Source organism: Trichocoleus sp. FACHB-46 (assembly GCF_014695385.1).
In the GTDB taxonomy this organism is placed as follows: domain Bacteria; phylum Cyanobacteriota; class Cyanobacteriia; order FACHB-46; family FACHB-46; genus Trichocoleus.
Genome location: NZ_JACJOD010000010.1, coordinates 115,343 through 167,684, shown reverse-complemented (window position 1 = coordinate 167,684; position 52,342 = coordinate 115,343). Strand labels below are relative to the sequence as shown.

Sequence of the window (52,342 nt, the reverse complement as noted above, 5' to 3'; positions counted from 1 at the left end):
ATGCCATTGAGATACATTTTGATGCACAGTTGCTTGATGTCATCGGAGTAAGCCCAAGGACGGTAAGACTCGAGAAATTGGCGACCACACTGCTGGCACTGATAGCACTGTCTGCCGCGACGGTGACCGTTTTTAGCTGTGTGAGTGGAGTGACATTGAGGACATTTCATACCTTCATTGTGCCAAAGCCAGCATTACTCTTTCAGCAACGCCCGACGGAACACTCGCTACGAAAGGTCAAGTCAGCAAAACCACGCTGGCAGCCTTGCAACGCCTCCGCGAATCTGGCCGCAAACTCATTTTATTTAGTCACAGGTAGACGGTTAGACGAGCTATTCCAGGTGCTGCCGCAGGTAGATTGGTTTGATTGTGTGGTTGCTGAGAATGGGGCTTTGCTGTACTGGCCTAACACCCGTGAAGAGCAATTGTTGGGCGATCGCCCTCCCGCAGCCTTTATCCAAGCTCTTCAAGAACGCCAAGTTGATTCCTTAGCTGTTGGTCGCGTGATTGTAGCAACTTGGAAACCCTATGAAACCACGGTATTAGAAACCATTAGAGATTTGGGGTTAGAGCTACAGATAATTCTCAATAAAGAAGCTGTAATGGTGCTGCCCTCCGGTTTAAACAAAGCGACCGGGTTGAAAGCAGCCCTAGAACGCATGGAGTTATCTCCACAGAACGTAGTCGGGTTTGGTGATGCGGAGAATGATCTCGCTTTTCTGAATATTTGCGCCCTCTCTGTAGCCGTAGCCAACGCGCTGCCGATGGTGAAAGAACAAGCGGATTGGGTGACGCAAGGCAGCCGAGGTGATGGAGTCGCTGAGGTGATTGACCAGTTACTTACTTCTGAATTGAGCATCTGAATTTAAGCGAGATGACCGCACGACTGCATTCCGACCGCGATCGCTTCACTCTACCTCCTACCTGCTGAGGCTGCCTCGGTAGAAAAACTCTTGCTCTTTTGGCAAGACAAAACTTTTAAGACAAAACTTCTACGTGTTCTGGCGATCGCTCTTGCGGACTGGGAGCGATCGCTCCTTGGGTAACTAAAACCGCACAGGGAGCGTGGTGCAGCACATAGTTACTAACGCTACCTAAAAAGAGTTCGCTCAGACCCGATCGACCTCGACGCCCCACCAGAATCAAATCTGCGCCCCAAGTTCGAGCTAAGGCACAGATGGCTCGGCCAGGACTACCAGGGCTTTGGGTAAACTCCACTCGCACACCTACATCCGCCGCTTCTTGAGCCCGCGATCGCAGCATTGCTAGCCCTTGACCTTCATAGTTTTGCCATTGCTGTTGGTATAGCTCTAAAGCTTGAGTCCGGATCATGCCAGGATAAGCGTCAAAACCTGTCAGCACTGGCAATCTAGGACTTCCTTCTTCTTCGTAAGAAAGGACGTGGAGCAACATTAGATTTGCTTCTGTCAGCTTCGCTAAGGCTAAAGCTTGTTCAAAAGCTTGGCGGCTAATGCTGGAGTGATCGATCGCAACAAGGATTCTTCGATACATATAGATCTGCTCTCCCTAACCGTAGCAAGATGTGATGTAAGTTGCGCCATAACCTTAATGTAAGCCGGATCATTGCCCCATAAGCTCAATCTCCCAAATTCTTAGTACTTGTTGGTAAAGGTGCCGCTAAAACGGGCACTCCGATCAGTGAGGCAACCTAATTGCTAGTTGAACTGGGTTAAATTTGCGGAAATCAGCCTAGGGATCAGTGCTAGGTCCATCCGTTAGGCCAGGTAATAGCGCAGCGCTTTCGGAGGAAAATGATGCTATTAACTCTTTTTCTTGGTTGAGCAGTTCGGACTGGTTGCTCAAGACCTGAACTGGGTTTCACCAGTTCAAACTCGTTACTACTGAAACTAACTCTGGGAACCGCAATCATGCCTCACAAACACAAAAACCTCTTATCCACCATTCGGGCTTTAGGCGACAAGCAGCTTACCTTGACCCAGCAAGCATCAGAAGCAAAAGAGGGAACGGTGGAACCCCAGCTTCATCAGGCTGCTGAGGAGTTTGAGCCAGGGCACCAGAAACCAGACACCGCTAGTAACGAATTGATTGCTCCGCTCCTGACGCCGTCCATTCTAGAAGAGCGTCTAGAAGCACAGTTGAGCTTAGACACAGAAACGGTTGAGACCGCCGAGACCCTCCACCTAACTGAGATTACTGCTGCAATTGAGGTAGAAGCACCCCAAGCAGATCCAGAAACGCCGCCTTCTGGGGAACTGGCGATCGCAGAGCCTAAACCAGAGGAATCTAAGTCAGAACAGCCTGTGGCGGAGGAGTCCGAGCTAGAAGCACCAGAGCCAGAAGCACCTAAACCAGAAGAGCCTGTGGCGATCGCGGCGAACTTTGAGGATCAGGTTGCAGCCACAGATACCGCAACCCCCACCGGAGAACCTGCACCACAGCAACCCGCATCTTCTGCCCCCAGCTTCCAAACTACAGCTAATCCTGAGAATGATGGCAATGCGAATGGTACCAATGACGATAATCAGGCGATCGCCCCTAACCTCGAAGCTAAAGATTTACTCAAGCGGCCAGAAGCTTTTGCACTGATTGTCTGCACCTTCTTCATAGCTATCTGGCAAACTCTCGTGGGGATTGGGCAGGAGCGGAAGCTGTAGAGTTCTGACGAACCGTAAAAGAGACATTTCACTGGGGCAAAGATCAGGTGTTGGAGATCAGTTAGAAGTTACGGAATGGCAAAGGATGTTAGATTTTCTACTTAATCTCCATTGGCTGACTATTCTCATCATTGCGATCGCTCTACTGGTTAGTGGTGGAGTGGGAGCAGCCCTTTATGCCGCGATCGCAGCCTACCGCAATCGTAAACCTGCGATCGCTCAAAGAGTAGAAACGCCTCCCCAATTCCAAGATGTTCTCGGTTCATCTTGTCCCCGCACTGAGATTCGGATTTCGGATGGGCAAAAGGAATATCAGTATGACAACTTGCGCGTGGTCCAGATTCATCTACTCAATCAAGGCACACAGGATTTTGACGAGTTTAAGTTAGGCATCTCCTTGAATCTGGACGATGCTGAGGATGGAGCAGTGCATGTCGAGGTCCGCTCAGGCGATCGCGACCACCAGGTAAAGCAACTCACCCCCTTGTCCTTTGCGGAACCACAACCCGCCTTGGATGTCGTTCTCATTCCCTTTAACCGCCAGGATTCCTACAGCTTGCGCTTGTTGCTGGCCGCTAGTGAAGACGTAGAGCTTTCTGGCAAGATTGGTTTAAGCTCACCTCACGCTATCCGCTTTGTAGACCTACCAACCGTCAAGGAAGCAGTGCAAGAAGCGGCAATGGCTACCTCACTTTCGCTAGGCCCATTCCAATTCTCCTTTGACAAATAACTCTTGCCCCTTGAATCTAGATTTTCTGAATCTATATACCAGTCCTGAATAATTTATGAAATTGGTGGATTGCTATGTGTCCTACATAAGCCACATCAGTGAGGACAGTCAGAAAAGTGTCACTTAATGGGACTAAAGCATGGGTAGAAAGACTGTACATTTACTCATGTGGGGAGTGACTCTAAAGCAAAAGCCCTTGGGGTCGAAACACGGCCAGACGCCCAAGGGCTTTTCTCATAATTGTTTTAGACACATTTTTATTATTTTTTGCTGATAAAATCAAATTAAAATTAAATCTATTAAAAGTTACATAGATAACGGCGCTTATCTATCCCTTGAGGCTACTACTTAGAAGCACCGTACACTAAACTAAGAAACTGGTGACTTAACCACACTAGCGTTAATTGCTGTTCACTACTATAAAGTCCTTGCAGGCTAGCTTTATACCGCTATGCCGCTGTCAGGTACTACCCTGGGTTGCAATGGAATGATGCAAACTGAGCCTCCAGTCAATATTCTTCTGGTCGATGACCATGTAGAAAATTTGCTAGCGCTAGAAGGAGTTCTCGCTAGTTTAGGTCAAAATTTGGTGCGAGTTTGTTCGGGTAAAGAAGCCTTGAAGTGCTTGCTGGAGCAAGACTTTGCTCTGATTTTGCTCGATATCCAAATGCCGGAAATGGATGGATTTGAGACGGCGACTCTAATTCGTAGCCGCGCGCGATCGCGCCATATCCCGATTATTTTCATGACGGCGCTCCACAACAGCGACCAGCTGGTTTACAAAGGCTATTCGGTCGGAGCAGTAGATTATTTATTCAAACCGATTGAGCCAGAAATTCTCCTCTCCAAGGTAGCTGCCTTTGTAGAGCTGTTTCAGAAGACTGCTCAGATCCAACGGCAAGCAGACCAATTAGAAGCTGTAAACGCTGAACTGCGCACGAGCCAAGCACGGTTGCAAAACTTCTTAGACCATGCCAATGATTTAATCCATATCATGTCTCCGTCTGGGGAGTTGCTCTATGTCAACCCCGCATGGAAACATACGTTGGGTTATGACGAAGCGGACCTCAACAACTTAGCCATAGACATTGTGCATCCGCAAAGCCGAGGACGATGGCTAGAAGCAATCTACTGGGTGCAGGCAAAACCCGCTACCCGCAGCTTGGAAATCACATTTTTGGGTAAAGAGGGACGAGAAGTTATAGTTGAAGGCACCTTGAGCAGCCGATTTGAAGCAGATCAGCTCAAGGCAATTCACTGTATCTTTCACGATATTACGCAACGCAAGCAGGCCGAGCGATCGCTACGCCAGTATACTGCTCAGTTGCATCAAGTCCTCGACTTTAATGACATGCTCAAGCGCATCACCGATAAGTTGCGGGATAGCTTGGATGAAGGACAAATTTTAGCTACTGTTGTGCAGGAGTTAGCTCTAGTACTAGGCGTAAATCGTTGCCAAGCAGCTCTGTACGATCTGACCCAACAAACTGCGACGATCGCTTATGAATACACTGCCTCTATGTTTTCAGAGCAAGGCTCTGTGATCGAGATGGCCTATTTCCCTGAATATGAGCAACTCCAAGAAGGGCAATCCCTACAGTTGTGCAACTTAATCCCCCATCCGATTCAAGGGCGAGTTGCCATGCTGGCTTGCGCGATCGTGGATGACCAAGGAGTATTAGGAGATCTACGCTTGGTCAATGACAAAGACTATCCTTTTAGAGATTTAGAATTACATTTAGTGCAGCAAGTAGCCAACCAATGCGCGATCGCTATTCGCCAAGCGCGGCTCTATCAGGCGGCTCAGGCCCAAGTGGCAGCCCTAGAAAGACTCAATGGTCTCAAGGATGACTTTTTAAGCACCATATCCCATGAGTTACGCACTCCTATCTCCAACATCAAAATGGCAACTCAGATGTTGAAGATGACTTTAGAGCCGCTAGAGATACCACCATCAGCAGATTTAGAGCGTTATTTCCAGATTTTGCAGAGCGAATGTGAACAAGAAATTAGCTTAATTAATGACCTGCTAGACTTGTCCCGCCTAGATGCTGATGCAGAACCCTTACTATTAACCAGCATCAAACTTAGTACTTGGGTGCCGCATGTAGCAGAAACTTTTATGGAACGGGCTCATACTCAACAGCAGCAAATCCAGGTTGATCTCCCTGATGATCTCCCTGCTCTCACTACAGACCTGATTGATTTAGAGCGCGTCTTGTCGGAGTTGCTTGGTAACGCCTGTAAATACACCCCCCCAGGTGAGCAGATTAAAATCTCCGCCGAGGCTACCCCCGAACGGTTACAGCTACATATCAGCAATTCTGGGGTGGAGATCCCAGTGGAGGAATGCGATCGCATTTTTGATAAGTTCTACCGCATCCCCAACAACGATCCCTGGAAGTATAGCGGTACTGGCTTAGGCTTAGCGTTAGTCAAGAAACGGGTCGAACGGTTAGGCGCGACCATCCACGTCGCTAGTGAAGCCGCACAGACGCGATTTAGTATTGAGTTTCCCTTGCCCACTTCCTAAGGCTGCCGAAACTCAATTAGGGCTTGGCGGTATGCGTCTGGTAATCCTGTATCAAACGATCGCCCTTGCACCATATAGCCCATCATGCCTAACTCTTGCCGCAGCCGCTCTAGGCCAGAGGTGAGCTGAAATTCATTGCGATCGCGTAAATTGCCTCGGATCTGCTCTTCCAGGTAGTCAAAAATTTGTGGTGGCAGCACATACATGCCGAAAATAGATAGCAATTGATCCGGGTCCATGCCAGGTATATGTAGATGTTGCCGCGCATACTCTACCTCTGGCTTTTCCACCAACTGAGTCACGTCTAGCAATACCTGTGGCTCCTGCCACGTACCTGTCACACATCCTCTATGGCTAATCTCGGCGGCTGGGGTCACTTCCAGACTAATGACACTCTTGCCGCAGCGCTCGAACATAGCCAACATCTGAGCCGCACAGGAGACCTCCAAATCAGACTTGTAGACGTGATCACCTAAGAGCAGCAGAAACGGCTCATCCTGTACCCAGTCTTTGGCACAGAAGACCGCATGACCGAAGCCCTCTTGCTGCTCCTGGGTCAAAATTGTGATGCGATCGCCTACCTCCTGAAGATAGTCCAAGTAAGGGCCCTGTTTCGCCACTAGTTTCTGGAAATAATCTCCCTCGGGTGGTGCTTTAAAGAAGGTTTCAAACAGCTCGCGATCGCTGGGCTGCACCACAATCCCGACCGATTCAATCCCAGCACTAAGCGCTTCTTCTACGATCGCCAAAATCACAGGCTTGGCTCGCCCTTCAGCGTCAATAATCGGAAATAGCTCCTTCTTAACTGCCTTGGTAGCGGGAAAGAGACGTGTACCAAAGCCTGCGGCTGGAATCACAGCCTTACGCACAGAAGGGGAACTAGAGAGCTGAGGAACGGCGATCGCTGGAAGCATGGGTGAGGACGCTCGCGAAGATATTGATCACAGCATTGGGCTTTTCAACTAGGCGTGCTTCTGGGATTTCTCTAGAAAAGCAATAAAAGAGTCTTTAACACATAGTCAAAGACTCTCGTTGAGGAATATAAACATGAATAAAATTTAGCCCTTCTAATTTTGCCTGTCTTGTATCTAGAGTTACGAATAGTAGCTGTCGCAATCCACCTCTTTAGGTAGACCCTGGTTTAAGTTTCAAGGCAGGTTATATTTGACAGGTTTCGTGGGGTGAGCAACCAACGGTGCCCCTCTCACTGATCAATAGCCCAGAGCAGTCATAGTTTAGCTAGTTAAGGCTCAGCTCCACCTCAATCGCTTGGATGATCGCTTCTAGCTTGATGGGCTTAGTCAGGTAAGAACGCACCCCCATCCTCAACGCTCTTTGTTTCTCCCGATAAAAAGCATAGGCCGTTACGACCACCACAGGCAAAGCATGCCACTGCGACTGTTGTAGTTCTTGAAGCAGCGTGAATCCATCCACTTGAGGTAGCCTTAGATCTAAGATGAGTAAGTCTGGTTGAAACTCAGTCACCGTTTCCAAGAAATCAATGCCGTCACACAGACTTAGGACTTGATATCCTTGCGACTCTAAAAAATCTTGGGTGAACAGACGGTGGATTTCGTTATCTTCTACAAGAAGAATCCGTTTACTCATAAACTAGATCCTAGATAGGGGGGTTGACCGTATTCTCTATTATTTCTTGGCCTTTTCTATTCACCTCATCGGCGCTCTAGTCCAAATTCTAAAATTGCATAGCTGACAGTCTAGTCCCTAAATTTCTTCTTAAGGTAGCAAACCTGAGCCAGTCAAATCAGTTTTTGCCCTAGCCGAGAATATTTAGCTACCAACAAAAGTGCTTCATTAGAAGCCAGAATTATCAGCTTTTGTCAGAGCCAGAACCTAGTGGGCAGTAATGCCAAACCACTTCAGCATTGCCAAAGCTAAGCATTCACATCACTCATCTCTGCGAGCTTTTGCTATTAAAAACTAATGTAGAAAAGCAGAGCTTAATTAGGCTAGTGATAAGACCAGTCTCAATTAAAGAACAATTGATTTGCGGAAGTTTTTCCAATGTCTAGCCTGCACCAAAAATCGCTTAAGAATTTACACCGCTGGCTTGCTTTAGCGATTACAAGTGTTACAGGTTTACTTTTAGTTGCCCTACTCGTCTTACCAGCAGTTTCCAGACTAGCAGACCCTAAAAGTGCAGTGTTTGAACAAGCTTGGCAGACAGTCAATCAAAACTTTTACGATCGCAGGTTTAATGGCGTGGACTGGCAGGCAATTCGCGATCGCTACAGGCCCTTAGTAGCGCAAGCCAGCTCGATGGAAGCAGCCGCTGTCGTGATCAATCAGATGTTGTCTGAGTTGCAGACTTCTCATACGCAGTTTTACACTCGCTCCGAACCTGCTTACTACCAACTTTTAGGCATCTTTCAATCTGATAGTTTGTGGAGACAACTGAGAAAGTTCTTCCCAGATGGCAAGGTGGAATATCCTGGCATTGGCATTTTCACCCAAGAGCTGAACGGTCAAACTTTTATCAGCGCTATCCTCAATGGCAGCCCTGCGGAGAAGGCAGGCTTGAAGGTGGGCGATCGCTTACTCAGTGTCGAGGGCCGTCCTTACCAACCAATCCAATCTTTTGTCGGCAAGGTAGGGCAAGGAGTCAAAGTCTCCATTCAGCGCACCTCGGATGCGGCTAGCACTCAAACAATTACCGTTACTCCCAAATCTCTAGATCCCACCAAGCTTTTTTTAGAAGCGATGCAGGCGAGCACGGAGATGATTGAGCAAGAGAATCAGCGAATTGGCTATGTGCATATTTGGTCTTATGCGGGCGATCGCTACCAAGAGGAATTAAAGCGATCGCTAATCTATGGCGATTTGAGAACAGCAGACGGATTAATTTTAGACTTGCGAGAGGGTTGGGGTGGTGCTATCCCGGAATATCTCAACTTCTTTACTGCCAAGACTCCAACCCTGACTCAAGTTGAACGCGATGGCACCAAAACTGACCTCAATTACCGTTGGAGCAAGCCAGTCGTTATGTTGGTCAACCAACGCTCTAGAAGTGGTAAAGAGATTTTGGCTTATGGCTTTCAGAAATACAACATTGGAGCCGTGATTGGTAGCCAAACTCCAGGAGCTGTGGTGGGAGGTCGCCCATTTCTGATGCAGGATGGTAGCCTACTATATCTAGCTGTGGTAGATGTGTTTGTCAACGGAGAACGGCTTGAAGGGAGAGGCGTGAAGCCAGATATAGAAGTGCCATTCCAGTTAGCTTATGCTCAAGGCGCAGACCCACAAAAACAGAAGGCGATCGCGGTTTTAGTACAAGCATTGCAGCCGTCAAAGTAATTACTGAGCTTCAGGGTGGGGGCGATTCGCTTGAAAATCGCAGCATCAAAATATTTGGAGCGTATTGCTAAACACAGCGTCTTGATACATCCAAACAAGCCCTAAGAAGAAGATTCATAAGTGTTTGATGATTATGCTTAACCGTTAAGGCTTTGCCGATTTTGCGTCTTTTTAGACCACGTTAGACCACAGTTTTAGACAATAGGAATCTCAACAATGAAATCTCGGAAACCAGGACAGTATTTCGCCTTGGTGATAGGTATCCTTTTTCTGCTAATTGGCATTATGGGATTTATCCCAGCCTTGGTGAAAGAACCTACAGTGTCAGCCGATGCGGCGAATCTTGGCTTTAGTGGCGGATATGGCGATCTATTAGGTTTATTCCCGATTAACTTCTTGCACAATATCGTTCATCTGACTGTAGGATTTCTAGGAATTCTAGCTTCTATCTCCTTAGGCAGCTCCCGTCTCTACAGTGGCGCGCTGGCCCTATTCTATGGATTGCTCACCATTCTGGGTCTGATTCCCGCTACTCAATCCACTTTGGGCTTTATCCCTATCTTTGGTAATGAGATTTGGCTGCATGCCTCTACCGCTGCGATCGCAACTTACTTTGGCTTCATCGCCACACCCAATTTAGCAGAACTTACCGAGAAGAAACTCTCTGAGAGAAGCGCCAGCAGCAATTAATCATTCATTCCTGCTTGGGTGATTGGGCAGTTGCACTGTAAAGGTTGTCCAACCACCCCTACTCTCTACTTCGACTGTGCCTTGGAGTTGCTCTACTAAACGCTTTACCAGGGATAAGCCTAAACCTGTCCCTCCTTGCTTCCAGCGATCAGCATGAGGAATCCGGTAGAACTTGTCGAAGATACGAGGTAATTGCTCAGCGGGAATTTCTGCTTGATTCCGTACCGTGAAGGTAGTCACAGCACTAGTCGCTCGAACTTGCAGAATAATCTCTCCATCTGCTGCTGTGTACTTATAGGCGTTATGCAGCAGTTCTACTAGCAACCGCTCTAAGCTACCTTGGTCAATGATAAAAACTGGCAATGAGATGGGGAGATCTAACTGAAGGGTTTGTCGGTGGGCTTTAGCTTTCAGTTGCAGGGACGTGATGAGGTTAGGCAGCCAGGTAGAGAGATTGATTGCTTCCGGCACAAAGTTGCTCTGGAGGTTACTCTCTAGACGTTGTAAGTCTAGAAGGTCATTAATTAGAGCCGCTTCGCGATCGCATTCTCCTTGCAAGACCTTAAGATATTTCTCCCGTTGTTCAGGAGTGCTAGCAATTTGGAGCAGTTGAGACGCCATTTTGATGTTTGCTAAAGGAGTGCGGAGTTCGTGAGAAACCGTACTTAAGAAATCATCCTTGAGCAAATTGAGTTTTGCTAGTTCCTCAACCTGGGCTTGGGCTGTTTGGTAGAGCCGAGCTTGCCGAATCGCAATAGCGCATTGGTCAGCAATCTGCTGCACCAGGTTCACCTCAGCTTCCTGGAAGGCTCGCTCTCCGTCGCTAAAGCACCACAGATCACCAATGACACCCTCATGGTCAGCAATGGGACAAGCTAGAATCGCTACTTGACTTCGAGCGGGGTCAGTCGTTATTTCACAAAACTGAAAAGTTTGAGCTTGCTGAAGCTGACTGTAACCATCCGGAAAGGCTGCCATCTGGATTACTTGCCCTACTACAGAAGGCGTCAAGACACCAGGAGCACTATATTGATAGCAAACGGTAGAAGTGCCTGTTTGCAGGTCATACATAGCAGTATCACAAGCACGCAAGTGCAGCCCAATGGCTAATTCCTGCACCGCAGTTTGCAAAATCTGGCTTTCATCTAAGCTTTCTCGCACTTTGTCCCGAATTCGCTTCAGACTGGCTTCAAAGAGCGATCGCTGCATCAGTTCTGCATTCAGCTTTTTGACTTGTCTCTCTCCCTGCTTGCGAGCAGTAATATCGCGCAGCAGCCAACGTAGCATGATTGGCCTTGCCCAGTTGTCTCGCACGACTGCAACTGTCGTTGCTACATCTAAGGGCTGTCCTCGGCGAGGTTGTAGCCGCATCTCCCACTCTTGCTGGGTAGGCTCTTGCTGCAATCTTTGTAACCTGAGACGAAAAATAGCTCGCTCTGATTCAGCAATAAAGACAGATAATGGCTTACGAATCAGAGATATCTTAGGCAAATTGAGTAACGCGATCGCCGCTTCGTTCACTTCCTGAATTTGGCCGCTGACATCTGTGACAATATAGCTGTCTGGAGCAAATTCAAATAATTCTTGATACCGTTGGCGCTCCTGGTCAATTAAGTCACGAGTAATTTGCAACTCTTCATTTTGCTGTACCAGTTCCGCTTCTGCAACTTGCAGTTCTTCTAGGGCTGTTAACAGTTGTTCGTAGATCAGTAAAGGGTCTAAGTACTCTGAGTTCTTATCTTCAGTGAAATGGCTACTTGACTGCCTAAGTGTCTTAATTTTCTTGATGAATTCCTCTAAATTCATGTATCCTCAGACACTTTTAGCTTAATAAATTTATCAGTCTGATCGCTAAATCTAATAACTATTCTAATCTGAACTACTAAATCAACGAGCTTTTGGACTACACCTACTTAAGATAGGTGCGCAATTGTTCAGCCAAAACCTGTACGTGAGGTTGCTTCAAGATTGAGAAGTGGTCGCCAGGAATGACATGAGTTTTTATCTCGGTTGTAGTTAAACTGTGCCAGCCGAGAAAATCATCTTTGGCTTGGCTCAATGGTTTTGAGCTTTTAAACTGTGAGCTTTTGAACAACGTAATCGGACCCGAATAAATTCGAGGAATATAGCGTTGTACTGCCTGACTGTTGGCATAAAAGATGCGGAGCATGGGGCTTAGCGCCAATTCTTTGAGGAGTCGCAGTTGCGAGTCAGGAGGAAGCCTAGAGGGAGCAGCCCTCAGAGTCTTTGATCGAATCTGGTTGAGGCGCGATCGCCTTTTCCAAAAAGTCTTCGATAGAGAAGCGATCAGGAGACGGAAATAGTCTAGCCCAAAAGAAGGGAGAGATTTCAGGACAGTCGTGATCAGAAATCGCCAACTCTCTCCAAAAGACGGTTGATTCCTAGGAATAGGAGCGAGGGTATCGAGTAATGCTAGCAGCGCCACTTCATGACCTGCTTGCCGCAGTTGTTGGGCCATTTCAAACGCTACCAAGCCTCCGAAAGACCATCCTCCTAGATAATAGGGGCCTTGCGGCTGTACGGCTCGAATCGCCTGGATGTAATGGCTCGCCATCTGCTCAATACTCCTGAGCGGCGGCTGTTGACCATCTAACCCAAAAGGTTGCAGTCCATAAAAAGGTTGCTCAGTTCCCATCCGGCGGGCTAACTCAGCATAAGGCAGTACCATCCCCATTACAGGATGGATACAGAAGAAAGGAGGCTTAGTACCCGCAGGTTGCAACGGTACGAGAGGCGACCAAGCTGGAGATTTTGGGCTTGATAGTTGTTTCGCCAGTTGCTCCACCGTCGGAGCCAAAAACAACATCGATAAAGGTAAAGATTGCTCAAATTGTTGTTGAACTTGCTCCATCAGGCGTAGCGCCAAAAACGAGTCTCCCCCCAGTGCAAAGAAATTGTCATCAATGCCAACCTGCTCCAAGTGCAACACCTCAGCCCAAATATTGGCCAATTTCTTCTCAAGCAGAGTGCGAGGAGCAGTCATAGACTCTCCCAACCGGAGATCTGCCAGTTCAGGCATCGGTAACGCAGCTCGATCTACTTTCCCGTTCGGCGTGAGCGGCAGAGTTTCTAGCAAGACAAACGTGGCGGGAATCAGATAACTCGGCAGACGCGATCGCAAAAACTTCCGTAACTCCTCCAATCTGACAGACTGTTGTTGCCGAGGAACGATATAGGCCACTAAAAACAGATCACCGGATGTGTCCTGGCGGGCAATCGCAACTGCCACCTGAACTGCTTCATGCTGCTGGAGCACAGCCTCAATTTCACCCAACTCAACCCGAAAACCCCGTAACTTCACCTGGGTATCCGCTCGCCCTAAAAACTCAATATTGCCATCAGGGAGATACCGAGCGCGATCGCCAGTTTTGTAGAGAGGTGTGTTCGCTGCAAGCGTTTCCGCAGAGGGGAGAGAGAGAGAAACAAAACGCTCAGCAGTTAGGTCAGGTCGATTGAGATAGCCACGGGCAACGCCGATGCCAGCAATGTACAACTCACCAACAACACCGATGGGAACAGGTTGGAGATGAGTATCCAGAATGTAGATTTGAGTATTGGCGATCGGACGACCGATGGTAGGTTTAGCGCTATCTACAGTCAACTCAGCCACAGTGGCCCAAATAGTCACTTCAGTGGGGCCATAGGCATTAAAAAACTGTCGTCCTTGCGCCCAGCGTTTAACAATGCTACTAGAACAAGCTTCTCCTGCCGAGATTAGAACTTGCAGAGCGGGCAGAGGTTCTGCGGGCAAAACAGATAAGACACTGGGAGGTAGAGTGGCATGGGTAATCGCATGATGACGGAGAAATTGGAGTAAATCTGCTCCAGGTAGCAAAGATGTCTGGGGCGCTAGGTAGAGCGTGGCTCCATTAATTAAAGCCATGAGGATCTCAAAGGCGGCAGCATCGAAACTCAGGGAGGCAAATTGCAAAATGCGGCTATCGAGTTTGGGACGGAAGATCTGTCTTTGCGCTTCTACCAAATTGCTCAACCCGCGATGCTCGACTAAGACCCCTTTGGGCTGGCCTGTAGAACCCGAAGTGTAGATGACATAAGCCAAATTGTTAGCCGTAATCTGGTTAACCAGGTTGGTTTGGTTTTGTTGCGCGATCGCTCTCTGCGCCTGATCTAAACAAACCACCTGCAGCAACTCACTATCAAACAGATGCAAATGAGAAGATTGCGTGACTAAAATTTTGACTTCAGCATCTACTAGCATGAACTGCAAGCGATCGCGTGGGTAGCCAGGGTCGAGCGGCAGATAAGCGCCACCCGCCTTCCAGATGGCTAACAGACTAATCACCATTTCTGGGGAGCGATCGACACAGAGACCCACCAAAACTTCTGCCCCTACACCTAACTCCTGCAAGTAGTGAGCTAATTGATTGGCCCGTTGATTGAGTTCTTGATAGGTAAGGCGCTGATTTTGGTAGGTAAGAGCAATGGCATCTGGCGTTTGCTGAACTTGCGCTTCAAAGAGTTGGTGAGCACAGAGAGGCGCAACCTCATGAGTCACTGTTTGACTCCACTTGTGCAAAAGCTGATGACGTTCTCTCGAAGACAGAATAGGTAGATGAGCAATCTGTTGTTTTGGATCAGCTACAATCCCTGTTAGCAAGGTTTGGAAGTGCGCTAGTAGGTGAGTCATGGTCGCTGGCTCAAACAAGTCAGTGCTGTAGATTGCCGTACAGGTGAGCCGATCGAGAGATTTATAGACGTGGAATTCCAGATCAACGCGAGCCGTTTCTGTTTCTACAGGCAAACTGCTGAGCACTAATCCAGGGAGTTCCAGCTTGGCAACTGGAGTATTTTGGAGCGTGAAAACCACCTGAAAGAGAGGATTTCGACTCAAATCGCGTTCTGGCTGCAATTCCTCAACCAACTTCTCAAAAGGCACCTCTTGATGAGCATAGGCAGCCAACGTCATTTGACGAACTCGTTCTAGTAGCTCATCAAACATAGGATTACCAGAGAGGTCAATCCGTAATACTAAACTGTTGACGAAGAATCCAATTAAATTTTCTAATTCGGTGCGGTTGCGGTTGGCGATCGCTGAACCCACCACGATATCTGTTTGCCCTGTATAGCGGTACAACAGCGTCTGAAATGCAGCAAGCAGCGTCATAAAGAGGGATACGCCCGCGCGATCGCTCAAGCTCTCTAAGGCTGAGGTTAGTTTGGGTGATAGCTCTAGCTGTTGGGCAGCTCCTCGGTAGCTAGGCGTGACTGGACGGGGATAATCCGTAGGTAACTGCAATTCTGGGAGATTTTGAAGCTGTTGTCGCCAATAAGAGAGCTGAGATGCTAATACCTCGCCTTGCAGATATTCTCGCTGCCAATGGGCAAAGTCGGCATATTGAATGGGTAACTCTGGCAAAGGAGATGGTTGGCGCTTGAGAAAAGCAGGATAGAGCGTCGTCAACTCTCGAATCAATACCGCGATCGACCAACCATCCGCCACGATATGGTGAAAATTTAGCAACAAGATATAGTCGGCTGCATCAAGTTGCAATAACTGCGCTTGGAACAATGGCCCTATCGTGAGATCAAAGGAACGTCGGGCTGCCTCTTGGACAATTCGCTGGGCTGCTTCGGTACGGGCGATCGCGGGAATCGCGCGTAAATCTACTACAGGTAGAGATAACTGGAAACTAGGGCTGATGATTTGAGCCAGTTCGCCCTCTACTACTGCAAAGGTAGTCCGGAGAACTTCATGGCGGTGCCCAATCTCCTGAAGCGCTTGCTCTAATGCTCCTATGTGCAAGTTTCCTTGCAAGCGAATTGCAGCCAAGACATTATAAAAAGGATTTTCTGGGACGAGCTGATGTAGAAACCACAATCGCTGCTGAGCAAATGACGCCGGAAAGACGAACAATTCTTCCTGGCTGTTACTAGCTGTCACCCGTTATTTCCCCTGATTTTGATTCAAAGACGAGCGCGATCGCCGATATGCATCTCTTGAGAGCGGGACAATGGCAGGAATAGATGGCTGGGGTTGGCTAACCTGCAAACTGTCAATTTGCTGAGCCAATTGAGCAATAGTCGGAGACTCAAATAAATGACGCAGAGGCAGTTCTACCGCAAAAGCATCTCGGATGCGCGAAGTCAGTTGAGTCGCAAGGAGAGAATGTCCTCCCAGTTCAAAAAAGTTGTCGTGGAGACCCACTCGCTTCACCCCCAGCAATTCTGACCAGATAGAGACTAATTTTGCTTCTATGGGCGATCGCGGTGCCACATATCCTTGCGTTGATCCCATCGGAACGGGAGCAGGGAGAGCTCGACGGTCAATCTTGCCGCTGGGGGTGAGCGGGAGAGTTTCTAATACGACAAAAGCAGTAGGCACCATATAGTTTGGCAACTTTTGCTCCAGGTAATTTCGGATCTGGGGCACTAGCTGTCGCGCCAACTGTCTTTGTAGAGGCTGATTGGCATAAGTGGACCAAGGACGAGCAGGAGCGATCGCCTCAGGCTCCAGTCTCCGCTCTGCCTTGACCTCTCGATGTTGTAAGGTCACATCATAGCGATCGCTCCCAACTGCTGCCCAGCTCACGTTTACGTCGTAGGGCAACTCTTGCTCCAAACTCCACCAAGCTTCTGGATCAACTCCAGGTTCTGCCAATTGCTCTAGGGCTGTTCGCATATGTCCTACAGTTTTAGGCCCATCTACCTCTGCTAACCAAGCCGCTACTGCAACTGCCGCAATCACACGGGCATTTAGTACCCCTCTAACTGTCAATCTCGCTGGTTGCGCTTCAATGAGATGCCGCCGGATCATCGCAATGGTCAGCTCGTTCGTCCAATCCCACTCAGAAACATTCAGATTCGTAGGGACCAACGGCTGTTGCTCTTGCATCTCCCTCACTTGAGTTTCTTTTTGCAAAATGACGTTGTAGCGGAACTGGGTCATCTCATTATGAGCCTGACCACGAGTAAGCTGAATTTGTATGTCCTGTATTTGCGGAAAATGCGATCGCAATGCCTGAAAAAATTCTGGATCGATCAGCAGTTCTGGTTCCTCAAACATGGCTCGTTGGACTTGTTGCTGGAGGTGCGATCGCTCCAATGCAGGGCTAGCTTGCTCCATCTGCACAGAAGCATGAAAGGCAGACCACAGTGCTAGATTTCGCACATCCCCAATAAAGAGAGAACCGCCTGGAGCCAGGGCTTGTAGCGCTCCCTCCAAAACTTGCACTAAGTAATCCACACTCGGAAAGTATTGCACCACCGAATTGAGCACAATCAGATCAAATCTAGCTGGCTCTATACCTGCAAAGTCGTTAGCCGAACGATGCAATAGTTTTACGGGCGGCAACTGTTGCTGGTTTAGCTGCTGCTGAATCGTACTTAATGAGATTTGGGAAAAATCTGTAGCCCAATATTCGAGATAGTGAGGCGCTAGTTGAAATAGCAGCAATCCTGTTCCACAACCAATTTCTAGTACTCGCTGAGGTTGTAGGGCGAGAATTTGTTCCACTCGGCGATCGACCCATTCTCGCATCTGTTCTATTGGAATGGGTTGCCCCGTATAACTGCTATTCCAGCCCACAATATTGAACGTTGGATCAGCAGAATTAACAGGCTGAGCATAGGTCTGATCGTATAGAGTTTGCCAATGTTCTACTTGCTCCTGCTGTAGCTGCTGGGCGATCGCCATCCCAGCTCCTTCACGCTCTGGATGGAAAGAGACATAAGCCGTTAACTGTTGATCGCCAGAGGCTGATTCCTGAACTGTGGCGATCGCTCCTTTCACTAAAGGATGCTGCTGCAAAACCGCTTCAATCTCGCCTAACTCCATCCGGAAGCCCCGGATTTTAACCTGTTCATCTGCTCGCCCGATGAATTCTAAGAGGCCATCAGATCTATATCTAGCCAAATCTCCTGTTTTATACAATCTTGCCCCTGGGCTAGCGCTAAACGGGCAAGGGATAAAGCGCTCAGCAGTTAAGTCCGGTCGGTTGAGGTATCCCCTAGCCACTCCGTCACCGCCAATATACAACTCACCGACCACGCCAATGGGCACAGGCTGTTGATGAGCATCTAAAACATAAATTTGGATGTTCGCCACAGGACGGCCAATCGATGGTTTTTCGGGACTCTCAGCTCTGTGAGTGAGTTCGGCGACGGTCGCCCAAATCGTGGTTTCTGTAGGGCCATAGGCATTGAAAAGCCGTCGTCCTTGCGCCCACTTTCTCACGATTTCACCGCTACAAGCTTCTCCACCCGCAATCACTGTTTGCAACGTTGATAGGTCATTTTCTGGCAGTAGGGCCAAGACCGCAGGCGGCAAAATCGCGGCAGCAATACTCTGGGTTTGGAGGAATTGAACCAGTTCTATTCCAGGCGATCGCGCTGACTGGGGCACAATGTAGAGCGTCCCCCTAGAGCCTAGCGCCATCAGCATCTCAAAGATGGAAGCATCGAAGCTCCAAGCGCTAAATTGCAACACTCGACTCCCGAGCGGCAAGTTGAAGCTTTGCTGTTGCGCTGCCACCACATTGCAAAGCCCCCGATGCTCTACCATCACCCCTTTGGGCATCCCGGTCGAGCCAGAGGTGTAGATCACATAGGCCAAATGATCGGCTGTCGCAACACTAGCGGGGGCTGACTGTTTCTGCTGAGCAATTAACTCCCGATCTTGATCTAGACAGATGACTCGAAGCGTCTGATCCTCTCCCGAAATGGGTTTACCACTCTCCTCTTGCAAGGAAAATGGGGAAATATCAAACACTTCCACATGCGATCGCTGAGTCAGCAACACCAAAACTTGCGAATCTTGCAGCATAAACTGGAGGCGATCGCGGGGATACTCCGGATCGAGCGGCACATAAGCACCTCCCGCTTTCCACACACCCAAGATGGCAATTAAGACATCAAGGGAGCGATCGACACAGATGCCAACTAGGGTTTCTGTCCCCACCCCTACTTGCTGTAAATAGTGTGCGAGTTGATTGGCTCGTTGATCCAATTCTTGATAGGTCAATTGCTGATCGGCCACACCTACGTTTCCAGAGGGTGCGGAAACCGCAATCGCATCAGGTGTTTTTTCAGCTTGAGCAGCAAATAGGTGATGAATACAAACATCCTTGTCGTACTCCACCTGAGTTTGATTCCACTCTACTAGCAGTTGATGCTGTTCAGCCGTATTCAAGATCGACAGATCGGCAAGTCGCTGATCTGGATTGGCAACAATTCCCTCTAGCAGTGTTTGAAAATGCCCAATCATTCGCGTGATCGTAGCTAGCTCAAACAGTTCGGTACTGTACGCTACAAAGCCGCTCAACCCCTCCCTTGGGGTATCCCAGAGACCACTCAGCCCTTCTGCTTGCTCCCATATATGGAACTCCAGATCAAACCGAGCGGTGCCAACATCTAGTTTCCAAGGAGATAGGGTCAGGCCAGGGAGTTCCAACGGTGCCATCGGTGCATTCTGGAGGGCAAATGCGACCTGAAACAATGGATTGCGGCTCAAGTCTCGCTCTGGATGTAGTTCTTCAACCAACTTTTCAAACGGCACATCTTGATGAGCGTAGGCGGCTAATGCGACTTCCCGCGATCGCTCCAACAACTCCCGAAACGTCGGATTACCAGAGAGATCGGTTCGTAATACTAAGCTATTGACGAAAAAACCGATCAATCCCTCGATCTCACTACGGTTACGGTTGGCAATCGGAGAACCTACAGCCACATTGGTCTGCCCTGTGTAACGAAAAAGTAGAGCTTGGAACGCAGCCAAAAGGGTCATGAACAGCGTTGTTCCTGCTTGTTGGCTCAGTTCCTCTAGAGCTTGCGTGAGCTGATGAGATAGCGCTAAGGGAGCGATCGCGCCTTTATAACTTTGGGTGGCTGGACGGGGATGATCAATCGGGAGATTCAGTACTGGCAGATCTTGCAACTGTTGTCGCCAATAAGCCAGTTGCGACTCCAGCACTTCTCCTTGTAGCCATTGCCGCTGCCAGTGAGCAAAGTCTGCATACTGAATCGGCAGCTCTGACAAAGGAGAAGGCTGGCCCTCTGCAAAGGCCGTGTAGAGCGCTCCTAGCTCTCGCATTAACACCCCCAACGACCAACCATCCGAAATAATGTGATGCAGATTGAGCAGTAGTAGATATTCTGTCGCCTCTAGCTGCAACAACTTCACCCGCAACAACGGACTGACTGTGAGATCAAAGGGGCAATGTGCTTCCTCTGTGGCAATTTGCCGAACGGTCTCCTCTTGTGCCGAGGAATCCAGACTTTGCAGATCCGTCACTGGAATAGACAGTGGCAAAGCAGGCGTGATGATCTGGGTGGGTTGCCCGTCTACTTTGGCAAAGCGAGTTCGGAGTGTTTCATGACGTTGCACCAGTTCCGCAAAAGCTTGTTCCAACGCCTTTAGATGCAAATGCCCGCTGAGTCGCACGGCTGAGGGCATGTTGTAGAAGGGGTTTTCTGGCACCAGTTGATCGAGAAACCATAATCGCTGTTGGGCAAAGGAGAGCGGTAGCGGTTGATTACGGGAAATTGGCTTCAGTTCAGGTGCAGCTTGATGGGCAGAGGCATGAGCTTGATTTAACCAGTGCAGCAACTCTGATTTGCGTTGAGCGATCGCGGCCCGTAATTCTGGGGTCAAGGCTCCTTCCGGGGCACTACAGCGTAGATTGGCTCCCTCTAACCAAACTTGAATATCTAATTGCCGCAGATAAGCTAAAAACTCAGCCGTCGTCAAAACTCTACCTCCTCACGTCCCACTGCTATAGCACCAGAAACTTCCTGCCTCCGCCCGATCCAACTGAGCGTTTCCATCTGTTTAGCCAAACCCGCGATCGTGGGAGCCTCAAACAAACTACGCAACGGCACTTCCACCTGCAAGACATCGCGGATGCGAGACATGAGTTGGGTTGCTAGCAGCGAGTGTCCTCCTAACTCAAAGAAGTTGTCATGAACTCCAACCTGCGGGAGCCCTAAAAGCCGCATCCAGATCGCAGCCAGCTTTTGTTCAATCTCCGTTTGTGGCGCTTGAGCAGCAGTCATCCCAGCTACCGAGGCTAAGCTTACAAGAGGCAAAGCCCGCCGATCTACCTTGCCATTCGGAGTGAGCGGCAGAATCTCCAAAACTGCGATCGCGCTTGGAATCATATACTCTGGCAACTTCGCCTTCAAAAAACTCCGCAGTTCTGAAGTAGTAGGAGCGGGTTTCTGGCTAGACACAATATAAGCAACCAGTGATTTCTGATCCCTATCAGCTTGTAAATCATCAGCTTGTGGCTCAGACGACTGGAGCTTGGCGATCGCTGCTTGCACCTGTGGATGTTGCTGCAAAGCCGCCTCAACTTCCCCCAACTCAATCCGAAAACCCCGCAGCTTTACCTGATGATCGCTACGACCCAAAAATTCAATATTGCCATCAGGGTGATAACGAGCGAGATCTCCGGTTTTGTAGAGAGGAAGGAGGTAGCTTGCTTCATCCTTATAAGAAATGAATCGCTCAGCGGTTAGTTCTGGTTGGTTAAGATAGCCTACTGCAAGCCCATCACCGCCAATGTATAACTCGCCTTTGGCTCCAATTGGCACAGGTTGTAACTGAGCATCAAGGATATAGAGTTGGGTATTAGCAACTGGGCGACCAATCGGGAGAGAGGTGGTAGTTTCTGGCAGTTCCTGGATCTCGTAACAAGAGGCAAACGTGGTACTTTCCGTCGGACCGTAAACATGCAGCAAGTGTTTTGGTACACCTGCTTGGCTTACAGCTCGAACCCGTTGTAGATCGGCAATTTCTCCGCCAAATAAAAGATATCGTAATCTGTGAAATGCAGTCGGGACTTCACTGGCGATTTGGTTAAACAGAGCTGTGGTCAGAAATAGGATGTCAATCTGCTGTTGGACTAAAGCTGTTGCGAATTTCAGCGGAGATAAAGATACTTCCCGCTCAATTCCAATCAGTTGACCCCCATTCAGCAGGGCACCCCAAATCTCAAACGTAGCGGCATCAAAAGAGACATTAGAGACTTGAGCTATGCGATCGCTGGGATGAATCTGGATATAGTTGGTATTGCAGACCAGCCGATTCACCGCTCGATGTGGCACAGTTACTCCCTTGGGTTGCCCTGTGGAGCCAGAGGTATAAACCACATAAGCCAAATCTTCGGCTGTAACTTGGTTAGGGAGATTTTCTTCACTCTCTTGAGCGATCGCAGCCCACTCCTGATCGAGGCAAATCACCTGAACTGGACAATCTCGAAACTGCTCTCGATATTCTGATTGCGTAAGCAATACAGGGACTTGAGCATCCTCGATCATGAAGCGGAGTCGTTCTGAGGGATATGTCGGATCTAGCGGTACATAAGCCCCTCCCACCTTGATAATACCGAGGAGAGCTGCCACCATCTCGGAGGAGCGATCGAGACAAACACCTACTAATGCCTCCGCCCCAACTCCTAGTTTCTGTAAATAGCGGGCTAATTGATTACTGCCTTGGTTTAAGGCTTGATAAGTAAATTGTTTGTCGTCAAATTGAACTGCAATCGCATCCGGTGACTTTTCTACTTGCGCTTCAAACAGTTGATGAATGCACTGAGATTTGGGATAGGCTGTATCCGTCTGATTCCAATCCAGCAAGATCTGTTTTTGTTCAACCGCAGTCAGTACAGGTAAGTCTGCCAAGCGCTGATGAGGATTAGCGACAATCGCCTCCAAAAGAGTTTGCAGCGATCGCATGAAGCGAGCAATTGTCTCCGGTTGAAATAGATCTGTGTTGTAGACCACCACCCCTCGCAAACCTGTGGAGTTTTGCCAGCCTTGCCCCCACAAACCTCGAAAATTCTCCCCGCATTCCCACAGATACAGCTCCAAATCGAAGCGACTACTGCGGGTGTCAAACTCAATGGCGTCCAGCGTCAACCCAGACAACTCTAGCTGGGTCATCGGCGCATTTTGCAGCGCAAATATGACTTGAAACAGGGGATTATGGCTAGGGTTACGGATAGGGTGCAACTCCTCAACCAGCTTCTCGAACGGCACATCTTGATGGGCATATGCGGCCAGAGTCATCTGCCGCGATCGCTCTAGCAGTTCCACAAAAGTAGGATTACCAGACAGATCTCCGCGCAGCACTAAACTGTTGGCAAAGAACCCAATTAAGTTCTCCAGTTCACTGCGGTTGCGATTGGCAATTGGCGAACCGATGGCAATATCTGTCTGCCCTGTGTAGCGATAGAGCAATGTCTGGAACGCTGCCAACAAGGTCATAAACAGGGTAGTGCCTGCGTTCTGGCTCAGGGCATTAAGCGCTTCAGCTAAGCTTTGGGGTAGTTCCACTTGATGCAGCGCCCCCTGATAAGTAGGCAGATTGGGACGCGGGCGATCGGTCGGAAGATCTAGCACAGGCACTTCTCGCAACTGTTGTCGCCAGTAAGCAAGTTGTAACTCTAAAATTTCTCCCTGCAACCATTCTCGTTGCCAATGAGCGAAATCTGCATACTGAATCGGCAAATCTGATAAAGGAGAAGCTGCATCTGTACTCAAAGTGGTATACAAAGCCCCCAATTCTCGGATCAAGATGCCACTGGACCATTCATCAAAAACGATATGATGCAAATTGATCAAAAGGATATGTTCTGATGGAGCCAACCGAAACAGGACCAACCGAATCAGCGGCCCTTGAGACAAACAGAATGGCCGTTGCATTTCTGTCCGGATCAGTTGCTGCGCTTCTGCTTCCCGCTCTAGGACAGAACAATGTTGCAAGTCGATGATGGAGAGAGGGATATTAAGACGAGGTGCGATCGCCTGCGCGGGTTCTCCGTCAATCACCACAAAAGTTGTTCGCAGAGTTTCATGACGACGCACCAACTCATTAAAGCTTTGCTCTAAAACAACTACATTGAGGGCACCAGTCAGGCGAAATACAGTCGGCACATTATATAAACAGGTGTTGGGAACAAGCTGCTCCAGAAACCACAGCCGCTGCTGGGCGAAGGATGTTGGAAAGACAAAAACTTCTTCAGAAACGTTGCCGACGGGGTTTTCGATCACCATTCCAACTGTGCCGAATTGCTTGTGCTGGATACTTGTACTGAATTAGCTGTGCCGAGTTACTTGTGCCGAATTAGTGGCCTTTCCCTTGTAGTTCGTTAAAACTGACAAGTAAATCTCTCTCTGGGCAGAGCTTAATCCGGATCTAAAAATCATGTTGATTCGTCCTTATCAAACGACCGATGCTGAAGCGATCGCGGCGATTTACCAAGACTCTGTCCTTGGCATTGGGGCTACGGCCTATAACGCTGAGCAAATAGCCGTCTGGTCTGCTTATCCTGACGACATTGAAGAATTTCGGCGATCGCTCCAGCAGGGCCTGACATTGGTTGCTGTATCAGAGGGGCAATTACTCGCTTTTGGGCAATTAAATCCGCTCAATCATATTGCTTTTCTCTACACAGCCAGCCAAGCGGCGCGGCAAGGATATGCCACCAAGATTTACCTAAAACTAGAAACCTATGCAATCCAACGAGGAGTAGAGCATCTGCACACTGAAGCTAGCCGCATCTCTAAGTTTTTCTTCTCAAAAATGGGATATCACATCACAGAAACCGAAGTCGTGACTCGTAAAGGTGTAGAGCTGGAGCGTTTCAAAATGGCAAAGATCATTAGCTTCCAGTAGTACAAGGTATCAAGAGCACAAAAAATGCCCCCTGAGGGAGGCATAGGATTGAGAGGAGGAGCCAAACTTTGAAGCTGGTTAACGCTGCGTTTGAGCTTCCTGAGTTTTCACCTCTTCCGGTGCCACAGTTCCTGGCTCTTTACCATCTAGAGGAACTTCAGGCGTGGAAGTCTGGGTAGATTCCTGAGCCGCTGGGGTCCAATCCGTGTGGAAGACTCCTGGCTTGTCTACTCGCAGGTAGGTATGGGCACCGAAGTAATCGCGCTGGGCCTGAGTTAGGTTCTGAGGCAAGCGATCGCGACGGTAGCTGTCAAAGTAGTCAAGTGAAGCACTAAAAGCAGGCACAGGAATGCCCAATTTGGCGGCTTGAATCACCACTTCACGCCAAGCGTCTTGCCGATCCAGAATCGTTTGCTTAAACTCCGGAGCTAGCAGCAAATTGGGTAAGCTAGGGTTCTCATCGAAAGCTTGCTTGATTTTATTCAAGAAGCGAGCCCGAATGATACAACCGCCTTTCCAAATCCGAGCAATTTCACCTAAATTCAGGCCGTAGTTGAAATCTCTAGAGGCAACGCTCAACAACTCCATGCCCTGAGCGTAGGAGCAGATTTTGGAGCAGTACAAAGCATCCCGGATTTTGCCGATGAAGGCTTTGGTATCACCTTCATACTTACCCGTTGGCCCTGTCAGTACCTTAGAAGCAGCGACCCGTTCTTCTTTTTGAGAAGAGGTAATCCGGGCATTCACGGCAGCAATCATGGTGGGGATGGAAACACCTAGCTCTAACGCACTGGCAACCGTCCAACGCCCCGTCCCTTTCTGGGCAGCAGCATCTAGAACCACATCGACTAGGGCATTGCCTGTATCGGGATCAATTTTCTTGAAGATGTCGGCTGTAATTTCAATTAGGTAAGAGTCGAGTTCTTCGGTGGTATTCCACTCAGCAAAAACTTCATGTAGCTGGTTGTGATTTAAGCCTAGGGTATTCTTCAGCAAGTCGTAGGCTTCTGCAATCAACTGCATATCGCCGTACTCAATGCCGTTGTGCACCATTTTGACGTAGTGCCCTGCCCCACCCGGACCAATGTAGGTCACGCAAGGGCCATCATCCACTTGGGCCGCAATCTTGGTCCAAATGGGAGCGAGTTCATCATAGGCAGCTTTAGAGCTACCTGGCATCAAGCTGGGGCCATTCAGGGCTCCTTCTTCGCCGCCACTGACTCCCATGCCGACAAAATGGAGTCCGGAAGGTTCTAACTCCTTAGTGCGCCGCTCCGTATCTTCATAGAGAGAGTTGCCACCATCAATAATGATGTCACCAGGCTCTAACAGGGGTCTCAGCTGATTAATCACAGCATCGACTGGAGCCCCCGCTTTCACCATAATTAAAATTTTTCGGGGCCGTTCTAGGGAAGCTACAAAGTCTTCAATGGAGTAGGCGGCTTTGACTTGCTTACCTTGCGCCCGCTGTGCCATGAAGACATCGGTTTTGTCTGGGGTTCGGTTATAAACGGCAATCGGAAAACCATTACGTTCAACGTTCAGGGCTAGGTTCTCACCCATAACCGCTAAACCAATGAGACCAAAGCTCTGCTGGGTCATAACACTTTTTACCAACTCTGCATGTATCAGGGCCTGTGATTCCCCTTCAGGGTAGCCCGATCCCCTTAGGTTGTACTGGAAGAAGAAATTAAGAGCCTCCGCAAAAGGCTGGAAAAATGAGGATTTGAGTCTGTCTAGGGAAAGAAATTCAGAAAGATTATCCCTAGAAAGCATGAATTAAGCTGAGGCGATCGCTACAAATTGTTACGCCAACGCGATCGCCTCGCCACCTTTACAACCAGAGCCTCAGGACAATTCAGCCTGCTTTAGGATTCAATATGTCAGAGACAATAGACATTAAGGCAGTAGATTGAATGAGTAGTCGTCAGATGCAGTAGGGAGTGCACGATGCTTGCATACATCCTGGCATTGGCTGTCGCGCTTGGCAGCTTTGCTCTATATATGGCCGCTTTCTTCTTTCCAGAAGTTCATCGCAAAAGCGATTTTATTTGGAGCGGTATTGCTCTGTTTTATGCCCTAGTGCTATGGGTCTGTGCGGGACGGATCACCGGGGGTGTCCTACTGGGTCAGACGGCAAGCGTCGCCCTCCTCGGTTGGTTTGGCTGGCAAACCCTAAAAATGCGCTGGGATCTCACCCCAGCTGAACAAAAAACTCAACTGCCTGTCCAGGCAACACCAGCCGCCCTGCGAGGCACCACTCAGCAAGTTCGAGACAAGCTGATTGGCTTCTCTTCCTCCGAAAACGTGACCCAACTCAAGGACCAAGCCAGCCGTCTCTTCAATAGCGTGAAAGAGCGATCGCAGGGAGGTACGGGCCAGTCACCCAGTTCAACCAGTGCATCTGCTAGTTCGGGGGCTACGGTACCCACTGAAGTAGTAGGTTCTGGCACCAGTGGCAGTCAATCAACTTCCAGCGCCAAAGCAACCTCTAACCCTTTAGCTTCTGTGTCAGGACTGGTTGACACGGTGAAGGGTGCGATCGCCAAGATTGGCCAGAAGAAACCCAGCCGCCCCATGATCGAGCTCAATCATCCGCCTAAGTCGGGTCCTGGAGCAGACACCGAGGTGAGCGATGAGCTTGAGGACGACATGGCTGACCCCACTGCCGCAGCTGCAACGCCAACGCCAGTTAGCTCACCGACCTCATTGAGTGACGACGAGCCGACTTTACTGCTAGAGTCACCCAACCAAGCCGTTGCCGAAACACCAACTGCGACGACCAACGCCGAACTGCTAAGCGTTGACGAAGAAGAGACCCTGCTCAACAACGCCGCCGAAGTAGCTCCAGAAGCGCTAGATGACGTAGTGGTACCCACTGGCTTTACCCCTTCTGGTGATGTATCCGCATCGATCCCAGAAGATGAAGCCACTCCAGAAGCAGTGGAGCAGGCAGCTACAGGCCTTGAAGTGGTAGAGAACCCGCTTGGTGATCCCTTCGTGCCTGCCGAAGCCATCCCAGTAGATGCAGCCGAAATTGACCTAGCTCCACCTGCTGAACCGATTGGCCCCGGCGATCCAATTGAGCGTCAGCAAGAAGACATCGATCTCAATGCTCCGCCGATTGAACCTGCAACATTTACGCTGGTTGAGCCGGAAGCGGTAGAGGAAGCGATCGCGGCGTCCGAAGCGACATCGGAGGACACCCCAGAGCTAAAGCGGCCCAACCCACCCAACCCATTTTTGGTAGAACAGGCCCAGCCTCAGGACCCTGAAAATTCAGAGTCATCTGAAAATCCTGAAAACTAAACTTGAAGCATAGGGAGCTTGTCAAGGATAATGGTCAAAGCAAGACTTGACCTTTATCCTTCGTTGGCTTCCGACTGTGACAGAATCAGGAACTTATAAAAACACCGTCAATCTGCCCAAAACCAACTTTGACATGCGCGCCAATGCTGTCAAACGCGAACCAGAGCTGCAACAGTTTTGGGCAGAGCACCAGATTTATGAGCACCTGTCGCAGAACAATCCAGGTGAGCTGTTTATTCTGCATGATGGGCCTCCCTACGCCAATGGTTCGCTGCACATTGGCCACGCCCTCAACAAGATTCTGAAGGATATTATTAATAAGTTTCACCTGCTTCAGGGGCGCAAAGTTCGCTACGTTCCCGGTTGGGATTGTCATGGTTTGCCGATTGAACTGAAAGTTCTGCAAAACATGAAACCAGACGAGCGGCAAAAGCTAACGCCCTTGGATCTGCGCCACAAAGCCAGAGATTTTGCGATCGCCACTGTGGACGACCAGCGCCAATCCTTCAAGCGCTATGGCATCTGGGGCGATTGGGAGCATCCGTATTTGACTCTCACACCTGCTTATGAAGCGGCTCAGATTGGGGTATTTGGGCAAATGGTGTTGAAAGGTCATATTTATCGCGGTCGCAAGCCTGTCTACTGGAGTCCTAGTTCCAAAACAGCGTTAGCAGAAGCAGAACTGGAGTATCCCGAAGGCCACACCTCTCGCAGCTTATACGCCGCCTTCCCCATGACTGGGTTGTCTGACACCGCTCAGGAGGCTTTTGGCCCCTATTTGCCAGATTTGAAAGTGGCAATCTGGACTACAACTCCTTGGACGATTCCCGCCAACATGGCCGTCAGCGTCAACCCAAAGCTAAACTACGCGGTGGTAGAAGTCGGACCTAGCGATCGCCTCCCCGACACCAAATACCTGATCGTCGCCGCCGAACTCGTGGAGCGCCTCTCAGAAGTGTTGGGGACGACTCTCACCGTTAAAGCCACGCTCAAAGGCCAAGCCCTAGAGCATTCCACCTATCGCCATCCCTTGTTCGATCGCGAAAGCCCGATTGTCGTGGGTGGCGATTACGTCACAACCGAATCCGGTACAGGCTTGGTTCACACTGCCCCCGGTCATGGTCAAGATGACTATCAAGTGGGTTTGCGCTACGGCTTACCTGTCTTCGCGCCAGTAGACGACAACGGCGACTTCACCGAAGAGGCAGGCCCATTTGCAGGCTTAAACGTCCTCGGCCCTGGCAACCAAGCCGTGATCGATGCCTTGCAAACTGCGGGTTCGCTCCTCAAAGAAGAACCCTACGTCCATAAGTATCCCTACGACTGGCGCACCAAAAAGCCAACTATCTTCCGAGCGACTGAACAGTGGTTTGCTTCGGTATCTGGGTTCCGGGAAGCCGCTCTAGAAGCGATCGCCTCTGTCCAATGGATTCCCGCCCAAGGCGAAAACCGCATCACCTCAATGGTGGCTGAGCGATCCGATTGGTGCATCTCTCGTCAACGGAATTGGGGCGTGCCGATCCCCGTGTTCTACGACGAAGCCACCCGAGAACCTTTGCTTACCGAAGAAACGATCGCCCATGTCCAAGCCATCTTTGCTGAGAAAGGCTCTGATGCTTGGTGGGAGCTCCCGGTGGAAGAGCTGCTGCCAGAAACCTACCGCAACAACGGTCGCAGCTACCGCAAAGGCACCGACACAATGGACGTGTGGTTCGACTCTGGCTCCTCCTGGGCCGCAGTCGCGAAGCAGCGCGAGGAACTGTGCTACCCCGCCAACATGTATCTGGAAGGCTCCGACCAGCACCGGGGTTGGTTCCAATCCAGCTTGCTCACCAGCGTCGCCGCCAATGGCGTTGCGCCCTACAACACCGTCTTGACCCACGGCTTTGTCTTGGATGAGCAAGGCCGCAAGATGAGTAAGTCAATGGGCAACGTCGTAGACCCGATGATCGTGATCAACGGCGGCAAGAACCAAAAAGACGAACCTCCCTATGGCTCCGATGTCCTGCGCCTCTGGGTGTCGTCCGTGGATTACTCCTCCGACGTGCTGATTGGCAAAAACATCCTGAAGCAAATGTCGGACGTGTATCGCAAGATCCGCAACACCGCCCGCTTCTTGATCGGCAACTTGCACGACTTCGATCCCACCAAAGATTCCATCGCCTACGAAGACTTGCCAGAACTCGATCGCTACATGCTGCATCGCTCCTGCGAAGTCTTCAACGAAATCACCGAAGCCTTCAAGAGCTTCCAGTTCTTCCGCTTCTTCCAGACGGTGCAAAACTTCTGCGTCGTAGACTTGTCTAACTTCTACCTAGACATCGCCAAGGATCGGCTGTATATCAGCGCCTCGGATGCTCTCCGTCGTCGCAGTTGCCAAACCGTGTTACGGATCATCCTTGAGAACTTGGCGAGAGCGATCGCGCCCGTGCTCTCCCACATGGCCGAAGACATCTGGCAATTCCTGCCCTACTCCACCCCCTACAAATCAGTGTTTGAAGCGGGTTGGGTGCATCTCGAAGGTCGCTGGCAAGTGGAATCTCTGGCAAAATCCTGGCCTGCCTTGCGGCAAATTCGCGCCGAAGTTAACCGAGTGTTGGAGAAAGCCCGCGCTGAGAAAATGGTCGGCTCCTCGCTGGAAGCTAAGCTCCTACTTTATGTACCTGACCTAGAGCTACGCCAGCAGCTACAAACCATGAACCCTGCCACCAGCCTCAACGGCAACGGCGTAGACGAACTGCGCTACCTGTTCATTGTCTCCCAGGTAGAACTGCTCGACTCCCCCGCTGCTCTAGAAGGCTTGCAATACAGCTCCCAATCTGATGCGCTCGGTGTGGGTGTAGTGAAAGCCGATGGCGAAAAATGCGATCGCTGCTGGAACTACTCCACCCACGTTGGCGAATCAGCAGCCCATTCCCTACTCTGCGAACGCTGCGAACCCGCCCTAGAAGGTCAATTTTAGATTGACCTAACCCCCTAGCCCCCTTCCCTACTAGGGAATGGGGAATCGGATTATAGATAAGGCTTTGAGAGACTTTTTGCTCCCCTCGCCTTGTAGGAGAGGGGCTGGGGGAGAGGTTCTTTGTTCGCGATCGCCCATAGTTCTATCTCCCAGAAGATAACGTCTGGCAGGCTTGCACGCCATAGTGGTGAAGTAAAGCCTCAAGATTTGAACTAAAAATGACTGATATTGGATTCACCCATGTGGCCTTGCCCGTTACCAACTTGGACGCCAGCATTGCCTTTTATGGCAAATACGCCAACATGGAAGCGGTGCATCGGCGCACTGACCCCAAAACCGGGGAGAACGTAGCTTGGCTCACCGACCACACGCGGCCCTTTGTGATTGTGTTGCTACAAGAACCCAACGTCGAGCACAAACTTTTACCCCCTGCTCATCTAGGAGTCGCCTGCGAAAGCCGCGAAGTCGTCGATCGCCTCTGTGACCAAGCCAGAGAAGAAGGTTGTCTTAACAACGGCCCCGCTGATGCAGGCCCCCCAATTGGCTACTGGGCCTTTGTCACCGATCCAGATGGCCATATTCTAGAACTCACCTATGGGCAAGAAGTCGCCCTGCGCGTGCAAGAAACCGCCAAAGAAAAGCAACCCGCCGAGAGTTCGGTGTAGCTGATTGCTGCGCTTGGTATTTCAGGGCTTAGCATTTGGAGTAGAAGCTAAGCCCCTACGATTTCTTCAAGATTTACTCCATGTCAGCGAGGGCAAACTTGCTAGGCTTTTGGTCCAGGCGGGCCGCAACCGTGAGTTTTTGTAGAAATTCTTGGGCCAGTCCCGCAAAGGCTTTAGCACCTGATGAACTCGGATTGCTGAGCACCACAGGGGTAAATGAATCGACAGCCTTAGAGACATTCACATCTACAGGAATCCGAGTCTTAAAGATTTTGGCTTCGCTGTAGTCTTCGTTCACCCGCTTCATGACTTGGCTGTAATAGCGACTCGTGAGTATATTGCCAGAGAGCATAAAAGTAATGCCCAGCAGTTGAATCTTGACTGGTGTACCTTCCTTGTGAGTTTCTCGCAGTTTGGCAAGGCGTCGTTCCAGAAGTTGAATTCCGATTAGAGAGAGGGGTTCGGGTTTAGCAGGCAGAACGTAGAAATCACTGGCTAAGAGAGCGCTGCGAGTCAAAAGGTTGTAGCCAGGGGCGCAGTCGAGAATGATGAAATCGTAGTCTTTCAGAACAGGTTGCAGAATACTTGAAATAAGCCCTTTTTCAAAGTTATTCCAAACTTGTTCAAAGTTTTTGGTGCTGTCTTTTGTGGCTTTTTCAAACAGCATTTCAGAAACTAAGAATTCATCGTATAAATCAATATCTCCAGGTAACAAATCCAATCCTTTGACATTACACATGTAGGCTTGGACTGCTTCAGGGACAAGATTAGGCAGTTGTTTGTCGCTATAAATGGCCCGATGTACTAGGTGTCGCAGGGTGCGCTTATTGTTGCGGAGCTTGGCAAAATCGCCGGGAGCCATGAGGCTGAGGGTGGCGCTGATTTGGGTGTCGAGATCGACAATTAAAACTCGCTTGCCATGATTTTTGGCCAGGGCAGTGGCTAAGTTGATGGTGAGGGTCGTTTTGCCAACGCCACCTTTCATGTTTGCAGTTGCGATGATAAATCCCATTCGTTGCGTCCTCTCAAGGGTCATGCATGGCCGAGCCAGGGTGGGTTAGGGGGTTAGGCACCTACGACATAACATGCAGTCCAGATCATAAGCGCAGTGGTACCAAACTTTAAACTTTACTCAGGGGAATCTTTGCTGGTTGCGATCGCTACTCTGACCCTTAAGAATACTCGATCGCTGCCAATTTTCACCTGATTATGAAGTCCCTAGAAACAGCATCTTAGCGTAATGGGGATCGGGTAGATATCCGCACTCTCGGTAGTTCTCTCATTTCTGAAAATACTGTAAACTTTCCTTAAGAGAGCAAGGAGCGATCGCTGTGACGAGTGGTGGATTTGGTAAGGCAGAAACCCCAAAAAAGTCTGTTTCTAAGAAAGCTGTCAAGCGGACTGAAGCTTCGAAGCAGTACGACAAAATGAAGACTGATGGGGTGCCTGAGTTCAATATCTATATGCGAATTCAGGGTAAGAAGCAGTGGTATCCGGTCGGCTCGATCGCGGTGAAGCGTAGCAGCCAAATCAACATGGCAATCTACGACAGCGAGAAGGATTTGCGCGAAGGTGCATTCCGCCTATTCCCCATCCTCCGCAAAAATCAAGCCAATCTGGAATACGGCTATCGCTTGAAGGAATTTAGCGACGAACCGATCCAAGTTGCCGTAAAACCTGAGCAAGCAGTTGCCAATGCGTTCCAATCGGCGATCGCCAACGTCAAAGACCGCTTCACCTCTCTCTTCAAGCGCAGTTAAGCATTTCCTGGTAAAGTCACCTTTTCTGCAAATAGGCTTTGAAGCCGCCACAAACCAGCACCCGAATGATAGAGCAAGTCACCTTTACCTAAAAGGTAGGCTGCTTCTGACTGCTTGCCACCCAAAATAATGGTAGAATCCGCTTCGCTAGCTGTGCGAAGTGCAACTCGTCCTGGCAAGTTGGATCGAATCAGAGGCGTTACGACTTTGGCTTCTGGACGCTGTGTGGCAATGATTAAATGAATTCCAGCTGCTCGTGCCTTGGCTCCTAATCGCTTAATACTTTGCTCTAGTTCTTTGCTAGCTTCTTTTTCAGCCATGAAGTCAGCATACTCATCAAAAATGCAGACAATGCGTGGCAAAGGCTGAGTTGCCTGCTGATTGTAAGCTTTAATATCTCCACATCTAGCTTTCTCTAAACGCCTGTAACGAGCTTCCATTTCATCGACCAGTTCAGTCATCAGGTCAATAGCTGGCTCCGTGTCTTTGACAATGGGTGAGTGTAGCCAAGGCATGGACTCAAACTCAGGAAACGTTACCCGTTTGGGATCCACTAGAGCAACCTTGAGGTTTTGGGGCGAGTGCCGAAAAATCAAGCTTAACAGCAGCGATCGCAAAAATTCGCTCTTACCGCTACCTGTTGTTCCACCCACTAAAAAGTGGCAGGTATTTGGCTCTGACAAATCAGCTTCGATTAACTGACCGTTGAGATCAACACCGACCGCAATCTTGATAGGTTCAGTTGGGGAAGAATAAACGGGCTGAATATAGTGATCGAAGTGAGCTACTTGGCGATTTAAGCGCGGTAGATCAACGCTGACATAACCTGCTTGCGGTGTAATCAAGGGAGGATTCGCCAAGCCAAGCTGCACTTGAAGGTCTGCTGAGCGGTTTAGAAGTGAAGCAACTTTAACACCAGGATGTGGCTTTAGCTTGACTCGAATAAACGTAGGAGCTGTCACTGCCCCTTGATAATCAACTCCTAGCTTGAAAGAATGCAAAGTATCTACTAATGCTGCTCCCACTTCATCGGCATTCGGTTCTGGCAGCTTAATTTTTTTGACAATAGGTGGCTTGATCGCTTTAGCTCCCCCATCCGAAGTAGTGGAGCGATCGCCAACTGCAAAGTAAGTTTGGCATTTTTCGTATTGGGGGCAGATGTTGCAACGTTGAGCCTCAAGAGTGGATGGCGGGGGTTCAAGCCGATTTTGCTCCCACATCAGCCATTGCTGCATCTGTTGTAACTTATGCGGAATGAGCTGGTGTACAGTGCTCTCTAGCTGCTTCCAAGAATAAGAATATTCTTGAAACTCTGGTAGAACGCAGTAAACAGCAGAGTCTACAGCAATTTTATTCTTGGCCCAGAGCATATAGCTATATAGTGCTACTTGCGCTAACTGAGCTGAAGGGTCAATAGGCCGATAAGTTTTGAATTCAATAACACACTGTTGCTGAAGTTCAAAGTTGTAAACTAAGCAGTCAAATTCACCAGCAACTCGTTGTTGTGTACCATCCGGCAATGTAAAAACGTACTCAAGTTTGCGATCGCCAGTAACGAAAGTTTTCTGAATAACAGTTTTTGCATCACAGAACAGTCGATTCTTGATTAATAGCTCAGCAAATTTTTTGATTAGTCCTTGTAAACCCGTCCATACCTTTAGTAACCCAGGAGATTGGCGCGGGTCTTTTTGAGACACTTCTTGCAAATAGGGAAAAAACTTCAGCTGATAAAACAACGATTGCATTTGGGCGGCTACTTCTTCAACTTGAAGCTGATCTGCATTAGATTGCATGAGCGCTTGAAATTGAGGCTCTCGTAGCGCTAGCTGAACAAACGCATCAGCCAAACTATGAAAAGCATTACCTACCCCAAAATTTATGTTTCCATCCGTGGGAATAAAAAGGGTATTGCCACCAAACTTCTGATGCAGATAAAAAAGACGCGGACACTCAAACGCGACCCGAACCTTAGTAGCAGTTAAGGAAGCAGGATCAGCCTTCGGTTTGAATTTCTGAGTGCCGTTAGATGCCATATCGAAAATTCTCGTCACAGCTTCTGGATCAGTTTTCTCTAACAAACAGCGATGGACAGCAGCAAGATAAACGGTATCCATCGCAGCATAGTGTAGTTGCTTAGGCGTGAGCGATCGCCTGCCCCAATCACTACCTTGTTCTTCCGCATCTACATCAGAAAACTGGCAGAGTTCAGTAGCAAGGGTTTTTAGCTTTAAGTTAGTAGTGCCTAGTACTTGTTTGCCAATCTTTTTGGCTAACTTCAAAGTGCAGGTGACGTTCTGAGCTTGTTGGCCTCCCAAATACTTCAAGTCATAGCAAGCATTATGAAAAACTTTTTCGATATGAGAATGAACCATAATTTTGGCAATAAAATCTGCCGCTAAATCAGGTCTATCTAGTACGTCAAGAATGCAAGTTGATTCATGAGTTGCATTATTTGGCTCAACCAAAACCTGAATTAAAGAAAGGCGAGGTTTTGAAGTACTCCAATCCGCAACTTCTGTATCTAACCACAAGGTCTTCGCCAAAGAAAACTTAGTGATATATGCTTGAATATCCTCAATCTTCGTTACATAAGGCATGAGAAAAATTTAACTTGCAAATATTTAGCGAAACAATAGCTTTCTAAACAGGAATATTTTTTTCTGGAATCCAACAGACCAGTTGATTATCTAGCTCTTCGTGAGGATTAATAATCTGGATTATGTTGTCTCTATAGAACTGCTCGATTAGTTGACCAATGTGAGATATATCTGTATCAGAAAACTGACCATGAGTATTATCGACTAAAACCTTTCGCCCTATAAAATGCTGGTTTTTGATTAAGTTCAGCAAATATTTTTTAATTGGGGCTAGGGGGGGCTTGCTCCCTTCCGGCATAATCTTTAACTCCTTTAACAGCGCACAACCTTCTAAAACTTTTGATTCTCGAACTAAGGTTTGCAATTGTTCCAAGGTAGTTGTTGTACCTGCAACTACTAGCTCACCTGCCAATGCAGAGTTAACAAAGCTATAGTATGTTGCCAAGGTATGAACAGAAGGCAAATTAGGCTTAAGGTGCTGATGAGGATTTCCTGTAAAAATCTGCTGGTAGATGCGCTGACCTACAAGCTTAGGAGTCCCTACGCTAGCAGCACGAATTAGATATAAAGCATGATCGGTTCGTTTATTCACAAGAGTCTGACAAGCATTCATCACCGTATAGAAGCTAGTCATATTTGAGTCCTCTGTCCAAATAATTCCTACTTGCTTTTTCTCTTGGGGGTGCTTATAGCTCAGGGAGTAGCTGGCATACTTCCCGCCTAGGAGCTTCGGTCTAGCTTCTTTCACACCTAAAGCAATGCAAGCCTCTTGTAACATCCGAACTAGCTCAGGTGCAGATAAGAGAGCTATTTTGGTAATTTTTTGCTCTGTTTTTTGATATTCCTGCTGCCATAACAACTGAAACTCAGATTGTGAGTCTGGCTCGGGATCAGGATCAGGAAGATTTTCACCTATAGAATCTTTGTGCTTTCGATACTCCTGTCTACCTAAAATCAAGACATTTCTAGGGTCAGTTTTAGTACCAGGAAAGCTTTGTTCTAGAAGCTGCTTAGTAAGTGGATAAATCCTAGATTCTGGTTTTGGTTTCGCCTGATGATGCAAAGACCCCAATCTATAAGTCCATAATGCTTCTGCCTGCTCTAAGTTAATTCTTTTAAGCTGAATAGTTGTCTCAAGACGAGCTTTATCAGCTTGTTGAATTCGAACTGAGCTGCGCTTCCAGATATCTGTAACAACACTAATTATGATGACAAAGTTTCTTAGGTAATCATTATGAATTGTGGTATTAACATTAAAGAGTGGTTGTGGGTTGAGAATACCATTTTGATTAAATAGACAAGTTTCTAAGTTATCAAAGCAAATTACAATGGGTTGAGTTTCGGTGGAAATTCTACCAAAATTTGCCAAAATATTTTTAGCTGCATCTTCTGTATCAATGCAGTTTCTAACTTTAAGAGCTTGCATGGATTCTTCGCTTAAATCATCACCGCGCAGCCATTCACAAGCCGAATCATAAAGCTCAGGATTGGTGAGATCGTGAAGAATACCAAAGAAGATATCGGGACTATAAATTCCTGCACTTTTGTAGGTGTTTTTTAAGTGTTTGATAAATTTTTTGCGATCGCTTTGCAACAATTTCCAAACACTATCATTGAGTACACGCTGCTTAAGATTTCGCTTAGTAAAGGCAGATAAGCTCTTCAGCCAGAGTAGCAATTGAGAGTCTTGCTGCCCCTCTGGGTTGTGCATTAAGCTATCGACGGTATAGCGGAGAATGTGCCGCCAGATATGGTCACTGTCTGCCCAAGGGCCAATATAGGCAAAAAAGGCTTTAGGATTCAGGGTGCGCTTGAGCCGACCCAAAAGATAGCTCTTGCCAGAACCAGAATCACCTGCTAGCAAAACAGTCCGACTAACGTGATCTTTAGCAACTAAATCAACCAGTGCTTCGATCTCAGTAATGGCCTCTTGATGAATAGAATCCACAGTTTGGGCTGCATCTTGCTGTTCACCCCAAAAGTTACCAGGCTTCAGATTAACCAAGTCAAAGGGGTTGACTTCACGCTTAATGATCTCATCAATCGATGTCATGCTCAAGCTTTAGTGGGCGAATGAGTAAGTTGCTAACTAACCAATCAAATCGAAAATCAAAATTTAATTCGCAGTAATAAAAAAGAGTGCGCCACCTGCATCCTGAGGAATTCCAGCAGCAACTTGCTCAGATGTATAGGAAGTAGGATCGACCAATGAACTTAGTTCAATTGTGTCATTGCGCTGCAAGCGATAAAGCGTTTGATCCAATTGTTCACGAGAGAGAGGTGGCTGTAATTTTTGCCGCAAATGAAAGAGTGGTAAGTAGTTGTCCGTGCCAAGTTCTTGATCTAGCTGCTGAATTATCTTAAGAATGACTTCATCACTCAAATCATCGATTTTTGGAACAGATGAATTGTCATTTTCGGGAGTTATAGAAGTCTCCACATCTGCTGAGTCTGCTGTTGCACCCAAAGACTTCCGCAAGAATTGGATATAGTGATTTAGCAATTCCAAATTAATGGTTGCAGCTCCCTTAGGGTTATAGTCATCCCGCAAATATTCAATACCTCGTTCAGTTAGCCACACTTCTGCTTTAGTTCTTTTAATACTCCTTTCAGCTTCGATTAATCCTCTCTCACTCAAAGCTAACAAAATCACTTCTCTTTCAGAGGCTTTAAGCAACGTGATTTTGCTGGGAGCCACTTTTCCAGCCGAATCAGCGAGCTTTTGCAGCACTTTAAGCTCTTTGTCTTTAATAGGTAGTTGCGCTGGATCAACCTTCAAGAGAGCACGACCTGGCGGCAGAATTTTGACAGTGCTAACTTCCTGAGAAAAATCGACTAGACCGCGATCGCCCAAGTCCTTACAAAGTGTATTTTTGCCCTTGAAGCTGGCAAATCGTTTGGCGCTCAGACCTGATCGGTAATCGGGACAATCTAAGAGGGTCAGGAGAAACTTCAATTCAGGCGTTGATAATTGAGCCGTCGATTTCATGACCTTTACTTTTTGGGGTTCAGAATTTATATATTCCCCGGAATCCTAACTTAGCTTGCAGCGATCGCTCTTAATTACCCCTGAATCACCCACTTTTGTTAGCACCCAAATTTAGCTAGAAGTTTGTACTTGGCGTACCTGCTCCGCGTAGTCCTTGGTTCGCACTTGGCGGAATAAATTAAACGCAACTTGGCGCAAACTTTCTGGTAGGTACGAGAGCACCAAGCCTGCCTTAGCGCGGTTAGAAGTGCCCAAAACTTGATTCGCTTCTTGCAAAAGTTGACGGCCTTCCGCTGTGTCGCCTTTCTCAATTAACCTCAAAGCCAGATCTTGCTTCAAGCCTGCCGCTTTTTTGATCCGCTGCCGCTCCACATCACTCTCATCAAAGTGGTAGCTGTTAAGGCAGAACAGCTTGGCTCTTAAGAAATGGATACTCTGTCGCAGGCTGTTTTGGCCCCCGTGCATGCGGTATTCCATCAAATACTCTGGCAAAAAGTAGCCCTGCTTCCCCGCGATCGCCAACCGCACCAACAAATCAAAATCCTCACAGCCATCCGCTTCAAAGCGCATGAAATCCACTTCATCCAAGCAAGCTTTGCGAAATAGCGTCGAGCCCACCTGTAAACTCTGGCGCACAAACGTTTCGTGAATTAAATTGCGAATCACACCTGCTGACAACTTATCTTTGCCCCACTTCGCAGCATTGGCCAATGTCGCTGCTTCCTCTCGCTCTCCCGCTGGATTAATAATCCAATGATTCGTGCAGACAAAATCCACATCCGGGTTAGCGTCCAACACAGCAACCGTTTTCTCTAAAAACTCTGGCGTTAGCGCATCATCGTCGTCAAACTTGATGAAATAATCGCCGCAAGCCGCTTCAAAACCAGAGCGCATGTTCTTGCTGCGCTTAATATTGACGGGATGACGAATGTAGCGAATCCGCGAATCCTCCCACTGGCTCACCACCTCGGGGGTCGCATCGGTCGAGCCATCATCACAAATTAGCAACTCAAAATCTGTGTAAGTTTGATGAAGAACGCTATTAACCGCGTAGGGGAGCAGATTGGCTCGGTTATAAGTAGGAATGCAAATACTAACTTTAGGCATGAGTTGATTACTAGAAAATGCTGTGACTGGGAAAGCGCCCCTCAAAATGTCTTAAATTCGCATCCCTAGAGCATTAAAACTGGAGTGAAGATACAGTTCCAAACTGCCACTTCGATATTGATGGTATCGCTCCGTTTAAAATCTGGATCGAGCCCGCTATATGAATTTCATAAAGATTAGGGACGGCTGTATAAAGATTTTAGAGAAATCAAGCGATGGATAGCCCTCAGCCAGATACCTTCTTGCCTCAGGTTTCCGTTGTCATTCCAATCTACAACGGCGAAACCGATTTACCTGAACTTTTGGCTTGCCTTCGGGCTCAGACCTACCCTAGAGAACGGGTGGAGTATCTCTTAGTCGATAATGCTAGCCAAGACCGCACTGCTGAAATTTTGCAGCAAGCCGCTGAGTCCGCCCAAGCAGAAGGGTGGAACCTGCACCATCTCACCGAAGCCAAAATTCAAAGTGCCTATGCCGCCCGCAATACGGCCATTCGAGCTGCGATCGGAGAGATTTTTGTCTTTACTGATGCTGACTGCCGCCCCCAACCCAACTGGTTAGAGCTGCTTGTGCCACCCTTTGCTGCCCCCAGTAATGGGTTGGTTGTAGGTGAAATTGTTGCTCTGCCTGGCACCACCTTGTTAGAGCGCTACGCTGACAGCCGTAACCTCCTGAGCCAAAAAGATACTCTCGCTCACTCATTCTGTCCCTACGGCCAAACCGCCAACTTAGCCATTAGACGCCAAGCCTTGGAGCAAGTAGGATTATTTCGACCCTACATGACCACCGGGGGAGACGCTGACATTTGTTGGCGCATCCAGAAACAAACGGAATGGCAGCTCTATTTTGCCGAACAGGCGATCGTGCAACATCGTCATCGCGCTACTCTCAAAGACCTCAAAAGCCAGTGGCAACGCTATGGTCGCTCCAATCGTTACTTACACGAACTCTATGGCGTAGGCTTAACCCGCAAACACACCTGGCAGGAATCGGCCTATCTGCTTAGCCGCTGGTTCTTGAAGGAACTACCGATCCAGACAGGCAAAACGCTGCTTGGCAAAACTTCCGCGATCGAGCTGATCAGTACGCCCATTAGCGTCTACTGCGCCAGAGCCAGAACAGCGGGTCAGCAAGCTGCCAAGCTATCTGAGCAAGCCACAGAGATTGAATGGTTATAGTTTTTCCCAACAACTCCTATGAAAATTCTGGTGCTCTCCTGTAATACGTTCCCCTATCCCCCCAGCCGGGGAGCAGCGGAGGGCAGGACTTTTAATTTATTGAAATATCTGCATCAGCGCCATGAAGTGACGCTAGTGACTGAGCGGCAACGCTGGACCTCCGATGAAGATGTGGAAGCGCTGCAGCAATGGGTCAGCCACCTAATGGTGTTTCCTGGGGAGCAGTCTCAAGCCAAACCTGGCTTGCTGAGTAAAGTCGGCCGCTTCGTCGAGTCTGTGGCCAAAACCACACCCCCCAACGTCCTAAAACGATATTCCCCAGAAGTGCAAGCTTGGGTAGACACCTTTGTCGCCGCTGGGAAATGTGACGCGATCGCCTGTGAACACAGCGTCAATGAAGTTTATATTCGCCCGGAGTTTCGCCAATCTGTCCATACTGTCGTTGATGTGCATAGCTCGGTGTACGGTTGGGTGCTAAACCATCTAGAGCATGGGGCTTCGGAAAATCCGTTGCGCGATCGCCTCTACCTGCCCTTGCTCTATCGCTACGAGAAACGCTATTGCGCCAAGTTTTCGAGTCTCATTGCCACTACGGAAGACGATCGCCAAAAACTAGCGGCCATTTCCCCAGGCTCTCCCATTACCGTCGTTTCTAACGGCGTGGATTTAGAGACATTTCCCTATCGTCCTGGCGACCCAGGCGGCCAACGCTTGGTGTTTGTGGGCGCGATGGATTCTTCCCACAACATTGATGCCGCTCGCTTCTTTGCCTTAGAGGTGTTTCCCCAAGTCAGGCAGCGTTATCCAGAAGCTACCTTGAGCTTGGTGGGGGCGCGTCCCGTCGCGGAAGTTTTAGCCCTCAAAGATGAGCCTGGTGTGGTGGTCACGGGCAAAGTCCCGTCAATGGTGGACTACATGCACCAAGCGACAGTATGCGTCGTGCCCCTCCGCGTTGGTTTGGGCATTAAAACCAAAACCTTGGAGTCGATGGCAGCAGGCGCACCCATTGTGGCTAGCGATCGCGGCTTAGAGGGCTTAACTGTGGATGGAGCCAATGTGCCTCTGCGGGCGTTGCGAGCGAATTCTGTGGCTGAGTACGTCAACGCGATTAGCCAGTTGTTTGAAAATCCAGCTTTACGAGCAGAGCTTTCCCACAACGCGCGATCGATGATCGAAACCAATTACACTTGGGAGCGGGCGGGCCAACTTTACGAACAAGCCTTGTTAGAAGCTTAAATTCTGTAGATTTTGGCAAAAGTCTGAAATTCCTGCTGAACTATTGAGAATTAGGGGTACAGTTAGTTCCAAATTTGCTGAGTTGATGGCGCGACCGCTAGGCATTATGAGACCTAACCCACACTCCCTTCCCTCATAGGGAAGGGGAGTTTGAGACTCCAACTCGCTTCCAAGACTTTATGGGTTGACCGGAAGAGGTCACTACACCTTGTATGGATCAGTACGCAGTCAGCTCAACTGCAAACCTGCGATCGCCAAAGATTTTTGATTGCTAACTGAAAGCTGGAATGGGAATTAAACCGGATAAGACTGCGCTCCAACCCCAGAAGAAACCGAAGCTTTTGCCACCGCGCAAGCCAGCGACTCCAAGGCCGCCTGCGAGTGCTGCCCCACCCAGAGTTCCGAGTCCTCCCCAGACACCCACTAAGGCTCAGGGTAATTCTTGGCTCTCGCTGCTGGGGGCACTGGCACTGTTATGTGGTGCGGCGGGGCTGACAGTTGGCGGAGCTTGGATAGCCATTCTACTGATTGTTGATCCCGATGCGATCGTGGGATTAAATCAATATTTACCCACTTGGACTCGCATCCCGGTTGCCAACCAGGAGACTTATCAAACCCTCTCAGAAATTCGCGCCAGCATTCGTCAAGCAGGTCGGATTCCAGGTGAACCCATTTCTTTGGGCAATGAAGCCAAGGGAGCCAACAAAAGTGCAACTGCCACCGATCTTTTAATTCCGGTTTTGGCTCGACGCCCCCTCTGTCAAGCCACTAGCACTCTAGATTCAACCAAGAGTAACTGTGAGCAAATTGTTGAGCTCCAGGTTTATCGACCCGTTGAGGATGCGCGGCGGCAGATTAAGCAAGAGCAGTCTTACTGGCTAGCTAGCCAAATCGCCGTAGCGGGGCCAGAAGAATCTTTTGCGATCGCTCCACTGGTCGATGCCAACTCAGAGAACCAAGGGTCCGCGCGATCGCTCCCGCTAACCACCATTCAGCGCTTTGAGGGCAAAGTCCCCACCTCAGGCGTATGGTTACTGCTGAGCGGCGAGTTGGTACGAGGCGACGACACTATTGCTTATGGCCGCGTGGCTCACTACAATCCTGACCGAGACTACTTAGGTTGGATGCTGGAGTGGACAAGTTCTACGGGCCAAGCTCCTGCCTGGAAAGCGATTACTAGCGGAGCCACCCCCGAACTAGTAGTAGACCAAACCGTTGGCTTAGAGCCGCAATTCGAGGTTTATCAGGTCCAGCCACGGCAGTTTTTACCGGACCCGATTCAGCTAGAAGCTATTTCGCTCAGTGATCCAGCCTTTGATACAGAAACCTACGGCAAAATTATGACCTTAGCCCGGAGTGGCTTATGGTCTCCAGCTTTAGCCTGGTTCAAATCGCTCCGCCAAGCCAGTGAAGCCAATCCGGACCTGTGGTCCAACGCGGCCCAAGCCGAGATGGATTTTGTGCGGCTGCATGCAGAAGCGACCCAAGCTCAAGCAGAAAAGTCTTGGGCTAGCCCTAGCCAACAAGTGCTCACGAATTTAATTGATGGTCGTTGGGCCAGAGCCTTATCCGTGTTTCAAGCGTCCGTGGATAACAGCCAGGAGGTCGCCTCTCTGTTGAAGGGAGATGCCGATCGCTTGTGGAATCGGGTCGAGGCTGCCCTCAAAGTTGACCCAATGCAAACCGATGCCAAAGCCTGGGGCGCTTTAATTGTTGGCGCTAAGAAAGATAAAGCTGCGGCGATCGCTTGGTTAAAGAAACAACCCCAAACCAAACCAGCCGCGATCGCTCAGATTAGCAAACTCCTCGATCGCCTCGACCCCAACTTTTCCGATGTCGTTCCTCCCAGCACCCACCTGAGCCAAGTTGTCGGCACGGCAGAGCCAATTAAGCAAATCAACCCTGCGGATTGGTGGCAACTAAAGAACTCAAGTTTGAAATTAGAGGCTGGACAAACCTGGTACGAAGTGGAGGTGACGGCTTTTTACGATGGCAAGCGTTGGCAACGCTCTAACTTTTCTGACCTCAAGTTTTCCAAGGCTGATGGGGCCGAACCGTTGTGGAATTTGCTGGGCCTCACCACCGATCCACAACTACAGATTTTGGTCTGGACCGATGCGGGCCAACAAGACACTGTCTTCGCCACAGCCAAAGCAATACAACTACAAGGCGGCACCATACGGATTTTGGCGGCTGGCGACCCCCTTCCCGCTCCTACGGCTGCACAACCCCTACCCCGTCCTTTGGCCCTGACGACTACGGCCTTGCAATGGACGACCCCCGCAGTGACTACTTTGGCAGATCTGAATCAACAGCAACCTAAGCTGGCCAATCCGATCCTGCAAGCACTAGCGACAGAACTACAACAAAGCAATCAATTACCCGCTGGAGTGACAGCGACCCCTGCGGGCCTACTCCAACAAAGCGAAATTGGTAGTTGGCAAGTGCAACAAATTGACTTGACTGGCAACCAGCAAATCGAAGCCGTGTTTACCCTTGACCCAGAGACGCTGGCTACTTTGCAACTTGACCAGCCAGACGCCCAGAAACGTCCTGCTGGGCGATCGCGGACCTTGATTGTGTCAGATACGGGCGCTGTACTTTACAACGAATTTAATGGAACAGCCCAACAGTCACTGTTAGCGATCGCAGACTTAGGCGATGGTGGTATCTCCGTCCTCGTCGTGGATGGATCTACGGGCTACCGCCTCCAACGCTGGTCTAGCAAGAAACAGCAATTCGAGTAGGCTAACCCCTTAAGGCCGATTGGTAAGTCCTTGCAATCGCACCTTACAAGCTACATACAGCGGGAACTGGTGATGCTCTGCCACCAACCACGCCACCAAAATAAAGTGCAAACAGAAAGTTAAGCTCGTCCACAGCAAAGGGACAGAGCTAGAAGGACTGTCATCAAGGGGCGGAAACATATAAGAAGCCAGCCCCACCAAAGCCGATGGCAAGACGACCAAAATCAACCCGATCAACCAAATTAAAACAGTTTGGTCACCATCTACTTGGTGCAGACCTCGCCAAGTTTGCCCATTCCAGCGCCAAGCTAAGGGGTGAGAGTTATCTACCACTTGAACTGATTGCTCGCGCAAGTTAGCTGTGAAGATATGGCGACAAAAATTACAAGCAAACGCATCCATCAAGGTCATGCCTGCAATCTCACCATGACGGCAGATGGGGCAGGTATAAACCTCTTGATAACTCAAATTCCGGGAAATCGTTGACTGAGGCGATCGCTTCATAGCTACGCACACCTACCTAGAGACTGGGGTCAAGCAAAGCTCCTTCCCATTCTAGACATCAGAATTCGTTCCAGCCTCCGCCTTAGCGCTTAGAAGGCGCGAGCCACTGTATTGCCTGCACTACCGACAGATTTAACAATTTCAACGCCGTTTTGCTCTAGCACAACTAAAGGCTCTTCGCGGGTGCCTAACTCAATTCGCTTGACTAAAATGCCACCCGCTAAATACTCGCCTTCACTGACATAGCGGCTCGTGGACTCTGCTGGCACTTTGATAATGGCGCTTACCTTTTGGCCCACTTGCACCACACCAGTCACCTCGATCACATTAGCAACGCTGGTAGGCGGTAGAGGCACCACACCAGGGAACGGAGCAGGCGGAGGTAAGGGAACTGTAGTGAAATTAGGAGAGCTAGGCTGCAACTGCGGTAAAGGAGCAGCTGCAAAGACTGGGGCGGGAGCAGGCTGACTAGGAGCGGGTCTAGCTGGAGCCGTTCTCACCACTCTCGGCACCGGAGCAACCTGAGGGATTGGTCTTGTAGCAGTACTAGTACTAGTCACAGGTCCAGGCACCACGACTGGAGAGGTCACGACAGCGGCAAAGGGGTCACGACGACCTGAGGCGATTTGCGGCAATCGAGCTGTGGCGTTAGTAGGCTGCACTAAACCTGGTACGGGAACCGTTTTGACCACGGGTACGGGTGGGACGATGGGCTTAGAAAAGTTTTGTTGGGCGATCGGCTGAGTTTTAACAGTTTGGGTGGAACTAGCCACAGACGGAGAAGCGGGAGTGGGATTTTGCTGGGCCGTGCGATCGCCCCCAGCACAACCAACCAGGACCAGAGCCGTGGCCGTGAAACTTACCAGTTGCTGCAATCTGTTCATGCCCACTCCCTCACCAACATTGCTGAAATTCGTGCAATCTGATTACACAGAATAGCCTTAATTCTAGCGGCTGAAACTCCCGTTAGATAAAAAAACGTAAATTTCAGCCGCAAGTGATGCCTATTGACCTTGACGATAGTCCGTAAACGAGCGGTAGCAAGCCTCAGGATGATACAAGTGGCATTGGTCTGTAATTTCTTTCATCAATGCCCAGGAAAAGTTGCACTCTTTGTACAAGCGATTGCCCCAGTTCTGCTGCAAGCTTTGGTAAGCCATCCGCAAGTTGTAGGAAGGAATTGCGGTGGAAATGTGGTGCGGCACATGCACGTTAATGTCATGGCACAAAGACTCCACCCAACCTGGGTAATTGCAATGCACCGTACCGGAAAGCTGAGAATCAGCCGCATTCCATTGCTCTTCAGGATAAAACGCAATATCTGGTGCGGTGTGATGCACTAAAGTGAACGTGCTCATCCAGAAATGGTAGACCAGCCAAGGCATCAGCCAGAACTTCACAAAGCCCCAGATGCCTGTTGTCAAAATTAAAGTGGGGAAAGCGATCGCGGCAAAAATCAACACAACCGCCACAGACAACTTAACCTTGGAGTGGTCCTTGGGTTGAAACTCCGCCAGAGTAAAGTGTATCCCTGCCCAATGCACGATCGAACCGACCCACCAGAAGCGTCCCCGCAGCCCCTCATAGCCGTTCTGGAGTGAGCGTGGCAAACTATCGTAATACTCTGTCTGGAACGGTTGCCAAGCGTTATCAATATCCAGCTTGTTGGTATGGGTGTGGTGGAAGTTATGGAGAATGCGCCAACTGTGGAAGGGGTAAATCAGGGGCATCATGAACAAGTGACCCACCAAATCATTCACCCAGCGGCGTTTGGCAAAAGAGCGATGGCCGCAGTCATGACCAATCACAAAAAAACCAGTTAACGCGGTCCCTGTAAAAATCCAGAGCACAGGTAGAAGAAACCAAGGGGCAACCGCTAAACCCCAATAACCTAGAGCCACGACAGCGACGCTGAATAATGCAGCAGACCACGCCTTGCGGCTATTTTTTTGAAAACATTCTTTCGGTAAGGTCTTCAAAATGTCTTTGAGACGTAGAGCTGAAGCAGGTGCATCAAACTCTAGGTTTTCAGGCTTTACTGTCGATACGGTCATAAAGAAATGAACTTTCTCCAATGAGCAGTGATATCTGGGTGCACAATTAAAAACCTGCTAATGCAAGGTAGCAGGTTCTGCTTTTCAAGTAGTTGCGTCAATTGATATGTAGAAAAACTTGGCAGCAAAAATGAGTGCTGCAAACCAAAGTGCCACTCTAGCTGCAAGCTCAGTAACCAGTCCTTTTTACCACAAGATTGAATTTAAGTATTAAGTTTTTTAGAGATAGGGCTAAAAATTTCTCATATTGGCTTATCCGCAAGCCACAGCGGCCCCACACCATTGAGCATCACTCCGGTTCGTAGCGAGTTTCTAGCTGGCGATCGCAGAGAAAAATCATCTTACCCCATAGCACTCGCTGAGAAAACTAAAGTTCCGTGTCCCTGCTCCCAAACTTGAAAGCAGGGATTAGCGGGTGAGGGGCTGACTGCCGCCTAGGAGCGATGAGTTAAAGCTAGTTCTGAGATCGAACGTTGCTGTTTTAAAGCTTGCAGTTGCTGAAGTAAAGCCTCTGCCTCTGCTTGCAAGGTCAGGACTCTAACTTGGTGATCAACTTGATAAGCAGATTTTTTCATGGATTCTATTAAACGATTTCTGGCTTCCGAGACGGCTGTGCTACTACTAGCAGGTTCACCGGGTTCTAGACCACTGGGAGCACTAGATGAGCTGGATGCACTTGTCGAAATCAGTAGTTGACTAGTCATTTTTGCTTACTCACACCATTTGCTTATTTTACTGGATTAATGAACTAAGGTGAAGGAATGTATCGATATTTGAGCGTGACGCTGATAAGTTCAGGCGCAAGCTCAGGGTGGGCACACTGAAAGTTTAGAGAAGTTTGCCGATCGCGATACACTAAGGTTTACTTCAATTTTTTTGGAACCCACCTAGCTGACACTGTGACTCTAAGCCTGTCCTCCGCTAATTCCTCTGTTGGATCTGCACCAAAGGCCATAAGTTGGCCAGGTCTGATTGAAGCTTACCGACCCTATCTACCCGTTACCGACCAGACTCCTGTAGTAACGCTGCATGAGGGCAATACTCCCCTGATTCCGGTCCCTGCGATCGCAGAGCAGATTGGTAGGCAGGTGCGGGTGTTCGTAAAATATGACGGTCTTAACCCTACTGGAAGTTTCAAAGATCGAGGCATGACTTTGGCAATTTCCAAAGCCAAAGAAGCGGGAGCGAAAGCTGTCATTTGTGCCAGTACGGGCAACACTTCAGCCGCCGCCGCCGCTTATGCCCGTCGGGGTGGCATGCGTGCCTTTGTCTTAATTCCCGAAGGCTATGTCGCCTTGGGTAAACTCGCTCAGGCTTTACTGTATGGCGCTGAAGTCCTAGCAATTCAAGGCAACTTCGATCGCGCCTTAGAGATTGTGCGGGAAATGGCCGAAACTCACCCCGTTACTTTGGTGAACTCGGTGAATCCCTACCGTTTGGAAGGACAGAAAACCGCCGCCTTTGAAATTGTGGATGTGCTAGGTAACGCCCCCGATTGGCTCTGCATTCCTGTCGGTAATGCAGGTAATATTTCTGCTTACTGGATGGGCTTTTGCCAGTACCACCAAGAGGGTCGCTGCGATCGCCTACCCCAAATGATGGGCTTCCAGGCCGCAGGTGCTGCCCCTCTAATTTCCGGCGTTCCGGTTGAGCATCCTGAAACACTGGCAACTGCTATTCGCATCGGCAATCCCGCGAATTGGGAAAAAGCGATCGCCGTTAAAGATGCCAGTCAAGGCGCTTTTAACCCCGTCACTGATGAAGAAATTCTAGAAGCTTATCGCCTCTTGGCTTCCCAAGAAGGTGTGTTCTGCGAACCTGCCAGCGCCGCATCAGTAGCAGGGATGCTAAAGGTGAAAGATCAAATTCCTACGGGAGCTACGGTGGTCTGTGTCCTGACAGGCAATGGCTTGAAAGATCCAGACTCAGCCATCAAACACAGCGCCAACCAGTTTAAACAGGGAATTGCGCCTGATTTAACGGCGGTAGCTCAAGCAATGGGCTTTTAGTTGCCTCTAAATCCAGATTCTCAGAAGCTGAATCAGCACCAGTATTAGTCATACTACTGGTGCTTTTTTCTACTTGTTTGATGGCTCGCTCTTTCGTCAGCAGGTCAATCGTATCGCCTAAGGCAGTGGTTAAGCTTTTACGAGTTTGGGCATGGTTGGCCTGCTCTAGCTGCAACGCCTGTATCAATCGCTCCACTTCACCTTGGAGGCGACTTTGCTCTTGCAAGATTTGCCCCAACTTCTCGCGCAGTTCAGCGGGCGTTTGGAGCTGGTCTAAGGCTTGGGTCATTTCTGCGGCAGAGTGACTGTCATTGTCACCAAAGATGATGCCGCCTCGCAACTGCTGAATCTCCGTTTGCAAATCTGCGATCGCCTGTTGCGCTAGGTTCGTCTCCATGCGGCGCTGTTGGGCCTCGGTTTCGTAGAGCCGCCGCCAGTTAGTCGCACTAGTATAAGCTGCGTCTCGTTCTCGCTCCGCTTCAGCCAACTGCTGTTGCAAAGCTTTGATTTCAGATAGCCACTGTCTAACGTCTTGAGTCATCGGCAACGTTCCTTCCTGCTTCCATCAAGTCAGGCTTTCAGCAGTATGTCTTAAAAACCTAGGATTTGAGTCACAACCTTGGGGGCAGGCAAAATAATCATCAAGAGCAAGCCCAAAGTAAACAATCCCAGTAAATCTCGCCGATTGTCGAGTTCGCTCACGTCATTGAGTGCGGGTGCATCTACCACTGGCATAAAAAATAGCAGCACTGCCCAGAGAAAGAAATCCGGTTGCACCAGCGATAGCCCCAGTACCAGCAGCCGTGTCACTTGACCAATTAAGGCTCCAGCTCGCTGCCCATACATCGCATGCACCACATGGCCGCCATCGAGTTGTCCTACCGGCATTAAATTAAGCGCTGTAACAATGAGACCTAAGCAACCTGCGATCGCCACTGGATGCAATTTAATCGCAGTTTCAGCCGTCAAGGCAGCACCCAAGGCCAATTTACTTAATAGCGCCAGTAAAAACGAGGTACTAGGATTCAAGGCATTGAAATTGAGGCCAAGCTTATCAGTCGCAGGCACAGTCGTAGAGTGCATTAACCCCCACAGCAAGATGGGCAATGTAATGATCAGCCCAGTCATGGGCCCTGAAATGCCTAGATCGAACAGCGCTCTACGATTAGGGATCGGTGAACGGATTTGAATAAACGCGCCAAATGTTCCTAGGAAGAAAGGAATGGGAATGAAATAGGGCAACGTCGCCCGCACTTTATAAAAGCGAGCCGTCCAATAGTGTCCCGACTCATGAATTCCCAAAATTGTCATTAAAGCCAAGGCATAGGGCAACCCAGCCGAAAATAGCTGCGGTTCTGCAAACAACTGCGAAAGCGAAGTCACCGTTACGCCCGCAATTTCAATCCCCGCTAGGGTAGTAGTGAAAAGCGTGGCAACTAATAATCCCAGTGCCAATCCGGGTCGAGTCAAAGGCTCTTGCTTCGATTGATCGGCTTGCTGACTTTGGGGATTGGGCACTAAGGCGAAAAAAGGTTTGCCATTTGCTCCTTCTTGCAGCATCACCAAGAAGCGATCGCCAAATTGAGCTTCAATATTGTCCCGAATCGTCTGATAAGCTGCGTCGGGTGTAGTGCGCAACTGTCCCCGACAAATCACTGCTTGAGGTCGGTACTCAAAGTTCTGAACATAGTAGACTGACCAAGGAAAGCAGCTTTGCAAACTGGCCTCTTCCTCTTTATTGAGAGGCTTAACTACAGTTTTTGCTTCCGCCGCCGTTGGCTCAGCTAATAAAGAATGCTTCGTTTCCGGCGATGTAGGTTGGCTAGTGGCCTCAGCAGTCTTGCTAGCAGAATTAGGGATGCGCCCTACCCGAATCAACAACCAATACAAGAGGGTACAGGTGACAAAAGGCCCAATCACTAAAATAGGCGGTGGCGGATTATTCTCACCGTAAACTAGGGTCCAGGTACTCCAAATTAGCGCAGGCGTCATCATTACCAGCCATAGAATCCAGACTGGAGTGCGGGTAATGCTAGCAACATTGCGCTGCACAACCAGGTAGGTAATGAAGCCAAGCAAGAATACGAGTGAGAGCAACCAAAAAGTCATGCTATTAATCTCAAGTGGCCTTCAGAGGATGTCTTAAACACTTTCATGACCAGTAAGCAACATTATCACTAGCCTGCTGCAAATTAGATTTCGTGATTAGTTTGAGTGGGGCCAAGCCCTAGCCAAACTACTATGCAAGAAGCCCACTAGCCTGGTAGACATGTCTCACGAGCTGTTGCCAGCGTATTCTCAATTTACAAGAACTCCAAAGCCAAACTAAGACTATGCCGGAGCCACAAAGCTCACTATCAAAGCAGCCTCGTGTTGTCTTGGATGGACAACCTCCTTACACCCTGTACGCTTTCCCACCCAACCGAGATATTTTGGGTGGTACTGCTTATTTCATTGTAGGAAACGATGTTAATATCCTGGTCGATTGTCCTGCTTGGAACGAAGCCAACCTACAGTTTTTACAAGCTCAGGGTGGTGTCCGCTGGCTGTTTATCACTCATCGCGGCGGCATTAGCAAGTATGTCAGTGAAATACAACAAACCTTCGGCTGCCAAATCGTGGTCCAAGAGCAGGAAGCCTATTTGCTGCCAGGGTTAAATTCGAT

General features: G+C 49.1%; 35 protein-coding genes (1 of these 35 only partly in view). 16 read left to right on the top strand and 19 right to left on the bottom strand.

Annotated features, from left to right (window positions below):
- Positions 1-179 precede the first annotated feature (179 nt).
- Complete coding sequence (locus H6F72_RS31040) at positions 180-863, top strand: HAD-IIB family hydrolase (protein WP_348252519.1); 684 nt, start codon at positions 180-182, stop codon at positions 861-863.
- A gap of 115 nt (positions 864-978) precedes the next feature.
- On the opposite strand, the gene H6F72_RS06635 is transcribed toward H6F72_RS31040, so the two are convergent.
- Positions 979-1,512 (bottom strand): universal stress protein, encoded by a 534-nt coding sequence (locus tag H6F72_RS06635; RefSeq protein ID WP_190432997.1) that lies wholly within the window; start codon positions 1,510-1,512, stop codon positions 979-981.
- A gap of 377 nt (positions 1,513-1,889) precedes the next feature.
- Between H6F72_RS06635 and H6F72_RS06630 the strand changes: the two genes are divergently transcribed.
- From H6F72_RS06630 to H6F72_RS06620, 3 genes are all read left to right on the top strand, one after another.
- Positions 1,890-2,636, top strand: coding sequence for a hypothetical protein (locus H6F72_RS06630; RefSeq protein ID WP_190432996.1), 747 nt, complete (start codon positions 1,890-1,892; stop codon positions 2,634-2,636).
- Between the two features lie 85 nt (positions 2,637-2,721).
- Complete coding sequence (locus H6F72_RS06625) at positions 2,722-3,366, top strand: hypothetical protein (protein ID WP_190432994.1); 645 nt, start codon at positions 2,722-2,724, stop codon at positions 3,364-3,366.
- A gap of 487 nt (positions 3,367-3,853) precedes the next feature.
- On the top strand, positions 3,854-5,899 hold the full coding sequence (locus tag H6F72_RS06620; RefSeq protein ID WP_190432992.1) for an ATP-binding protein: 2,046 nt from the start codon (positions 3,854-3,856) through the stop codon (positions 5,897-5,899).
- Here the strand turns inward: H6F72_RS06620 and H6F72_RS06615 are convergent.
- Complete coding sequence (locus H6F72_RS06615) at positions 5,896-6,813, bottom strand: UTP--glucose-1-phosphate uridylyltransferase (RefSeq protein WP_190432990.1); 918 nt, start codon at positions 6,811-6,813, stop codon at positions 5,896-5,898. The genes H6F72_RS06620 and H6F72_RS06615 overlap by 4 nt on opposite strands.
- Before the next feature lie 325 nt (positions 6,814-7,138).
- Entirely contained in the window at positions 7,139-7,507 is a 369-nt protein-coding gene (locus tag H6F72_RS06610; RefSeq protein WP_190432988.1) for a response regulator, read from the bottom strand.
- Positions 7,508-7,924: 417 nt separating this feature from the next.
- On the opposite strand from H6F72_RS06610, the gene H6F72_RS06605 reads away from it, so the two are divergent.
- Together H6F72_RS06605 and H6F72_RS06600 are read left to right on the top strand one after the other, a co-directional pair.
- On the top strand, positions 7,925-9,214 hold the full coding sequence (locus H6F72_RS06605) for a S41 family peptidase (RefSeq protein WP_190432986.1): 1,290 nt from the start codon (positions 7,925-7,927) through the stop codon (positions 9,212-9,214).
- Between the two features lie 216 nt (positions 9,215-9,430).
- On the top strand, positions 9,431-9,904 hold the full coding sequence (locus H6F72_RS06600) for a DUF4383 domain-containing protein (protein WP_190432984.1): 474 nt from the start codon (positions 9,431-9,433) through the stop codon (positions 9,902-9,904).
- Here H6F72_RS06600 and H6F72_RS06595 read toward each other — a convergent pair whose 3' ends face one another.
- The 4 genes from H6F72_RS06595 to H6F72_RS06580 all read right to left on the bottom strand — a co-directional run bounded on the left by H6F72_RS06595 (position 9,905) and on the right by H6F72_RS06580 (position 23,938).
- Complete coding sequence (locus H6F72_RS06595) at positions 9,905-11,710, bottom strand: ATP-binding protein (RefSeq protein ID WP_190432982.1); 1,806 nt, start codon at positions 11,708-11,710, stop codon at positions 9,905-9,907. It abuts the gene before it with no gap.
- A gap of 103 nt (positions 11,711-11,813) precedes the next feature.
- Positions 11,814-15,827: a non-ribosomal peptide synthetase gene (locus tag H6F72_RS06590; protein WP_190432980.1), complete on the bottom strand. Its 4,014-nt coding sequence runs from the start codon at positions 15,825-15,827 to the stop codon at positions 11,814-11,816.
- Between the two features lie 3 nt (positions 15,828-15,830).
- Complete coding sequence (locus H6F72_RS06585) at positions 15,831-20,630, bottom strand: non-ribosomal peptide synthetase (RefSeq protein ID WP_190432978.1); 4,800 nt, start codon at positions 20,628-20,630, stop codon at positions 15,831-15,833.
- The gene (locus H6F72_RS06580; RefSeq protein ID WP_190432976.1) at positions 20,627-23,938 is read right to left on the bottom strand and encodes a non-ribosomal peptide synthetase; all 3,312 of its coding nucleotides are present in this window, start codon (positions 23,936-23,938) and stop codon (positions 20,627-20,629) included. Before H6F72_RS06580 ends, H6F72_RS06585 begins: the two co-directional genes overlap by 4 nt.
- Before the next feature lie 151 nt (positions 23,939-24,089).
- On the opposite strand from H6F72_RS06580, the gene H6F72_RS06575 reads away from it, so the two are divergent.
- The gene (locus H6F72_RS06575) at positions 24,090-24,560 is read left to right on the top strand and encodes a GNAT family N-acetyltransferase (protein ID WP_190432974.1); all 471 of its coding nucleotides are present in this window, start codon (positions 24,090-24,092) and stop codon (positions 24,558-24,560) included.
- Between the two features lie 78 nt (positions 24,561-24,638).
- Here H6F72_RS06575 and gndA read toward each other — a convergent pair whose 3' ends face one another.
- Entirely contained in the window at positions 24,639-26,162 is a 1,524-nt protein-coding gene (gene gndA / locus H6F72_RS06570) for an NADP-dependent phosphogluconate dehydrogenase (RefSeq protein WP_190432971.1), read from the bottom strand.
- Between the two features lie 348 nt (positions 26,163-26,510).
- Here gndA and H6F72_RS30110 point away from each other — a divergent pair, with 348 nt between their 5' ends.
- From H6F72_RS30110 to H6F72_RS06555, 3 genes are all read left to right on the top strand, one after another.
- Complete coding sequence (locus tag H6F72_RS30110) at positions 26,511-27,869, top strand: Ycf66 family protein (RefSeq protein ID WP_190432969.1); 1,359 nt, start codon at positions 26,511-26,513, stop codon at positions 27,867-27,869.
- A 76-nt stretch (positions 27,870-27,945) separates the two neighbouring features.
- Positions 27,946-30,831 (top strand): isoleucine--tRNA ligase, encoded by a 2,886-nt coding sequence (gene ileS, locus H6F72_RS06560; protein ID WP_190432967.1) that lies wholly within the window; start codon positions 27,946-27,948, stop codon positions 30,829-30,831.
- Between the two features lie 218 nt (positions 30,832-31,049).
- Positions 31,050-31,496, top strand: coding sequence for a VOC family protein (locus H6F72_RS06555; RefSeq protein ID WP_190432965.1), 447 nt, complete (start codon positions 31,050-31,052; stop codon positions 31,494-31,496).
- A 73-nt stretch (positions 31,497-31,569) separates the two neighbouring features.
- Here H6F72_RS06555 and H6F72_RS06550 read toward each other — a convergent pair whose 3' ends face one another.
- Positions 31,570-32,508 carry a ParA family protein gene (locus tag H6F72_RS06550; RefSeq protein ID WP_190432963.1) on the bottom strand — a complete coding sequence of 313 codons (939 nt, stop codon included), beginning with the start codon at positions 32,506-32,508 and terminating at the stop codon, positions 31,570-31,572.
- 319 nt (positions 32,509-32,827) lie between these two features.
- Here H6F72_RS06550 and H6F72_RS06545 point away from each other — a divergent pair, with 319 nt between their 5' ends.
- Positions 32,828-33,256, top strand: coding sequence for an HHL1-like protein (locus tag H6F72_RS06545; RefSeq protein ID WP_190432960.1), 429 nt, complete (start codon positions 32,828-32,830; stop codon positions 33,254-33,256).
- Here the strand turns inward: H6F72_RS06545 and H6F72_RS06540 are convergent.
- From H6F72_RS06540 to H6F72_RS06525, 4 genes are all read right to left on the bottom strand, one after another.
- A complete protein-coding gene (locus H6F72_RS06540; protein WP_190432958.1) occupies positions 33,253-35,853 on the bottom strand; it encodes a DNA translocase FtsK in 2,601 nt (866 codons plus the stop codon). The genes H6F72_RS06545 and H6F72_RS06540 overlap by 4 nt on opposite strands.
- A 43-nt stretch (positions 35,854-35,896) precedes the next feature.
- The gene (locus H6F72_RS06535) at positions 35,897-37,906 is read right to left on the bottom strand and encodes an ATP-binding protein (RefSeq protein ID WP_190432956.1); all 2,010 of its coding nucleotides are present in this window, start codon (positions 37,904-37,906) and stop codon (positions 35,897-35,899) included.
- 63 nt (positions 37,907-37,969) lie between these two features.
- Positions 37,970-38,632, bottom strand: coding sequence for a hypothetical protein (locus tag H6F72_RS06530; protein ID WP_199298927.1), 663 nt, complete (start codon positions 38,630-38,632; stop codon positions 37,970-37,972).
- A gap of 321 nt (positions 38,633-38,953) precedes the next feature.
- Positions 38,954-39,949: a glycosyltransferase family 2 protein gene (locus H6F72_RS06525; protein ID WP_190432953.1), complete on the bottom strand. Its 996-nt coding sequence runs from the start codon at positions 39,947-39,949 to the stop codon at positions 38,954-38,956.
- Positions 39,950-40,164: 215 nt separating this feature from the next.
- Here H6F72_RS06525 and H6F72_RS06520 point away from each other — a divergent pair, with 215 nt between their 5' ends.
- The 3 genes from H6F72_RS06520 to H6F72_RS06510 all read left to right on the top strand — a co-directional run bounded on the left by H6F72_RS06520 (position 40,165) and on the right by H6F72_RS06510 (position 45,110).
- On the top strand, positions 40,165-41,127 hold the full coding sequence (locus H6F72_RS06520; RefSeq protein ID WP_190432951.1) for a glycosyltransferase family 2 protein: 963 nt from the start codon (positions 40,165-40,167) through the stop codon (positions 41,125-41,127).
- A gap of 18 nt (positions 41,128-41,145) precedes the next feature.
- The gene (locus tag H6F72_RS06515; protein ID WP_190432948.1) at positions 41,146-42,363 is read left to right on the top strand and encodes a glycosyltransferase family 4 protein; all 1,218 of its coding nucleotides are present in this window, start codon (positions 41,146-41,148) and stop codon (positions 42,361-42,363) included.
- Positions 42,364-42,650: 287 nt separating this feature from the next.
- Entirely contained in the window at positions 42,651-45,110 is a 2,460-nt protein-coding gene (locus H6F72_RS06510; RefSeq protein ID WP_190432946.1) for a hypothetical protein, read from the top strand.
- A gap of 9 nt (positions 45,111-45,119) precedes the next feature.
- Here H6F72_RS06510 and H6F72_RS06505 read toward each other — a convergent pair whose 3' ends face one another.
- The 4 genes from H6F72_RS06505 to H6F72_RS06490 all read right to left on the bottom strand — a co-directional run bounded on the left by H6F72_RS06505 (position 45,120) and on the right by H6F72_RS06490 (position 48,372).
- Positions 45,120-45,614, bottom strand: a complete 495-nt coding sequence (locus H6F72_RS06505) for a hypothetical protein (RefSeq protein WP_190432944.1) — start codon at positions 45,612-45,614, stop codon at positions 45,120-45,122.
- Between the two features lie 89 nt (positions 45,615-45,703).
- Complete coding sequence (locus H6F72_RS06500; protein ID WP_190432942.1) at positions 45,704-46,498, bottom strand: hypothetical protein; 795 nt, start codon at positions 46,496-46,498, stop codon at positions 45,704-45,706.
- Positions 46,499-46,618: 120 nt separating this feature from the next.
- Entirely contained in the window at positions 46,619-47,668 is a 1,050-nt protein-coding gene (locus tag H6F72_RS06495) for a fatty acid desaturase (RefSeq protein WP_190432939.1), read from the bottom strand.
- A 434-nt stretch (positions 47,669-48,102) separates the two neighbouring features.
- Complete coding sequence (locus H6F72_RS06490; RefSeq protein WP_190433018.1) at positions 48,103-48,372, bottom strand: hypothetical protein; 270 nt, start codon at positions 48,370-48,372, stop codon at positions 48,103-48,105.
- Positions 48,373-48,567: 195 nt separating this feature from the next.
- On the opposite strand from H6F72_RS06490, the gene thrC reads away from it, so the two are divergent.
- Complete coding sequence (gene thrC, locus H6F72_RS06485) at positions 48,568-49,677, top strand: threonine synthase (protein WP_190432937.1); 1,110 nt, start codon at positions 48,568-48,570, stop codon at positions 49,675-49,677.
- Here the strand turns inward: thrC and H6F72_RS06480 are convergent.
- Positions 49,622-50,218 (bottom strand): hypothetical protein, encoded by a 597-nt coding sequence (locus H6F72_RS06480; protein ID WP_199298926.1) that lies wholly within the window; start codon positions 50,216-50,218, stop codon positions 49,622-49,624. The two genes, thrC and H6F72_RS06480, sit on opposite strands and share 56 nt — an antisense overlap.
- A 50-nt stretch (positions 50,219-50,268) precedes the next feature.
- A complete protein-coding gene (locus tag H6F72_RS06475; RefSeq protein WP_190432936.1) occupies positions 50,269-51,786 on the bottom strand; it encodes a site-2 protease family protein in 1,518 nt (505 codons plus the stop codon).
- Between the two features lie 224 nt (positions 51,787-52,010).
- Here H6F72_RS06475 and H6F72_RS06470 point away from each other — a divergent pair, with 224 nt between their 5' ends.
- Positions 52,011-52,342 carry the 5' end (the start) of an MBL fold metallo-hydrolase gene (locus tag H6F72_RS06470; protein WP_190432934.1) on the top strand. The gene runs 364 nt beyond the window's last position, so only the first 332 of its 696 coding nucleotides appear in the window; it begins with the start codon at positions 52,011-52,013; its stop codon lies off the right edge, out of view.

Excerpts from the sequence above, each read along its gene's own strand:
- H6F72_RS06635 (WP_190432997.1), bottom strand. The coding sequence starts at position 1,512 with ATGTATCGAAGAATCCTTGTTGCGATCGATCACTCCAGCATTAGCCGC.
- H6F72_RS06630 (WP_190432996.1), top strand. The coding sequence starts at position 1,890 with ATGCCTCACAAACACAAAAACCTCTTATCCACCATTCGGGCTTTAGGC.
- H6F72_RS06625 (WP_190432994.1), top strand. The coding sequence starts at position 2,722 with ATGTTAGATTTTCTACTTAATCTCCATTGGCTGACTATTCTCATCATT.
- H6F72_RS06620 (WP_190432992.1), top strand. The coding sequence starts at position 3,854 with ATGATGCAAACTGAGCCTCCAGTCAATATTCTTCTGGTCGATGACCAT.
- H6F72_RS06615 (WP_190432990.1), bottom strand. The coding sequence starts at position 6,813 with ATGCTTCCAGCGATCGCCGTTCCTCAGCTCTCTAGTTCCCCTTCTGTG.
- H6F72_RS06610 (WP_190432988.1), bottom strand. The coding sequence starts at position 7,507 with ATGAGTAAACGGATTCTTCTTGTAGAAGATAACGAAATCCACCGTCTG.
- H6F72_RS06605 (WP_190432986.1), top strand. The coding sequence starts at position 7,925 with ATGTCTAGCCTGCACCAAAAATCGCTTAAGAATTTACACCGCTGGCTT.
- H6F72_RS06600 (WP_190432984.1), top strand. The coding sequence starts at position 9,431 with ATGAAATCTCGGAAACCAGGACAGTATTTCGCCTTGGTGATAGGTATC.
- H6F72_RS06595 (WP_190432982.1), bottom strand. The coding sequence starts at position 11,710 with ATGAATTTAGAGGAATTCATCAAGAAAATTAAGACACTTAGGCAGTCA.
- H6F72_RS06580 (WP_190432976.1), bottom strand. The coding sequence starts at position 23,938 with ATGGTGATCGAAAACCCCGTCGGCAACGTTTCTGAAGAAGTTTTTGTC.
- H6F72_RS06575 (WP_190432974.1), top strand. The coding sequence starts at position 24,090 with ATGTTGATTCGTCCTTATCAAACGACCGATGCTGAAGCGATCGCGGCG.
- gndA (WP_190432971.1), bottom strand. The coding sequence starts at position 26,162 with ATGACCCAGCAGAGCTTTGGTCTCATTGGTTTAGCGGTTATGGGTGAG.
- H6F72_RS30110 (WP_190432969.1), top strand. The coding sequence starts at position 26,511 with ATGCTTGCATACATCCTGGCATTGGCTGTCGCGCTTGGCAGCTTTGCT.
- H6F72_RS06555 (WP_190432965.1), top strand. The coding sequence starts at position 31,050 with ATGACTGATATTGGATTCACCCATGTGGCCTTGCCCGTTACCAACTTG.
- H6F72_RS06550 (WP_190432963.1), bottom strand. The coding sequence starts at position 32,508 with ATGGGATTTATCATCGCAACTGCAAACATGAAAGGTGGCGTTGGCAAA.
- H6F72_RS06540 (WP_190432958.1), bottom strand. The coding sequence starts at position 35,853 with ATGCCTTATGTAACGAAGATTGAGGATATTCAAGCATATATCACTAAG.
- H6F72_RS06535 (WP_190432956.1), bottom strand. The coding sequence starts at position 37,906 with ATGACATCGATTGATGAGATCATTAAGCGTGAAGTCAACCCCTTTGAC.
- H6F72_RS06525 (WP_190432953.1), bottom strand. The coding sequence starts at position 39,949 with ATGCCTAAAGTTAGTATTTGCATTCCTACTTATAACCGAGCCAATCTG.
- H6F72_RS06520 (WP_190432951.1), top strand. The coding sequence starts at position 40,165 with ATGGATAGCCCTCAGCCAGATACCTTCTTGCCTCAGGTTTCCGTTGTC.
- H6F72_RS06515 (WP_190432948.1), top strand. The coding sequence starts at position 41,146 with ATGAAAATTCTGGTGCTCTCCTGTAATACGTTCCCCTATCCCCCCAGC.
- H6F72_RS06510 (WP_190432946.1), top strand. The coding sequence starts at position 42,651 with ATGGGAATTAAACCGGATAAGACTGCGCTCCAACCCCAGAAGAAACCG.
- H6F72_RS06505 (WP_190432944.1), bottom strand. The coding sequence starts at position 45,614 with ATGAAGCGATCGCCTCAGTCAACGATTTCCCGGAATTTGAGTTATCAA.
- H6F72_RS06500 (WP_190432942.1), bottom strand. The coding sequence starts at position 46,498 with ATGAACAGATTGCAGCAACTGGTAAGTTTCACGGCCACGGCTCTGGTC.
- H6F72_RS06495 (WP_190432939.1), bottom strand. The coding sequence starts at position 47,668 with ATGACCGTATCGACAGTAAAGCCTGAAAACCTAGAGTTTGATGCACCT.
- H6F72_RS06490 (WP_190433018.1), bottom strand. The coding sequence starts at position 48,372 with ATGACTAGTCAACTACTGATTTCGACAAGTGCATCCAGCTCATCTAGT.
- H6F72_RS06480 (WP_199298926.1), bottom strand. The coding sequence starts at position 50,218 with ATGACTCAAGACGTTAGACAGTGGCTATCTGAAATCAAAGCTTTGCAA.
- H6F72_RS06475 (WP_190432936.1), bottom strand. The coding sequence starts at position 51,786 with ATGACTTTTTGGTTGCTCTCACTCGTATTCTTGCTTGGCTTCATTACC.